Below are 55,521 nucleotides of genomic sequence, written 5' to 3'. Positions count from 1 at the left end.
AGACGAGGTTCTCGCGCGCCGCAACGGCCATCAGCTCGTTCGCCGGGGTAAACACATTGAAGTCGTTCTCTACGGCGACGAACCCCTCGCGCGGCGCGTAGGCGGCAAGCCGTTCGCGGTGATCGGTGCTCCAGCCGAAGCCGCCGATCTTGCCCTCTTGGCGCAACAGGCCGAGCGTATCGAACACCTCGCCGGCGCGCTCGATCGGATACTCGTTGATATGTAGCAGCACGACGTCGATACAATCCCGCTGCAGGCGCTGCCGCGAATTGTCGATCGATGTCCGGATTGCCGCGGCAGAGGCATCCTCGGGTGCGATCTTACGCGTTTCGGGATCGCCGAAATAGCCGACCTTGGTGACGATGACGGCTTCGTCCTTACCCCTCAACGCCCGCCCGAGGATCAGTTCGGCATTGCCGGCGCCGTAGGCGGCAGCCGTGTCGAACACCCGCGCGCCGATCTCATAAGCCATCGCCAGCGCGGCTTGCGACCTGATATCGTCGACCTCGCCATAGATTGTCGCCGTGTCACGCCAACGCGCGGGGCCACCCGCCGCCCAGGTGCCGATGCCGATGCGCGGTACCGAGCGGCCATCCCAAAGCATCATCATCTGCATGCCCGGCTCCTCAACGACGCAAGCTGGCGTGGCGGGCACGCTCGCGGATCTCTTCGCGAGAAATGCCGGCATCCGCCAGTGTGCTGTCCCGGGCCTGCCTCAAGCTCGCAAGCGTCTGGCGATAGGCAATCCAGCGGGCGAAACGGTATCGAAGTTCATCCAACATGATCGTCTCCTTTGGTACGCAGAATGCCTGCGCGCCTGGGTTGGTCGGAAGCGCAAAACCTCTGCGCGAATCGCATGCGCGATCGAAAGGGTTCAGTTCGCTTCTTGGCCAGCCGAGGCGCTTGTCCCTGTCCCGCCGGGCAGGATTGTCCAACGCCTCCAATGCCTGCATACTTGCGCACGATGCCCGCTTTGCGCTACAGCCACGGTCGCAAGGAGTTTTTCATTTCTGCAAAATGGATATCGGCTGGGACGATCTGAGGTTGTTTCTCGACGTTGCGCGGCTGGGTGGCTTGAGCGCAGCGACGGGAACAACGCGCCTCAGCGCAGCCACCCTTGGACGACGCGTCACCGCGCTCGAAAAGCAGATCGGCGAACCTCTATTCGTGCGCCAGCAGACCGGCTACCGGCTGACCCCGGTCGGCGAGGAACTGCTGCGGCGCGCCGAAGACGTCGAGGCGGCAATGCAGTCGCTGACCCGCTGGCGCGAGGGAAACCTGCCCGACCGCATTGTCCGCGTCTCGGCCGGGCCATGGACCTCGGCCTTCGTTTCCGCCCATATCGGCGAGATCTGGACGGTCGATGACGGCATAAGGGTAGAGCTTGTCACCACCACCGACCGGGTCGACATCGGCCGCCGTGCCGCCGACATCGGCATCCGCAGCGAGCGCCCGACCGAGCAGTGGCTGGCCGGCCGTCAGAGCGGCAAGGTCGCCCACGCCATTTATTCCGGACGTCACCTGATCAACGGCATCGCCGCCGGATTGTTCGTCGGCGTCACCGGCGAAGGCGCAAACATTGCCTCGGCGCGCTGGCTGCAAGCCCATCACGGCGACCGCATCGCCGTACGCGGCAACAACACCCATTCGGTGCGCGAACTGGTGGCCGCCGGCGCCGGCCTTTCGGTCTTTCCGTGCTTCGTCGGTGACGGCGATCCGCGGCTGGTTCGCGTTGCTCAGCCTATCCCCGAACTTGAAACCGACCAATGGATCGTCACCCATCACGAGGAACGTCATTCCCCGCCGGTACGGAAAGTCGCCGACCGGATCGCCGCCTTGATGCGGGCGCACCAGCCGCTGTTTCGCGGCGAGACGCCGATCCGGTAAGCCTCAGGCATCGATCGGCCGCCAGTGGATCAAAATCAGATATTTTGGTGGGCCGGACGATGGTAGCGCCGCCGTTGAGGACGCCGGAGTGCGACGCGCTGCTCGTCGAGATCCTTGCCTTGGGCGAAGAGAGCGGTATAAACCGATCAGCACCGGGCCGCCTATCCGGTCACTCGTCCTCCTGCCGGCTCATAGCCGTATGCTTCGCCCTTACGCAGCACGCGGCCGATGCCCGGCCAGCCAAGGTGCGCGCCGGCGATCCACGTCCCCGCCTCGGCCGCGTCACTGAAAACCTTTAGGCGGGTTGCGCGCGCGGTCAGCTGATCGTCGTCATAGCCCCAACTGAACGCGGGATTGCCGAACTGCAAGGCCGGCACATGAACGACGTCCCCGAAGAATAGGAAACGGTCCTCGTCCGAGTCGAACGCGTAGCCGGTATGACCGGCAGCATGACCGGGCAGGGCGACCGCCCTCAATCGCTCACCCACCTGGTCGCCATTCTGGACAGGCTTCAGCAGGGGCCGGAACTGCGCAAGGTGCGCGTAAGCGAAAAAGCTCCCCACAGCCGCCTCGGGAATAGCGATCGCCTTCAAGTTTGGAAAGAGCACTCGGCCGTCGGGGGTCAAAAGTCCGTGCACATGATCCTGATGGGCGTGGGTGAGCGCCAAGACCGTGATCGAAGCCGGGTCGATCTTGGCTTCCGCCATGGCCTGCTCAAGACGCCCCACTGTCGGAGCCCAGCCCCCTCCTCCGCTGTCGATCAGAACGCCGTCAACGCCTGGACCTGCGAGCGCGAAGCAATTGACAGACAGGCGAAGCGCCCCTGCCAACGCAGCTTGCGGCACCGGATTATCCTGCGGGTCCCGCAGAAGGTCCGCCGGCATCTCGATGTAACCGTCCGAGAGCGACCAGACGCGCCACCTCCCTGACGTGCTGCCGAGCACGTTATTGGTTTGCGATGTCACGATCATATGGCCACCTGCCGCAAACGAAAATGGAGGATAGGTTCGATTGTCACTATTGGCTCCCTGCATAATCTGCGCAAAAGCGTGGGGAAACCGATGAAGATCAATGCGGAAAGCACCCGATCTCGATAGGCCACGGATCGGAAGATGATCGTTGACGGATCTGCTAGCTTCGCGGCGATGCCAGCTCTTATTGCATTCCCATGTAGATTCCTCCCTTCGTAAGCTCGTCAATCATCTGATTTATGCGCTTTCGGCGTGTTTCCGGGTGACGGGCGCGCTCGATCCAATGCAAGTAATCATTGCGCTGATAGGGAGGCCGTTGCTCGAAAGCAGTCATCAGATTTGCGGCCTCGAGCTCTGCACGCAAACTGTCGGGCATCTTAGCCAACGGACGTTTCAGCAACTCACATCTCCGCCATTCGAATCCTGATGCTGGAATAGATCACAAGTCAGCCGTCGCGCCTGCGAGACCGCAGCCGGCCTGGCGACAGCCCTTTCAATCGGGTCACGACGCGATTCATATGGGCCTGGTGAGTGAAACCCGCGTGCTGAGCAATCTCGGCCAGCGGCAGATCGCTATTTTCCAAAAGCTCGACCGCGCGATCAACGCGGCGGCGTAAAATGAATTGATGTACCGGCAATTGCGTCGCCTCGCGAAAGGCGGCGGTGAAGGCGCGTCGTGGTATTCCCGCGATTCCGGCAAGATGGTCGATCGACACCCCCTTTTCCAGATCGCCGTCAATCGCAGCGAGGACCCGGTCGAACCGCTGCGAGGTTAGGACCGGAGACTTCTGCTGCCGCTGGCGTGCATGCCCGAGACGGAGCAGGTTCGCGAAAACCAGGCCCAGCGTCCATTCGCGGACGATCGGGTTGGCTGGCGGGTCGCCTTCGAGGCGTCGGCACAACTCGGCCACCAGCGAATCGCGTATCGGTCGATCGGTCAGGATTGCCAGGTCCTCGGGGGTCCCGCCTGCGGATACCAGGAGCCTTGACGCCAGCGCGGAGTCAACGGTGATCATCGTCAGCTCTCGCGGCTCCTCGATCTTGAACCGCGTGGCACGCTCGGGAAGACTGAGCAGCAGGTCGCCGGGGCGGGTGAAGACGCGCCGCAGCCCGCGGCCAAGATCGATCTCTGCATAGGATGAACCGCTGCGAATCACACGCAGCTGAACGACTCCGGCCGGCGCATGGCGATAGTCGCCGGCAGGAAAGAACAACCTCTTTGCACTTGCCGCGGTCACCATCGTTGTACCGGGCGTCCGGACGCAAGTTCCTCCAGGACTTCGATGATCGATCGCCGCATCCTCGATCCTTGATGCCTACACTTTTGCCCGTTTGACTGGTCCACCAGGCGCATCATTTGCCAGGGCAGTCAGTTCACCAATCCGGGGCACAAAGATGTTGTGCAGTGTCTGGGTCATAATGGTCATTTCACGCTGAACTTGCAGTTCCTGTGCGGCGGGAAACAATGTGTCCTGCAAGAAGAGCTCCAGGCCTGCCTTGTCGTCCCATATCTCGATGATGCGATAACCATCGTCTGTGGCATGCGCGATGTGCTGGTAGATGCCGCCAGCGGGCCGTTTCTCCACGCCGATCCGATCGAGGATGCGGCTATAATCTTCGGCCGTCAGGCCGGCAATATCAAGTGTCGTCACTACGGCCATGGTTCATCCTCGCTGCTGATAGTGGTTGTTTGAGGTGGAGTTCTTGGACGGACCCGGATCCTATTGGGCCGATGTCGTTTGGCATCGCCCGCCCTGACGGCGAGTTTGTCTCCCGAACTTCACCGACAGGAGCGGTCTTTGGTCCTCAGCCACCGAGCGCCTCGATGACAAGACGGGCGGTCGCCGCTCCGGAGAAGTTCTGCTGGCCGGTGATCAAATTGCCGTCGCGCACGGCAAAATCGCGCCACAGCCCGGCCTGAACATAATTCGCGCCGAGCGCACGCATCTCATCCTCGATCCGCCATGGCATCAGATGCGTACCGTGTGGCAGCGCGCCCATCTCCCAGACGGCATTGTCGGCGAAGTCTTCCTCGACATTGGCGAAACCCGTAACAGTGCGCCCTTTGGCCAGCAGCTCGCCGGTTGAGAGGCGAGCGTAGCGCAGCAGCGCGACGCCATGACACAAGGCGGCCGCGACCTTGCCGGCCGCGAAAAAGTTGATGAACAGCCGCTGCAACTCAGTTGCGCCTTCGAAGGTGAACATCGGCGCTTGGCCGCCAGCGACGACGATAGCGTCGAACGCGTCGACCGACAGCTCTGCGATGGGCCGGGTCGTCTCCACCAGCGCCGCCAGTTTCGGCGTCGACAGGAAACCGAGCGAGATCAGATCCGTATCCGAATAGCCGGACGGATCGCGCGGGTCGCTCAACGCATCCGCCTCGCATTTGCCGCCCTCAGGCGAGAAGATCGCGACTCCATATCCGCGCTCGGTGAAGGCGAGCCAGGGATGAGTTAACTCGCTCCACCAAAACCCGACCGGCCAGCCTGTGGTGGTTGACACAGCCGGGTTTGAAAGGACCATCGCGACGCGTTTAGGATGCCGCGGGTCGAGTGGGTTGGAATCGCGCACGCTCATCGCGCCATCTCGACTGGTTCGCCAAGATTCGCCCAAATCGTCTTGTATTGGGTGTAGCTTTCCCACGCCTCGCGGCCCTGCTCGCGGCCATAGCCGCTCATCTTGAAACCTCCGAACGGCGCATTAGGATGGTACTTGTGCCAGCAGTTCAGCCAGACCGTGCCTGCCTTGATCCGGTCGGCGAGCCGCAAGGCGCGGCCGAGATCGCTGGTCTGGATGCCCGAGGCGAGCCCGTAGCTCGTATCGTTGGCGATCCGGATCGCGTCCTCCTCGCTGTCGAATGGAATCACCGGCAGGACAGGGCCGAAAATCTCTTCGCGCGATATCCTTAGGTCGTTGGTCGCATCGGCGAAGATGGTCGGCTCGATGAAGAGGCCCTTGCCGTTGACCTGGCGGGTGCCGCCGCCCGCGGCCAGTCGCGCGGTGCGCTTGCCCTCTTCGACATAGCTCAAGACCTTGTCATACTCGCCCCGCGATGCGATCGGCCCGATCATCGTCGCAGGGTCCAGCGGATCGCCGAGCGTCGCCGACTTCGCCATGGCGCTCAGCTTCTCGACGACCTCGTCATAGCAGGCGCGTTCAACCAGCAGGCGCGATCCGGCGACGCAGACTTCGCCCTTGTTCCAGAAGATGCCCCAGAAGGCTGCCTGTATCGCGACATCGATATCGGCATCGGCGAAAACGATATTGGGACTCTTGCCGCCGAGCTCCATGGTCAGGTGTTTCATCGTCCCGGCACCGTTGCGCATGATGCCCTGGCCGACGGTGGTCGACCCGGTAAAGGCGATCTTGCCGACGCGGGCATCGTTGACCAACGCGTCGCCGATGGTGCCGCCCGGGCCGGTGACGAGATTGTAGACGCCTGGCGGCACGCCCGCGTCGAGGATCACTTGCGCCAAGGCGAGGGCCGTCAGGGGCGTGTCGGTCGCAGGCTTGTGAACGACCGTGTTACCCGCCGCGAGTGCCGGCGCGATTTTCGAACAGGACAGCGCGAGGGGAAAATTGAACGGGGTGATCGCAGCGATCACACCGAGCGGCTCGCGCCGCGTCAGGATCCTGATATTTGGTTCGTAGCTGGTACGATAGGCGCCGTCCATCGCGCTCATGGCGAGCCCGCCATGAAAGCGGAACAGTCCTGAGCAGTGCGGCATGATGATATCGCGGAAATCGCGATAGGGCATACCCATATCCATCGCCTCGCGCACCGCGAAATCCTCGGCCCGCTCGTCCATTAGATCGGCGATGCGAAACAGGATCTTGGCGCGCTCCTCATGATGCATCCGCGCCCAGGGTCCTTGCTCGAAAGCCCGCTGCGCGGCCGCGACGGCATCGCTCGTGTCGGTGACGTCCGCCTTCGCAATATCGGTGATCGCCGCCTCCGTGGTCGGATCAAAAGTCGTCGAAGTCTCGCCACTGACGGCATCGCGCCATTGGCCATCGATCAGCAGACGTCCTACTGGAATCGCCTTGCGCCGCGCGGGTAGATAATCAGTCATGAGTCCGTCCGTCCTGTCGAATGAGATTGAAGGAAATTGTCGGCCCCATCCCGCGCCGATAGGCGAGCTGGACCAATAGCAGCATCATCGGCTCGATCAGGCGCGAGGCCGTGAGATCGCCGACATCGACCGGTATTGTCGGCAGATCGGCGAGAAGCCGGCAAACCGCCGCCTTGGCATCTGCGTCATTGCCGGCGACATAGCTCGTCACCGGATCGCCGTTGAGACGCGGATCATCCCTGTCAAGCAATTCGGCAAAGGTCGGAATGCACTTGACGACAAGGGCGCCCCGCGCGCGCCTCTGAACCTCCTCGCCTACAGACGTAGTAGTGCCTAGCAGCATCGTGGAAAGGTCAGGTGCGACTGCATTGGTATTGTCCCAGACGATCTTGCCCGACAAATCGCCAAGCGCGTCCATCGCCAGCTCGAGAGCCGGCCATGGCGTCGCCAGGGCAATTACGTCGGCCCATCTCGCTACTTCGTCAGGGGCACCGAAGCCAACACGGAGGGTTGCCGCGATTGCGCGCAACTTGCCTTCGTCACGACTGAAGCTGAGGCGAATTTCGTGCCCGGCGAGGCCAAGACATTTCGCCAAGGCCTTCCCGAGCGAGCCTGGTCCGATGATCGCAACTTTCACAACTGCCTCCCGACACGCGATCGGGCTTGCCTAGCATCATTGCAGTCGCGCTTATTTCACGAATTGCCCTTGCACGATCGGGCGCACTCGTCACATGGGTCGGCGCCAATTGGCATCCGGATCCGCCGCGCGCTCACGCCCTTCCCGAACGTGTCCCTATTGGGCATGTATGTGTGGGCGACCATAGAGCAGGGTGCGATCAGCGGAGGTCCCCAGGGCACAAGCTTGCTCATATTGGTTGACGCCTTGCCTAATCCGTCGGCGTTGCGATGACTTTTGTGGCATCAGCATAACGCGATTGCCTGCAAATCCGGGGAAAGGCCGCCCCAGGACGGCTTTCCGGACTGGCACGCCCCTTGCTTCGTTATTCATGTGCAGAGCGTCTAGGGTTCCGGCCGTGTCGATCACGGTGCTGGTCCAAGAGACGCGACCGCTTGAGATGCATTGAGGCATCTGGCGGAACACGGCGGGCCAAAATCCCGGGAGAACCCTGCACGGGTTTGCTGGCGCGAACCTCTCCCGGATGCGCGCTCCGTGAACCCCCCAACAGACGTTCGGACGCAATCCGGATCGCAAACAGGGGTATGTAATGTTTCGCAAACTGGCCACAATCATCCTAGCCGCATCACTCAGCCTCCCCTTCATCTCAGCCGCGCAAGCGGCGCCCAAGAAAGACTTCAAGATTTGCTGGTCGATCTATGTCGGCTGGATGCCGTGGGGCTATCTTTCCGACAGCGGCATCATGAAGAAGTGGGCCGACAAATACGGCATCAATGTCGAGATCACCCGCATCAACGACTATGTCGAGAGCATCAACCAGTACACGGCCGGCGGCTTTGACGGCTGTTCGATGACCAACATGGATGCGCTTTCGATCCCGGCCGGCGGCGGTGTCGACACGACGGCCTTGATCGTCGGCGATTTCTCCAACGGCAACGACGCGGTCATCCTCAAGAACAAGACCGCGCTCAAGGATATTGCCGGCCAGAAGGTCAATCTCGTCGAGCTCTCCGTCTCACATTACCTACTTGCGCGCGCGCTGGAGACGGTGGAGTTGGCCGAAAAGGACATTACGGTGGTGAACACTTCCGATGCCGACATGGTCGCTGCCTACGGCACCAGCGACGTCACCTCCGTCGTCACCTGGAATCCGCTGGTCTCGGAAATCGCTGCCATGCCGGGCGCCCACAAGGTATTCGATTCGACTGAGATCCCCGGCGAGATCATCGACATGATGGTCGTCAACACCGCGACGCTGAAGGACAATCCGGCCTTGGGCAAGGCGCTTGTCGGTGCATGGTATGAAGCCATGGCGCTGATGACGTCGGGTACGCCCGAAGGCAAGGCGGCCAAGGAAGAGATGGCCAAGGCGTCGGGGACGGATCTTGCCGGTTTCGACGCTCAGCTTGCATCAACGGCGATGTTCTTCGAGCCGGCCAAGGCGGTCGCATTCACCAACGGCGCCGAACTGCCGAAGACCATGGATCTGGTGCGCAACTTCCTGTTCAGCCACGGCATTCTTGGTACCAACGCGCCGAGCGTCGACGTGATCGGCATGAGCTTCCCCGACGGCTCGACGCTGGGCGACGTCAACAACGTCAAGCTGCGCTTCGATCAGGCCTTTATGGCAGAGGCGGCGGGCGGAACGCTCTGACGCGGGAGCGCGACATGCTAGCCAGAGGAACCGGCATCATGCAGGCCGCAGCAGGCCCCGAAGTCGCGCGCCTGCAACTTAGCAGGCCGAAAGCGCGGCTTCGCCTCATCAACGCGACGGTCTCGCGCGGCGGAGCGTTGCTGCTTGGGACGCTGCCGTTTGCCGCCGTGGCGATTGCCTATCTCTTCGCTTCGTCGCAAAGGCTGGCGGTCAATCCCAGCGACAAGCTGCTGCCCTCCCCTGCACAGATGTGGTCGGCCTTTTCAGACCTGGCGACAGTGCCGGACAAGCGCTCCGGCGACCTGATCCTGTGGGCCGACACCTATGCCAGCCTGATCAGGCTGTTCGCCGGAGTCGGCATGGCCACGCTGGTGGCGCTCAGCCTCGGCGTCGCCATAGGTTTCATCCCGCGCGTCAGGGCCTTTCTGCTGCCCTTGGTCACAGTTGTCTGCGTCATCCCGCCACTGGCGCTGCTGCCGATCCTGTTCATTGCGCTCGGCCTCGGCGAAACGGCCAAGATCACCTTGATCGCTCTCGGCGTCGCACCGGTCATGGTGCGCGACATCGCCAACCGGGTGATGGAATTGCCGCCGGAGCTCGTCGCCAAGGCACAGACGCTCGGCGGCAACAGCTGGACCATGGTGCTCAGGCTGGTGCTGCCACAGGTCATGCCGCGCCTCATCACTTGCGTACGGCTGGCGCTTGGGCCGGCCTGGCTGTTCCTGATCGCGGCAGAAGCCATCGCCTCCACCGAGGGGCTCGGCTACCGCATCTTCCTCGTTCGTCGCTACCTATCGATGGACGTCATCCTGCCTTACGTCGCCTGGATCACGCTGCTTGCGGTGATGACCGACTGGCTGCTCGTGCGGCTCTCTCACATCATCTCGCCCTGGGCGCATCCGGTGCGGACCAGATGAGCCGGATCCTCGTCCATGGGCTGGAGAAGAGCTACGGCGACGCCCGCGTGCTGGAACGGGTCAATGTCTCCGCCGAAGCGGGTGAATTCCTGTCGCTGGTTGGCGCCAGCGGTTGTGGAAAATCGACATTCCTGCGCATCCTGCTTGGCCAGGAACAGCAAAGTGGCGGCGTGGTCGTCGTCGGCGACCAGCCGATCGTGCCGGAACCGACGCCGCAGCGCGGCATCGTCTTCCAGCGCTATTCCGTGTTCCCGCATCTGACCGCGCTGCAGAACTTGCTGCTGGTCGAGGACTTCCGTTCGGGCGGACCGTTCGGCCGCGTCTTCGGCGCCAGGCGCAAAAGCGCCAGGCAAGAAGCCGAAACCATGCTGGAACGGGTCGGGCTTGGCCATGCGTGCGATCTCTATCCGGCCACGCTTTCTGGCGGCATGCAGCAGCGGCTGGCGATCGCGCAGACCTTGCTCGGCCGGCCGCAGATCCTGCTTCTCGACGAGCCGTTCGGCGCACTCGATCCCGGTATTCGCATCGAGATGCATGAGCTGCTCACCGAGCTCTGGACCGAGCACGGCATGACCGTGGTCATGGTCACCCACGATATCGGCGAGGCATTCAAGCTCGGCACCCGCGTGCTGGTCTTCGACAAGGTGCGCCACGACCCCCAGTTCCCGTCCGCCTATGGCGCGACGATCACCTACGATCTGAAGCTCGACCGCAAGCACCGGGCTTCCGCACGAGACGTGGCCGAAGTGGCCGCGATGGTCGGGACGACCCGACTGGATAGCGCAATCGCGACGACGGCGTCGTGAAGGAGGTTTCATGCACAGAGATAGTCCAGAACGCCGGCATCGTCGCGCCGGGCTCACCGACCACCAGCCACGCCAACGCTTCCACCATCCGAACTTCGAGATCCGCGACATGCAGGGCTGGAAGTCGATCGAGGCGGAAGGAAAGCTGCCCGAGGATGGCTGGCGCAAGGAACAGAAATGGGCACTCGACATGGGCCTGCCCGGATCGGATTCGATCATCGACAAGTCGATCCCGACATTCGCGCGAGGCGAGTTGCCGCATTTCGCCGGCATCAACACCTTCCTCAAGGCGCCCTATGTCGAGAACGTCCGCGATGTCGGCAGATATGACGCTGCCGTCATGGGCATTCCTTTCGACAGCGGCACCACCTACCGGCCCGGAGCCCGCTTCGGGCCGCAAGGCATGCGCCGCATCTCGGCGCTCTACACGCCTTACAATTACGAGCTCGGTGTCGACCTGCGCGAGCAGATGACGCTTTGCGACGCCGGCGACGTCTTCACCATCCCCGCCAATCTCGAAAAGAGCTTCGACCAGATCACCAAGGGCGTCAGCCATGTCGCCTCTTCCGGGGCGCTGCCGATCATGCTCGGCGGCGACCATGCGATCGGATTTCCGTGCGTGCGCGGTATCGCCGACGTGACCTCCAAGCGCATCGGCATCATCCATTTCGACCGCCACATCGACATTCAGGAAAAGGATCTCGACGAACGTATGCACACGACGCCCTGGTACTGGGCAACCAACTTGCCGAACGTCTCGGCCACCAATCTGGTGCAGCTCGGCATCGGCGGCTGGCAGGTGCCGCGCTACGGCGTCGCCGAGGCGCGGAAGCGCGGCACCAACGTGCTGACGATTTCCGATATCGAACAGATGGGGCTGGAGAAGGCGGCGGAGATCGCGCTCGAGCTCGCATGGAAGGACACCGACGCGGTATACATCTCCTTCGATGTCGACAGCATCGATTGCGGTTTCGTGCCGGGTACGGGCTGGCCGGAGCCCGGTGGCTTCCTGCCGCGCGAGGCACTGAAGCTGCTCGGGCTAGTGTCGGCGCCCGGCATCTGCGGACTGGAAGTGGTCGAGGTGTCGCCGCCCTACGACACGTCAGACATCACGGCGCTGTTTGGCGTGCGGGTTGTCGTCGAGGCGCTGGGCTCGATGGTCGCGCACGGCAATCTCGGCAAACACAAATCCATCATCGACAAGCCGACGAGCTTTTGATCATGCACGATGATCATCACCACCACAGCCATGACCATGGCGACGGTCACCATCACGGGCCGAACGGTCATCATCACCATCCCCACCCCGTCGGCCACAACGGGCCGGCCGGCAAGCCGTTGCAATGGCAGACACCGCATCTACCGCACGACCATGCGCCCGAACCCGCCGACGCGCGGGCGACGGATCTCGATCTCGTCGAGATCGCGTTTCTCGAAGGGTTTTCGCGGGCGCCCGACCCGTCCAGTTTCCTGCGCCTCGCCGGAATTCCCTTCGTCGGCGAAACCGCCGACGGCATGCGGCTGCATCTCCTGCGCGTCGAGACGCAGGACATGGTCGATGTCGGCGCCGTCATGCCGATGATCGGCGGCGCTGGCGTCACCTATCACCCGCTGCCCGCGAAACTGACGTCGCGCCGGCGCCGCCTGGCCTTCGTCTACCATGACGGCAGGGGACAAAGACTCCTCGACTTCGGCGAGGCGCGGCTTCTGGCCGACAGGTCCGGCGCCGCACAATTCACCATGCCAGGGGCCGGACAATGAGCACCGGCCTTGAACCGATCGCACCTCTATCAAACAGGTCAAGAACCATGAACAGAACGCTTTCATTCTTCGGCAGACTCGCCCTGGCAGCCGCCACAACCCTCATCCCCTCATTGGCCTTCGCCCATAGCGGCGGTTTTCATGCCCACGGGTTTGTAGACGGCCTTCAGCACCCGCTGGCCGGCATCGATCATCTATTGGCGATGATGGCTGTCGGCATCATTGCCGCTCGCGCCGGCGGCAAGGGGATCATCATCGTGCCGTCGTGCTTTGTCTCGGCGATGGTCGCTGGCGCCCTGCTCGGTATCGCCGGCATCGGCCTGCCCTCACTGGAAACCGGCATAACGCTATCGCTGTTGGTCTTCGGCGCCATGATGGCGCTTGCCAAGCCGCTTCCGCTCGCTGTGGCCGCCTCGCTGATCGCTCTCTTCGCCCTCTTCCACGGCAATGCCCATGGCCTCGAAATTCCCGAGACGGCCAGCGGCATCGCTTATGCGGTCGGCTTCGTGGTCGCTACTTCGGCTCTTCACGCGACCGGCGCGTTAGCCGCCCTAACACTTCGGCGCTGGCCGCGAGCCATCCGCACGGCAGGGGTCGGCACGTCGTTGGTCGGCGTGGCGCTGGCGGCACAGATCATCTGAACCGCAGCCCATTCATCTGCGATGAACAGGAGGCGAAGGCGTGATCAACCGGCTAACCGTTTGGCAGCGCATCCGAAACGTGCTGTACCAGATCCTGAAGACCCGGTCTGAGCGACTCTGATCTCATCCGGAGATTGAGGCTAGCAGCTTGCCGTACGCAGCGCGCGCGTACGGAGCGGTCCGCCGTGGGTCGCGACTAACTTCCTAGGTGCAGCCGGACGGTCTTGCCTGACGTCGCCGGCCTGTTCCCAGCTACGCCAAATGATCGCCGTCGTGAACTCCGCGCCGGCGAGCGTGACTTGGTCGTCACCGCTGCTGGCGGCCTCCCGGGCGAGGTCATGAAGAACTGGCGTGTCAAAGCGCCGAACAAATTCGATCGCGAATTCGGCTTCTCACGCATGGGCTACGAGATCGCCGCAGGGTGGGGTGCGGCGATGGCCGATGTAGCATCCAGACAGTAATTCGAGGTTGATTGCGACGGGACTATGGGCGGATTTCTATTCCGAACACCGTGCCGGCGTCGTTCAAGCACTTGATAAACGATCCTGACACTCCACCGGCGGCTGGCAACACATCTGCGGCCTCCGGAGGCCCACCATAAGTCAATAAAATCAAACGCTATGGACGGCGGTTCGCCAGTTATTACTTGGCTACCCGAACCAAAACACACCGCTAAGTCATTGATAAATAATAACAATGGTGGGCCCGGAGGATGCATCAAAAGCATTGATTTCATTGACTTTTTCGTGGGCCAAAATCAGAAATCTTCCCGTATCGTTCCGTATGGTTCCGTCGCCGATGTCGGCCAAAACACCGAACGTTCTGCTTATTTGGCCGTCCAAGGCATCCGGCACCTGCTCGAACCCGATATCCGTCAGCCCGAAGCCGCCCGGACCGGTTGGCTCTTCGGCTGGCGCGCTGAAAGCAGGGCAACGAATTGATCCACGGCCTGCCCGGCCCGCGCCAGGACCAGCGGATCCACAAGCTTGCCATCGGAAAAATCGCTGTCGCTGCCGTACACGGCGCTTGGCACGGTCAGCGCCGAGTAGAAGCCGAACAGCGGGCGGAGCTGGTGTTCGACCACCAATGCATGGCGCTGGCCACCACCCGTCGCGCCGATCAGGACCGGCCGATCGACGAGTGCCAGCGGATCGATGAGATCGAACAGATGCTTGAAGAGGCCGACATAGGACCCGTTGTAGACCGGCGTCGTGACGATCAGCGCGTCGGCATGCTCGACAGCCTCCACCACATCCAGCGCCTCCGGCGTCAATTCCTTTCGCGTAAACGCAGCACCCAGACCACGACCGGCATCGACAAGATCGAGGAAATTTACCGTGACAGACAATCTTTCGCGCAGCGCCTTGCCGAGATGATGCGCCAGCGTCCGCGACTTCGACGGCCTGTGCGTGTTGCCCGAAAGCACGACGATGTTCTGGCGCAGCCGTTCGACGTGGAAATTCATGGGCTTCTCATCTGTCCAAAGCAATTGGAAACGCGGGCGGGGCCGCCGGCCCCGCCATTTCGTCGGCGACCGTCAGGCGGCGCGCAGAGGCCGTGTCAGCGGGATCGGCGCGGCCGGCTCCGAACGCGGCACGCGGCCTTCGACCGGATGGCTCGGATCATTGAACCCATGCGTTGAGGCATGGCCGGCGGTGACGAGGCGGTCGACAAAGGCCTCGTCCTCGGCGCTCAGCCTGAAGTCCAATGCCTTCGCATAGCTGTCCCACTGTTCCTCGGTGCGCGGGCCGGCGATCGCCGCCGTGATCAGCCGGTTGTTCAACACCCAGGCCAGCGCGAAATCAGCGGCCGAGACGCCGCGTGACTTTGCGTGCGCCGCGATCTGCCTGGCGATCTCGATCGATTCCGGGCGCCACTCGGTCTCGGCGATGCGCTTGTCGCCACGGCCGGCCCGCGTGTCGGCGGCAGGCGCCTGGTTCGGCTCGTATTTGCCGGTCAGCACGCCGCGCGCCAGCGGGCTGTAGGAGACGACGCCAAGACCGTAATAGGCGGCCGCCGGCAGCTGTTCGGCCTCGGCGGTGCGGTTGACGATGTTATAGAGTGGCTGGCTGGCCACCGGCCGGTCGATGCCGAGTTCATCGGCCAGATGCGCGACTTCGGCGATGCGCCAGCCACGAAAGTTGGAGACGCCGAAATAGCGCAGCTTGCCCTGGCGGATCAGGTCGGCGATCGCCCGCACCGGCTCCTCCAGCGGCGCATCGAAGACGGCGCGGTGGAAGTAGAACAGGTCGATATAGTCTGTTCCCAGGCGCCGCAGGCTGTTCTCGACCGTCTGGATCACCCATTTGCGCGAATGGCCGCCGAGATTAGGCCCCTTGTCATGCGAGTTGACGAACTTGGTCGCCACGACCCAATGATCGCGCGTCGCCTTGATGCCGCGACCGACGACTTCCTCGGACTTGCCGTTGTGGTAGACGTCGGCGGTGTCAATGAAGTTGATGCCTTGCTCGCGCGCCTTGTCGATGATGCGATGCGCGACCGTCTCCTCGGTCGGCCCGCCGAACATCATCGTGCCGAGGCTGAGCGGCGAAACCTTCAGGGCGCTGCGGCCAAGATAGCGGTAGTCGGACATTTTTCTGCTCCGTTGAATTTCAGTTGATGGTTGGTTCGGCGTAGTGGCAGGCGACGTGGTGTCCGGGCGAGATCGCCCGGAATGCCGGCTCCTGCGAACGGCACAGGTCCGTCGCCAGCGGGCAGCGCGTGTGAAAGCGGCAACCGTTCGGGATGTTCTGCGGGCTCGGCAGATCGCCATGGATCGGCGCGGCCTGACGTCGGCGCGCCGGGTCCGGCACGGCATCCATCAGCGCGCGCGTGTAGGGATGCTTTGGCGAGGTCCACAGCGTCGCATTGTCGGCGCTTTCGACAATGCGTCCGAGATACATAACCAGCACCCGGTCGGCGAAATAGCGGACGACCGACAGATCGTGCGAGATGAACAGATAGGACAGCCCGAGCTGCCGCTTCATGTCGACCAGCAGGTTAAGGATCTGCGCCTGGATCGAGAGATCGAGCGCCGACACCGGCTCGTCGCAGACGACCAGTTCCGGATTGAGGATCAGCGCCCGGGCGATGCCGATGCGCTGGCGTTGCCCGCCGGAAAATTCATGCGGGTAGCGGCCGAGAGCATCTCCAGGCAATCCTACACGCTGGACTATGTCCTCGACAATTTTCCGCCGCTCGGCCTTGTTGCCAATGCCATGGACCTTCAGGGGTGCTGTCAGGATGTCGCCTATCATGTGGCGCGGATTGAGCGATGCGAACGGATCCTGGAAGATCATCTGGATATTACGGCGCGCCGCCTTCAGCCGGCGCGCGTCGAGAACGGTGATGTCGGTGCCGTTGAACTCGATCCTGCCGCTAGTCGGGTCGACCAGCCGCATGATGGTCTTGCCTAGCGTCGATTTTCCGCAACCGCTTTCGCCGACGAGACCAACCGTCTCGCCGCGTCCGACTTCGAGGGATACGCCATCGACGGCGCGCAGCGTGCCGCCCTGGGCGTGGAAATGGGTGGAAAGGTCAGAGACCGAGAGCAGCGCCATGCGCAACCTCCGGAATGAAGCTGTAGGGGCAGGCGACTAGACGATCCTCGCTCACCTCGACGAGGGCGGGTACGAAATGGGCGCAGCTGTCGCGCGCCACCGTGCAGCGCGGGCGGAACGGGCAGCCCTTTTCGCCAGCGGCCGAGACGATGCTGCCGGGAATCTCGGTCAGCCTGGCGTCGCGGTAGTGGAGATTGGTCTTCAGCCTTGGCGAAGCGGCAAGCAGGCCGCGCGTATAGGGGTGAAGGGGTGTTCTGAACAGTGCGTCTGGCAGCGCCTGTTCAACCTTGCGGCCGGCATACATGACGACGACCTTGTCGGCCCATTGTGCGACGACACCAAGATCGTGGGTGATGAGCACGACAGCCATCGACAATTCGCGGCGCAGCGTATCGAGCAGGTCGAGCACCTGCGCCTGGATGGTCACGTCGAGCGCCGTCGTCGGCTCGTCGGCAATCAGCAGGCGTGGTCGGCAGGCAACGGCGATGGCAATCATGACGCGCTGGCGCATGCCGCCGGAAAGCTGATGCGGATAGTCGTCGATGCGCCGCTGCGGATCGGGAATACGCACCAGATTGAGAAGCTCGATGGCACGGCTCCGCGCTGCCTTGCCGCGTATGCCTTCGTGCAGCGTCAGCACCTCGGTGATCTGCCGGCCGATGGTCAGCACCGGATTGAGCGACGTCATCGGCTCCTGGAAGATCATGGCGATCTCGCGTCCGCGCAGGTTCCGCATAGCCTTCTGGTCGAGACCGAGCAGGTCCTTGCCGGCGAATTCGATCCGGCCATTGGGGATTTTCGCCGAGCGCGGCAGAAGCTGCATCAGGGCGAGCGCAGTCAGCGACTTGCCGGAGCCTGATTCACCAACGATCGCCAGCGTCTCGCCCTCACCGACCTCGAAGCTCAGCCGGCTGACCGGCTCAGTGTTCGGGAAGCGAACCGTCAGATTGTCGATCCTGAGCAAAGGAGCCGCCATCTCTAGCGCTCCTGTGAGAAGCGCGGGTTGAGCGCGTCGTTGAGGCCGTCACCGATCAGGTTGAGCGCCAGCACGGTAAAGACGATCGCCAGTCCCGGAAGCGCTGTCAGATACCAAGCGGTGCGGATCAATTCCCTGCCCGCTCCGATCATCGAGCCCCAGCTGACGACGTTGGGATCGCCGAGGCCCATGAAGGACAGCGCCGATTCCATCAGGATCGCGGTCGCCACCATCACCGACGAGGTCACGATCAACGGCGGCAGCGCATTGGGCAGGATCTCGCGGAAGATAATGCGGGCATGGCAGTAGCCGAGGCTGCGGGCGGCCATGACGAAATCCTTCTCGCGGATGGCCCGGAATTCGGCGCGGGTCAACCGCGCCACCGTCGGCCAGGTGATGACGGCGATCGCCACTGTCACGACGGGCGCGGTCGGCTGCGCGATCGCCACCATGACGACCAGAAGCACGAAGCTCGGTATGGTCTGAAAGATCTCGATCAGGCGCACCAGCAGATCGTCGATCCAGCCGCCGAAGTAGCCGGCGGCGGCGCCGACCAGGATGCCGAAGCCGAGACCGAGCGCGGTCGCCACCAGGCCGACGAACAGCGAAATCCGCGCACCATGCAGAATGCCAGAAAGCACATCGCGGCCCATGGAGTCCGTGCCCAGTGGGAAGGCTGGGTTCTGGCCCGGCCACAGGAAGGGCCGCGCCACCATCGATAGCGGATCGGCCGGATAGAGGACTGGTGCTAGCAGTGCGGCCAGCACGACCAACGACAGGAACACCACGCCGAACATGGCGTTGGGATTGCGCAGGAAAACCTTCAGCGCACGCCCTCCAACGGCTATCGGCACCGACGCTGCCGAAGCGGAGCGTGCGTCGGGCGCGTGGAGATTGCTCCAGCTCTTTGCCTCGGGCTCAGGCGGTGCCGCGGGCCCGCGGGCATCGGCATGGAGACGGCGGGAACGGGCATCGCCCGCGGCGAAATCGGTGGAAGCCATCAGCGTACTCCGATGCGGGGATCGAGCCAGGCGTGCAGAAGATCGACGGTCGCGTTGGCGATGATGACCAGCAGCGACGACAACAGAAGGATGCCGAGCAGCACGGTGAAATCGCGGCCCATGACCGCTTCGAAGGCGAGACGCCCGAGGCCGGGCCAGGAATAGACGGTCTCGACAACGACGGCGCCGCCGAGCATGCCGCCAACATGCATGCCGGCCATGGTGGTAATGGGGATCAGCGCGTTGCGCAGGACATGGCGAATGGTGATGATGGCCGGCGGCAGGCCCTTGGCTGCGGCGGTGCGCACGTAGTCCTGCGACTGGACCTCCAGCATCGCCGCTCGTGTCAGCCGCGCATAGATCGCCACGTAGAACAGCGCCAGCGACAGTGCCGGCAGGATCATGTAGCGCGCCCTGTCCCAGAGCCCGGCAAGGCCGGTCAGGTTGCTGCCGATGGTTCCCGAGCCGCCGCTCGGCAGCCAGCCGAGCTTGACCGAAAACAACACGATCAGCATCAAGCCGATCCAGAAACCCGGGATTGAATAGAACAGCAGCGAAATAACGGAGAGCAGACGATCCGGCAGGCGCCCGGCAAACACCGCCATCACCGATCCAAGGGCGAGGCCGAGCACAATGGCGACGGCCAGAGCCACCGCCATCAGCACCAGCGTGCCGGGCAGCCGCTGGCCGATCAGGTCGGCAACCGGCATGCCGTAGCGCGGCGAAAAGCCGAGGCTGAAATGCGCCAGATTGTAGAGATAGTTGAACAGCTGGACGAGCAGCGGATTGTCGAGCCCAAAGCGCTGGCGCAGTGCCGCCATGGTCTCCACCGTGGCCGAACCAGCCTCGCCAGCCATGACGTCGGCCGCATCGCCCGGCGCGAGCTGCTGCAGAAAGAAATTCAGGATCACGATGCCCAGAACGGTCGGCACCGCCTGTATCGCGGTGCGTCGAAACGTTCTGCCAATGCGCGTCAGGGTCGACATCGTTTTCGCTATCCCGGCTGTGGCTGACGATGCGGGTTTGCTGTTTCCCGGAAAGTTTCGTGCTTTTTAGTTGACAAAATTTATAGACATTGTCAAACGTGATTTAAGAAATTTTATCCTGCAAATGGCGACTTTGCAGAATAGAATTTTATTTCATGCTACGAAATTGGCGGTTTGAGGCATGAAATCTTAAGCGCGGGAGCGGGTCGGCCAAATCTTTTCGCAAACGGGCCCGCTCTTGGAACAATAGATTTTTAACTCGGTGGCCGAGGATCGGCCGATCGGGGGCGGCAGCAAAAAAAGGACTAGGGCGCGATGTCTCATTTCCTCATTCCGAACCGCCGCAGGTTCCTCGGCATCTCGGCAGCCGCACTCGGAGCGACGCTGTTGTCTGCATCGCGCAGCGCCTACGCCGCCGAGCCGAAACAGGGTGGAACGGCGACGCTGGTGCTCTCGGCTGAGCCGCCGGTGCTGACAACGATCGCCCACACGGCATTCAATTCGGTCTACGTCTCGGCAAAGACCACCGAGGGCCTGCTGACCTATGATTTCGATCTCACGCCGCGCCCATCCCTGGCCAGACAATGGTCAGTCAGTGACGATGGGCTGCAATACACCTTCAAGCTGCGCGAAGGCGTGAAGTGGCATGATGGCCAGCCGTTCACCGCCGCCGACGTCGCCTATTCGATCACCACGATCAGAGAGGTTCATCCGCGCGGCCGCAACACCTTCCTCAACCTTGTAGATATCCAGACGCCGGATCCGCTGACCGTGACGCTGGTTCTGTCGAGGCCGGCGCCTTACCTGATCACGGCCCTGGCCGCGGCCGAAACGCCAATCGTGCCGAAGCACCTCTATGACGGCACAAAGGCAGCCGAAAATACCGTCAACGTCGCGCCGGTCGGCACCGGCCCGTTCGTCTTCAAGGAATGGGTGCGCGGCAGCCACATCGTCTATGAACGTAATCCCGACTATTGGGACGCGCCGCGCCCCTACCTTGACCGGCTGATTGTCCGTTTCATCCCTGACGCTTCGGCGCGCGCACTGGCGCTGGAGACAGGCGAGATCGATCTGGCGCCGGCAACGCCGATTCCGTACAGCGATTTGCAGCGCTTCGAAACGCTGCCGCATATCGGCTTCGAGAAACAGGGCTACCAATATTCCAATGGCATCAGCCGGGTCGAGTTCAACCTGGAGAAACCCTATTTCCAGCATGTTCGCGTCCGCCGCGCCTTCGCCCATGTTATCGACCGCGACATCATCCGCGACACCATCAACTATGGCTATGGCGCGACCATTCCCGGCCCGATCAACCCCAATTTGAAGAAGTGGTACGTCGCCGACCTGAAGACCTATCCGGTCGACATTGCCACTGCCGAGAAACTGCTCGACGAAGCAGGCTTGCCGCGCGACGCCAACGGCACCCGGCTCAAGCTTGTCCACGACTATGTCCCGAGCGGCGAGACCTACAAGCGCGGCGCCGAATACATCAAGCAGGCATTGGCCGCAGTCGGGGTCGAGGTCACCGTACGCAGCCAGGATTTCGCCACCTACACCAAGCGCATCTACACCGACCGCGATTTCGACTTCACCTTCAACGGCATGAGCAATCTGTTCGACCCGACGGTCGGCGTGCAGCGGCTCTACTGGTCGAAGAATTTCAAGCCCGGCGTACCGTTCTCCAACGGTTCGAAATACAGCAACGCCAAGGTCGATGAACTTCTTGAAGCGGCCGCCGTCGAGGTCGATCACGAAAAGCGCTTCGAGCAATGGGCCGCGATCCAGCAGATCCTTGTCGAGGACCTGCCCGACATCGGCATCGTCAGCCAGCCGGAAATCACCCTCTACAACAGGCGCATAGCCGGTCACACGGTGGGCGCTGAGGGCAATGCCGGCTCCCTCGCAACAGCCCATATCGTCGCTTGATCCGCTGACCCGTGTGCGCGGTCCTTTCGCGCACGGGTTCCCTTCCTCCACCCGAGAAAGTTCGCCATGACGCTCGCCCACAAGCCTGGTTCCATCGTCGGCACGCCCTTCTTCAAGGCGCCGACCGACTATCCGGACAGCCCGCTGTCGAAAGCGCTCCGGCAGCCGGTGCTGCTCGGGCTGTTCCTGCCAATCCAGGCCGGTGGCTGGACCAACTCGACGCTGCCGCGCTCGACCGACTGGCGCTTCGATTACAACCGCGACCTGACGCTCAAGGCTGAGGAGCTTGGCTTCGACCTCGTCTTCGCGCTCAGTCAATGGCTGCCCAAGGGCGGCTATGGCGGCGTTTTCAACGGCCAGGCGCTGGACAGTTTTGTGTCCGTGGCGGCCATGGCCGCGATCACCAAGAAGATCATGCTGATTTCGACCATGCATGTTCTCTACGGCCCGTGGCATCCGCTGCATCTGGCGAAGTTCGGCGCGACGCTCGACCACATCTCCGGCGGCCGCTGGGGCATCAACGTGGTCACCGGCCATCGCGCCGTCGAACACGAGATGTTCGGCTGGAACCGCATCGAGCACGACCGTCGCTATGAACTCGCCGCCGAATTCGTTGAGGTGCTGCAGCGACTGTGGCAGGACGACGAGAATTTCTCCTTCTCCGGAGAATCGAGCTGGAAGCTCAATGGCGGCTTCGTCACGCCCAAGCCGAATTATGGACGGCCGATCCTGGTCAATGCCACCGGCTCCGACGCCGGCATTTCCTTTGCCGGCCGTTATTCCGACATCGTCTTCGTCACCAGCCCGGCCGGCTCCGATATTGCCAGCGCGCTGGAAGCGCTGCCGGCGCATACGAAGAAGGTGAAGGACGCAGCTCTCGGCGTCGGCCGCACCGTGCGCACGCTGCTCAACCCGCTGGTCATCAGCAGGCCGACCGAGAAGGAAGCCTGGGCGGTCGCCGACGAGATCGTCGCCCATGCCGACAGCCGCACGCCGAAAGGCTTCCAGACCTTCAACAGCGACGCCCAGGCCTGGAAAGGACGCGAAGGCCGCGAGGACCCCTACGCCAAGGTCGGCGGCAACATCTACCTCATCGGCACGCCCGAACAGATCGTCGACCAGTTCGTCAAGTTGAAGGACGCCGGCATTGACGGCCTGCAGCTGTCCTTCTTCGATTTCAAGCCTGACCTCGAATTCTTCGGCGAGAACATCCTGCCGCTGATGAAGCAGGCTGGCCTGCGCAACACCTAAGGAGCCATCATGACCGCGACTGGGATCTCCGAAATCTGGTACACACGCTGCCCGGTGCCGACGCCTGTCGGGCTCGCCGCACAGCTCGGGCTTCTCGACGAGACCTTTCGCAAGGAGGGGATCGAATTGAAGTCGATCATCGATTCGGCCAATCGCGACATCCGCCAGAGCCATTTCAACCACACGCTCGACTGGTCGTTCCGCCACGGCGGCAACGTGCCGCCGATCCGCGCGCGGTCCGAAGCGCGCAAGACGCGTCTCGTCGGCATCACTTGGACCGACGAATTCCAGGCAATCATCGCCCTGCCCGGTTCCGGCATCAGGACAACCCAGGACCTGAAAGGCCGCCGCTTCGGCATCGCCCGGCGCCCCGAAGGCATCGTCGACTTCATGCGAGCGACGGCGTTGAAGGGACTGGTCTCGGCGCTCTCGCTCGAGGGCCTTGGCTATGGCGACGTCGAGATCGTCGACATAGCGCTGGCCGACAGCGTGCTCGACAGCCAGGAAGGACCGTCGCTGTTCGGCCTCAAGCGCAAGCAGGCCTATGGCGAGGAAGCCGCAGCCCTGATCCGCGGCGAGGTCGACGCCATCTATGTCAAGGGCACGGCCGGCATCAATGTCGCCAATCTGATCGGCGCCATCCAGGTCGTGGAATTTGGCTTCCACCCCGACCCGAACATCCGCATCAATTCCGGTTCGCCGCGCGTGCTGACCGTCGATGAACTGCTGGCGGAACAACGCCCCGATCTGGTCGCGCGACTGATCGAGACCATCCTGCGCGCCAGTGCCTGGGCCGAGGCGCATCCGGAAGAGACGCAGCGCTTTGTTGCCCGCGAAGCCGGGGCCACCGAGGAACAGGTGCTGGCCGCCAATGGCCCGGATGTCCATAAGCATCTCGGCCTCGGACTGCAGCCTGAGCTCGTCGCAGCGGTTTCCCACTACAAGAATTTCCTGCGCGACTGGGGCTTCCTCGCCGGCGATTTCGACGTCGAGCACTGGGTCGATCGCCGGCCGCTCGATCTGGTGAACATTCGCGCCGCCGCCTGAGAGAAAGCCAACGTCATGATGTCGACAATTGCCGAGTTTCCGCAACTCCTCGAGAAAGTGGCCGGCCTCGCCGACGACTTCGCGCTGACCGCCGCGCATCACGACGCGACCGGGGAATTCCCATTCGCCAATTTCGACCGGCTTCACCAGGCGGGGCTGCTTGGCCTGGTCACGGCGCGCGAACATGGCGGCTTCGGTGGCGGGCTGACGGAAGCACAGGCGGTGATCGCCGAGATCGGTCGTGGCGAGCCGTCGACAGCGCTGGTGCTGGCCATGCACTACAACAGCCAGTATGCGATGCGGAAATCCGGAAAATGGCCGCGCCATCTGGTTCAGCGGATTGTCGAGGCCGGCCGTCTTGGCCCTGCCCTGATCAACGCCGCCCAGGCCGAGCCCCGGATCGGCTCGCCAGCTCATGGCAAGCCGCCCGAAACCATTGCCCGGCGGGACGGCAACGTCTGGCGGATATCCGGCCACAAGAACTACGTCACCGGCATTCCTATTCTGAAATGGGTGAACTTGCTGGCGCTGACCGACGAGCCGCAGCCGCGTCTGGCTTCATTCCTGGTGCCGACCGACGCGCCTGGATTTCGCGTCGAAAAGACATGGAACGCCGCCGGCATGCGGGCGACGGCCAGCGACGACATCATTCTGGATAATGTTGCGGTTCCTGCCGAAGACATCACCGAGGCGCAGCCGGCATCCGAGCCGCTGAGGCGCGAGGAAAGCGCGACGGCGTTCTTCTTTTCGCTGATCGGCGCTGTCTACCACGGTGCCGCCCGTGCTGCCCGTGACCGGCTGGTCTCCTTTGTCAGCACGCACGCGCCGGCAAGTCTTGGTGCGCCGCTGTCGACCGTGCCGCACATCCAGTCAGGGCTGGGCGACATAGAGGTTCGGCTTGCGAGCAGCGCGCGGCTGCTGCGTTCGCTCGCCGAAGATGTCGACGCCGGCCGGCCTGTGGGCACCGACGGCATGACGGTCAGGCATGTCGTCATCGACAATGCCGTTGCCGTCACCTCGCTGGCGCTGGAGCTTGCCGGCAATCCAGGCCTTAACAGAGATTTCCAGCTTGAGCGCCACCACCGTGATGCGCTGACCGCCCGTTCCCACGCACCGCAGAACCACATGATCCGCACGATCGCCGCCAAGGCGACGCTCAGCCGCCATACCGCCCGGCAGCTGGCCGAGACACCGGCTATTGCCGCTGGCAAGCCCAGGCTCGTGGCGGTCGGTTGAGCGCCATGACAACAGAACATGTCGAAGTCGCCATTATCGGCGGAGGCCCCGGCGGCCTGACACTGGCGCAAGGCCTGAAGAAGAACAGCATCAGTGTCGCGGTCTTCGAGAAGGACCGCGCCCGCACCGACTATGTCCAGGGTTTTCGTCTGCGCATCCGCCAGCGCGGCATCGATTCCCTGATCGCCAATTTGCCGCCGGAACTCTACGACGCTTTTGTCGCCACGCTCGGCCAGGCGCCAGATCGCAACATCCTGCTCGACGAGAATTTCAAGATCCTGGGCGAGGATGCTGCCTGGGGCGGCGGCAACGCGCTGGGCGAGGCCGACGATACGCATATCGAAAAGTCAGTGAGCCGTATCACGCTGCGCCAGGTGCTGTTGTCCGGCCTCGACGGCATCGTGCGCTACGGCAAGGTCTTCTCCCGCTACGACGAGCAGCCGGATGGTTCGGTCGTAGCGCATTTCGAGGATGGCTCGACAATCCATGCCGATGTGCTGGTCGGTGCCGACGGCGCCCGCTCGCGCGTGCGCCAGCAGCTGGTGCCGCATGCCAGGAGCTTCGATACAGGCGTCAGGCGCCTGGCCGGCAAGATGACGCTGCATGCGGCAGCCCTTCACCAGATCTCGCCGCTGCTACTCGACTACAATGCCGGCGTCAGGCCAACCGAAGGTCATGGGCTTATGGTCACCAGCCACAGGGTCAATGTCGACGCATTACGAAAGCATGGACTGATCGGGCTGGACGACGCCACCCACAAGGATTTTTCCGGTTTCCATTTCAACAACACCACCAGCTATGTCTGGTGGAACACCGCCTATGAAAAGGACGAACTTGCCACGGACGACGCGCTGGCAAAGCTCTCCGGTTCAGAACTGATTGACCTGCTGATCTCGAAGATCGCCCACTGGCACCCGGAAATCCTCGACCTCATCCGCTACACCGACCCATCGACGGTGGCGCTGCTTCATGTCCACAGCTCCGAACCTGTCGATCCCTGGCCGACGAAACCGGTGACGTTGCTTGGCGATGCCATCCACGCCATGACCTATTTTCGCGCGCTTGGCGGCAACACCTCGATCTACGACGCCGGGCTGCTGGTGCCAGAGCTGGTGGCCGCCAAACGCGGCGGCAAGCCGCTTCTCCAGGCGCTGTCGGAGTATGAGGCCAAGATGCTGGAGCACGGCGCCAAAGCCGTGCGGTCTTCGCTGACGGCGATGCAGAAGAACGTGCTGGCGGGCCGTCGCCGCCAATCGGAAGCCGCCGAATAGTGGCCCCGAAAAAATCGGCTGACAGTGCTCCTGCCCTACGCCGCTTCCACCAGGCTGGCCGACTGGAAGTCATACAAGAGGATCGCGATCTCGAAGCCGCGCCGCTGCAGCCAATGCGCCGTCGTCGCCGCGCGGACACCGAGCAGATCGTCGATCAGCACGACGCGGGCGCCGCGCACGGCGATGGTGCGATAGGCGACACCGAGCAACTGCCCGCCCTCAGACGCGATCGACCCCGGAATATGCGCTTCGGCGAACTCGTCGGGCGTGCGCACGTCAAGCAGGTAGGTCGTCCGCTTTTCGTCCTTCGCCCAGTTCGCGGCCGTGGCCGCATTGATGCGGGGAAAGCTGTCGCCTTCGGCAAGCTTTGCGATGTGCTCCCCGGCGAAACGCTTGGCATCCTCGCTTGCCGGACCATAGATTGCGGTCTTGCCGGTTTCGAGTGCAAGACCGGCTTCGCGCCATGCCTTGGTGCCGTCGTGCAGATAGGCGACCCGGTTGGGCACGCCGGCATCGATCAGTGTCTGCGCCCCGATGATGGCGCGCGGCAGGCCGGCGCAGGAGACGACAACCTGCGTCTCCGGTGACGGCACCAGGTCGGCGAAGCGCAGCACCAGCTCGGCGCCCGGCACGCTGACGGCGCCCGGCACATGGTCCTTTTCGAACTCCGCCACCGTGCGGCTGTCGAGCACCACCACGTCGGCGCCTCGGCCTCTGAGCACCGCGAGCTCTTCAACGCTGACGACCGGGGTCCCCTTCTCGTCGCGGATCGCCAGCGAAAAATCGACGCCCGGCGTATCGAAGGTCGGCAGGCCTTCAACGCCGCTTTGCGTCCATTCCGGAATTCCACCGTTCAGCGAAAACAGCTGGGTACGGCCATACCCCACCAGTCGTTCGACAAGTTGCTCGGCAACGCCGCTGCCGTCGTCCGCCAGCACGGTGCGCACCGATTTGCGCGGGATGAAGCGGTCGATCTCGGCCTCGACCTGAGCCGCGGGCAGGTTGGTGGCGAACAGCTGCGATGCGTATCCGACAGTCGCGCTGTCGCGAATGTCTAGCACCGCCAGTTCTTCGCCATCCGCCAGCCATTGGCGAAACATTTTCGAATCGATCGTCCTGTCGCTCATGATGCTTTCCTCTCTTGCTGTTCAGCGGCGCCACGGATCGAACGCGCAAGGCCGAGGTTCTCGCGCAACGTCCCGCCTTCGTAAGCAGTCCGGAACAGACGCCGCCGCTGCAGCTCCGGAATGACGAGGTCGACAAAATCGGTGAGGCCCGTCGGCAGGATCGGCGGCATGACGTTGAAGCCGTCCGCGGCGCCACCGGCGAACCACTCCTCCATCATGTCGGCCACATCCTTTGGCGTGCCGACGATCTGGAAATGGCCGCGCGCGCCGGCAACGGCGAGATACAATTGGCGGATGGTCAGGTTCCGGCTCGCGGCCAATTCGGAAACGACTTTCAGGCGGCTCTTCACGGCATCGGAACTGCCCAGTGCCGGCAACGGTCCGTCGAGTGAATGGCCGGAAAGATCGACACCGCCGAGCAATCCTGAAACCAGCGCCACACCAACCACAGGATCGACCAGGCGCTGGATCGCATCGAACTTGTCCTCGGCCTCCGTGCGCGTCGGCGCGACGACCGGGAAGACACCGGGCATGATCTTCAAGCTGTCGGCGGAGCGGCCAAACGAGCCCAGCCGGCCTTTCAGTTCGCCGTAAAAGCCGCGCGCCGATTCGATGGTCGGGTGGGCGGTGAAAACCACCTCCGCCGTCCGCGCCGCCAAGTGCTGGCCGGCATCGGACGAGCCCGCCTGGACGATGACGGGATGGCCCTGCGGTGGGCGAGCGACGTTGAGCGGTCCCTTGACGCGGAAATGCCGGCCGACATGGTCCGGGGCGTGGATGCCGCGCCGGTCGATGGCGATCCCCGAAGCCTTGTCGGCGACGAAGGCATCGTCGTCCCAGCTGTCCCAAAGCTTCTGCGCGACAGCGACGAATTCCTCGGCGCGGGCGTAACGGTCGGCATGAACGGGATGCTGGTCGAGGCTGAAATTCGCCGCCGCCGGCGCATCGGCTGAGGTGACGACATTCCAGCCTGTCCTGCCGCCGCTGAGATGATCGATCGAAGCGAACAGCCGCGCCAAGTGGAACGGCTCCCAATAGGTGGTCGAGGCGGTCGCAACGAGCCCGATCCCTTGCGTGATGGTCGAGAGCGCCGACAAAAGCGTCAGCGGCTCGAAATGCACGACATGGCCGGTGCGCTCGAAGGTCTCGATCGGCTGCTCGCCATTGCGCGCGCTGAGGCTGTCGGCCAGAAACACCATGTCGAACAGGCCACGCTCGGCAGTGCGCGCGGCGTCCGCATAGTGCTGAAAGCTCAGGCCCGGATTGGCAGGCACATCGGGATGGCGCCAGGCAGCGACATGATGGCCCGGTCCGCGAACAAAGGCTCCAAGCCTTATCTTTCGATTTTCAGTCATCAGCGGTTCTCAGGCTGGTCGCAAAGGGCGTTCCTATCTAGCGCCTGCCAAACCCGCTGAGTGAAAGAATGCCTTTCGCCAGCTGGCAATTATTGTTTTTTGACATCGGATTACGGGAAAGCACGATGGTCGTTGCCGGGGCGGTGGGCTAGAGCCATGACCACCGGCGTCGCAAAGGTTCTTGATGCTTCATACCCTTTCCTCCCCGCTACGTTCGATCCCTCGTTCAATCATCATCGTTGGCGGCGGCTTTGCCGGCGCGGTTACCGCGATCAAGCTGCTCGACCGTTCAACTGAGCCGCTGGCAATCACCATCATCGAGCGCCGGGCCCAACTCGGCCGCGGTGTTGCCTACAGCACCTGCGATCCGAACCATCTCGTCAACGGCGCGGCGCGTATCTTCTCGCTGCATCCAGACGATCCCGATCACCTCGTCCGCTGGCTCCTGGCGAATGGTCCGGACCAAGGCTGGACACCGCCCGAAGATGTCCCGGACTCCAGCCCGCCACGTTGGCTGTTCGGCAGCTATGTCCAGTCGGAACTGACGAGAGCGGTTCGAGAAGCAGATGGGCGCTCCTCGCTGCGCCACATCAAGGCATCCGCCGTCGACATGCTGACGGGTCCGTCCGGAGTCTGCGTCGGCACCGGCGACGGCCAGCAATTGCTGGCCGATGAGGCCGTGCTGGCGACTGGGGTGTTCCAGAGCGAGCCAGCGGCGGCAGAAGCACCTGTCATCAGCGATCCCCGCTACGTCGCAAATCCCTGGGATTCGGCGGCGCTCGACCGGCTCACCGGCAGCAAGAAACTGCTGCTGATCGGCTCCAGCCTGAGCATGGTCGACGTCGTCGCCAGCATGGAAGCGCGCGGCTTCAAGGGCGGTTATCGCGTCGTGTCGCGGCGCGGACAGATCGTCGAACCTCGGCGCAACACGGAAGCGTGGCGCGATTTCCTCGCCGGGCGGCCGCTGCCGAAAACCACCAGGGCGCTTCTCGCACTGGTCAAGGCCGAACGCCGGGCAATCGAAACCACCGGCCTGGACTGGCAAGGGCTGCCACTGACGATCCGGCCGTGGATCCTGGCCTTGTGGCAGGGCGCCACCGACAGGGAGCGCTTGAAGTTCGCACGCCATCTGCGCGCCTTCTGGGATGTCACCGCGCACCGCGCGGCGCCACCGAGCTTTGAGCGCGTGGCACTGGCGCGAAGCCAAGGCCGTTGGACGGGTGGAGCGGGACGGGTGCTGGCACTCCATCCGCAGGCAAATGGGATCGTCGCTGAAATCCGCTGGCGCGATACCGGCGCAGTCGAACGGCTGCGCTTCGACGGCGTCGTCAACTGCCGCGGCCATCAGGAGCATGATTGGCGACGGATCGCCGATCCGTTCGTCCGCAGCCTGCTTGAGAACGGCATCGTCAGGCCCCATGCAACCGGCTTCGGCATCGACGCGACGCATGGCGGCCAGGTGATTGCCGGTAACGGCAACACCCATGGCAATCTGTTCGCCATCGGCCATCCGCTGCGCGGCGTCGCCTGGGAATCGAGCTCAATCGGCGAACAACTGGCGCAGGCCATAGCCCTTGCCGGCCTTCTGGTCGGAGCCAGCCCAAGGCTGCGTGCTTTGGCCTGAAGTTACCGGCTTTGCGAAATGGAAGAAACGAAAAGGGCCGCAGCTCGATGCGGCCCTTCTCTCATGATTGCCCGGCAGATTTAGGCGTTCGGGTCGAGATAGGCGTCGGCGAAATTCGCTGACAGGCCTTCGGCGCCAGGCGCGTAGTTCTTGACGGTTTTGCGGGCGATGATGATGGTGGGTGGCGCGATCAGATTGATGATCGGCAACTCGTCGGCGATGATCTCCTGGAACTTGAAGAAGAGTTGCTTGCGCTTGGCCTCGTCGAGCTCGACCGATGCGGCTTCCAGCAAACGGTCAACCTCCGGGTTCTCATAGTGCGCGCCGTTGGAGAACGGCAGCCCTTTCTTGATGTTCTTCGACCAGTAGAGCCGCTGTGCGCCGGCGCTCGGATCGAAGATGTTGCCGCAGGATTCCGTCGACAGGTCCCAGGTGCGATCGGTGTAGATGGTTTTGACATAGGTTCCGAAGTCGAATTTTTCGATCTCGGCATCGATGCCTATCTTGGCCAATGCCTGCTTGAGGAAGTCGGCATAGCCCCACGGGTTGTAGGGATTGTTGGTGAGCCTGAGCTTGAAGCGAATGCCGTCCGCTCCCCGCTTGAAGCCGGCCTCGTCGAGCAGTTTTTCCGACAATGCCGTATCGACGGTCGCGGCCTTTACGTCGGGGTCGAAATACTTCTTGTTGACGACGCTGATCGGCGTCGGCGAGACTTGGCCATAACCGTAAAACACGATTGCATTGACCGCGTCGAGGTCGATCGCGTGCGCGATTGCCTGACGGACCTTCTTCTCCTTCAGGATCGGGTTTTCGAGGTTGATGATCAGTTGGTGCAGCGGGCCGCTATAGGTGAAGACCGTGCTGTCGACGACGAATTGCGGCAGCGCGTTGAAACGCTCCAGATCGGCGAAGGCCACAGGGTTCGGTCCGATGTCGACCTCGCCCGTTTCGAGCGCCGCGGCGCGCGCGCCCGGATCGGTGATGAAGCGGAAAATGATCCGGTCGAGATAGGGTTTAGGCGCATCCCAATAGGTCGGGTTCTTTTCGACGAGGATGTGGCTGCCCTTCACCCATTCCTTCAGCACGAACGGCCCGCTGCCGATGATCTGCTCGAAGGACGGATCGTCAGCCGGCTTCAGCTTCTCGTAAATGTGTTTGGGCACGACAGGCGATTCCGTGGCGGCCAGCCCCGAAATCAGGGCGGCGGACGGCTTCGACAATTTGATCTTTACGATATACGGGTCCGACGTGTCGATGTCGGTGACGTTCTGGAAGGTGATGCGCCCGCGCGGATGCGCTTCGCGCAGCCGGGAGATCGAAAAGGCCACGTCCTCGGAGGTCAAATCATGGCCATCGCTAAACTTCACCCCCTGGCGCAGCTTGAAGACGTATTCGAGCCCGTCGTCGCTGATCGACCATTCGGTGGCCAGTTGCGGTCGCGGATTGAGATCGTAGTCGTAGGCGAGCAGGCCGTCGAAAATCTTCGGACCGATGGTGGCCGGTCCGCCAGCGCTGGTGTTGATGGAAACGATCTGGTTGGGCTCGGGATAGTAGACGAAGTTGAGCGTGCCTCCGGCCACCGGCTTTGCGTCTTCTGCGAATGCCCCGGCGGGAAGTGCTGCACTCGCGCCGGCCAGCAGCAGGAACTGATTGAACAGGCGTCGGTTGATGGTCATGGTCGGTACTCCGAATTGGCGCGATTTATCTTTCATGGAGAAAAGTCGGGATCGTCGTTTTCACGCGCCGGTCCCAACCAGAGGGCTTGCAGAACGCTTAGGCGTTTGGCGCGAGCCATATCTGCGCGAAGCTGTTGTTGATCCCCTGAGCGCCGGGCGCAAAATCCCGGACCTTCTTGTTGGCGACGATCTGGGCGCCGGCGGCGACCAGATCGACCGACACCACGTCGTCATGGATGATGTGCTGGAATTTGTGCCAGAGCTCGCGCCGCTTGGTCTCGTCGGGCTCGATTGCCGCGGCTTCGAGGATCTGGTCAACCTTGGGGTTTGCATAGTGGCTAGCGTTGGAGAAGACGAGGCCGATCTTGAAGTTCTTCGACCAGTAGGCGCGCTGGACGCCGAGCGTCGGATCGAAGGTGTTCGACAGCGACTCGACCACCAGGTCCCAGGCGCGGTCGGTGTAGACGGTCTTCAGGAACGTCGACAGGTCAAGCTTGAGGATCTCGGCATCGATGCCGACCGTCGCCAACGACTGCTTGATGAAATCGGCATAGGACGCCGGCAGGAACGCGTTGTAGGCAAGCCGGAGCTTGAAGCGCGTGCCATCGGCGCCACGCGGATAGCCGGCGTCGTCGAGCAGCTTCTCCGCCAGTTTGGTATCGGGCTCGCGCGCCTTGATGCTGCGGTCATACCATTTGGGCAGCGCCGTGCTGATCGGGCTCGGCGATACCTGCGCATAACCGTAGAGCGCGATGTCGACCAGCTTCTGCAGGTCGATTGCGTGGGCGATGGCAAGGCGCACATCGCGCTTGGTCAGGATTTCGTTCTCGTAGTTGAAGAACAATTGCTGCTGTGGGCCGGAATAGGCGTAGGTGTTGGTGTCGACGACCAGAGCGGGGTTTGCCTTCAGCCGTTCGATGTCGGCCAGCGGCACGGGATTGGCGCCGATATCGATCTCGCCGGTTTCAAGAGCCGCCGAACGTGCGGCCGGGTCGAGGATGACGTGCAGGACGATGCGGTCGAGGTAGGGCCGAGGCGCGTCCCAATAATCCGGATTGCGGTCGAAGATCAGATGGCTGCCGGGCACCCATTCCTTGAGAATGAAGGGACCGGTGCCGATCGTCTGTTCGAGCTTCGGCTGTTCCGCCGGCTTGAACGTTTCGTAGACGTGCTTCGGCACAATCGGTGATTCCGAGCTGCTCAGTGCCGTGATCAGATAGGGCGCCGGCTTTGAAAGCACGATGATGGCGGTGTGCGGATCGGGCGTCTCGACCGCGGTCACGTTTTGGTAGGTGATGCGGCCGCGCGGATGCGCCTCCTTCAGCCGGAAGATGGTGAAGGCAACGTCTTCCGACGTGAAGTCCTTGCCGTCATGCCATTTGACGCCCTCGCGCAGTTTGAAGGTGTAGCGCAGGCCGTCATCGCTGATCGACCACTCCGTCGCCAGCAGCGGTTTCGGGCTGAGGTCATAGGCGAAATCAAGCAGACCTTCATTCACCTTGGGACCGATCGCCTGGCCGGTGCCCGACGAGGTGTTGATTGCAATCAGCGACGTGGGGTCGGGATAGTAGGCCCAGTTGAGCGTGCCACCCTGGACCGGCGTTCCTTCGGCAGCGAAGGAAACCCCGGGCAATGCGAAGCTCGCACCGCCAAGCAACAGCAGCTGGTTGAAATGACGACGATTGACAGACATGGCCTTGAGCTCCGGAAAACGGCTTCGATGGCATCCGGCGGCCGAACACACTCCGGCGCCTCGACGCGATGATCTCTGCCACGCCGCAAAACCGGAAGAATGATTTTCTATCGTCTGCCGAAAGCACCGCTTCGCACGACCGTTTCATTCCAGGATCTGGCAACGCTGCTCGACGCCCAAATCAGCGCTCCGATCTTATTTCTACAAGAATTGTAGACATTACGATTTTTTAGATTTCCGTTCCCGCTGCCGCGACGCTGCGGCAAACGAAATTTTCCACCGAGCACTTTAGCGCAAAGCCCGCCCTCGTCGCGCCCGGCCTGAACGTGTTGAATGCGCTCTATGGTCGATCTCATTCGCGCAAAATCAAGGAAGCTGCGGCCGACGTTGGCGAGGCTTCCGCCGCTGACGTCGCTTCGCGCTTTTGTCGCAACCGCCCGCCACCTGAGCTTTACGCGGGCGGCCGAAGAACTCCATGTGACGCCTGCCGCCATCGGCCAGCAGATCCGCCTGCTCGAGGATCACCTCGGTCAACCGCTGTTCCATCGCAACCGCGGCGAGCTTCTGCTGACGTCGGCCGGCCAGGCGCTGATGCCCGGCCTCACCGAGGCTTTCGACGTCGTTGTCGAGTCGGTCGCGCGGATTTCCGGCGACGAGGAGGATGCGCCGATCAAAGTGTCGGTCGCGCCCTCCTTCGCCAGCAAATGGCTGATCCCGCGCCTCGACGCACTGCGCGACGCGGTACCCGGCCTAGAAGTGCTGGTCAACGCATCGACCAGGCTTGCCGACTTTGCCAGCGAAGACGTCGACTGCGTCATCCGCTACGGGTCGGGCGCCTATAGCGGCCTGCTGACGGAACGGCTTTTTTCGGAAGCGGTGCTCCCCGTCTGCAGCCCGGAATTTGCCCGCATGCACGGTCTCTATCGCGGGCCGGAGGGGCTGCGTGACGCACCGATCCTGCATGAGGACGGTCCGGAACGCGATCCAAGCTGCCCTGACTGGAAGGGCTGGCTGAGATCCAACGGCCTGTCTGGCCGCTTTGTCGAGGGCGGTATACGGCTTAGCCAATCGTCACTGGTGCTCGACGCTGCTGCTGCCGGCAAGGGCATCGGTCTCGGCAAATTCCGGCTGGCCGAGCCTGACCTTGCCGCAGGGCGGCTGGTCAGTCCGTTCGGCTCACCGCAGCCGGTCGAGTTTTCCTATTATTTCGCGACGACACCGCACAAGGCGAAGCTGGCGACAGTCGAGCGCTTCCATGGCTGGCTGAAGGCCGAGGCGCGGAGGCTTGGCGCGCTCGACTTCACGCCGCCGGCGGCGCTGCCGGCGCGCATCGCCATCATCGCCGCCGAATAGCCCCGCCTCGGTCTCGCGAGCAGGCGCGCGCCTATTTGAGCTTGAAGCCCAGGGCCTTCAGCACTTCGCCCAGGCGATCACGGCCTTTCAGCGCTGCTTTGCTGCCGATGCGGTTCGAAAGCAACTCTGTCCAGTCCACCACAGGCATCGCCTGCTCCTGCTGGAATAAACGAAGCCTCTGGTTGTAGGCTGCAAGATCGTCCGGATCGGGCTCTGATCGATAGCGCTCGCGGTGCAGCACCACAGCCTGCGGCAGTCTGGGCTTGATGTCAGTCGCAGCCAGGAGATCGGGATAGCCGACGGTCAGGCCGAACACCGCCACGGTTTCCGGCGGCAGACCGAGTTCGCGTGCCACCTCCTGCGGATGATTGCGCATGGCGCCGATGTAGCAGGAGCCGAGCCCGAGCGCATCGATCGCCACCACGGCATTCTGCGCGGCAAGTGCGGCGTCGATCACGGCCAGCAGAAAACTCTCCTGATAGTCGAGCCCCTCGCCCTCCCGGCCGTTTGCCTCGGCTATGGCGCGCAGCCGCGACAGGTCGGCCAGCCAGACCAGCAGCAGTGGCGCCTGCTCGATATGGCGATTGATCGCCGCCAGTCCGGCAAGCCGCGCCTTGCGCGCCGGATCCTCGACGACGACGACACTCCACGCCTGGAGATTGGACGAGGTCGGTGCCGACTGGGCGGCCGCGATGATCAGTTCGAGCATTCCTTCGGGCAGAGGCCTGGCGAGATAGTTGCGGACCGAGCGATGCGAAAGGATCGCCTCGAGGGCTTCGTTCCAGTTTCCGGTGTGCGTATGTTGCGGCGCCCGGTAACGCCGCCGCAGCGCCGCTTCACCACGCAGGTCGGCGTCGGAAGGGCGGATGCTGAAGGCGGCCGGCTGTGACATCGTCTTCCCTACTTGGCAATCTGGCTTCCCTCGCCGGCCCTTGCCGGTTCAAGAAGCGCGGCTTAGGCCCCATTGCGCAATAGCGGAAGCAACTGATCGCCTTGCCGCTTGATCTCGGAAAGGTACGGCGTGTCCGAGAGCACGAAATGCGTGATGCCCAGATCCCCGTACCTGCCGAGCGAGTGGGCGACGTCGGCGGCCGAGCCGACCAGCCAGGTGGTACCGGCACCGCCGCCGCCATATTTGCCCGGCGCAGTATAGAGGTTGTCGTCCAGCACCTCGCCACGCGCGTGCAGATCAAGCAGACGCTGCTGGCCCACCGCTACCGCCCGACCGTGATCGTTCCAGCCGGCGCCTTGGCCCTTGGCCATCTCCTCGACCTTCGCCTCGGCGTCCGCCCAGGCCTGGCCAGTGGTGTCGCGGACCAGCGTGGTGACCCGCAACCCGAATTCCAGAGGCGGGAGGTCTCGGTCGAGTTCGCTGCTCAAGGCTTTGAGCCGCTCGATCCGCTCCCGGACGCCGTCGAGCGGCTCGCCCCAGAAGAGCTGGACATCCGCCTCGCTGGCCGACACCCGCTCGGCCGCCTCCGACGCGCCGCCGAAATAGAGCTTCGGATGGCGACGATCGCCACGCACAGGAATGCGGGGCATGACGGTAGACCCGGTGACCTGGAAGTGCTCGCCCGCAAAGGTCACGTTCTCTTCGGTCCAAAGTCTGCGGACCAGCCGCATGAACTCTCCGGTGCGGGCATAGCGATGGTTCTGCTCGCCTTCGCTGTCGCCATACGCAGCGAGGTTGTCCTTGCCCGACACTATGTTGATACGCACGCGCCCGGCGATCAGCTGGTCGAGCGTGGCGACCGCGGATGCGAAGTGCGCCGGCCGCCAGTAACCCGGGCGGATCGCGATGAGCGGTTCGAAGGAGGTGGTCCGCGCGGCGAGCGAGGCGGCGACGGTGAACGTGTCGGGCCGCCCCCAGCCGGTACCGATCAGCGCGCCCTTCCAACCGTGTTCCTCAAGCGCCTTCGCGTGGCTGGTCAGCGTCTCCAGGCTGTTGTGGTCCTCGACGGCCGGCTCGCCGCGATGACCGGGATCGACCTGGTTCGGGATGTACCAAAGAAACTCGGTATCAGCGCTCATTCTCGGGCCTGTATTTTTGTCGGGCATGCAGGTCAATGGCAGGACCTTCCGCTCAGCTGCATTTTGATGATCATTCAAAAGGCTGCCCCTTGCAGCCCTGGCGCCTTGCGCGGCTGCGGTGCAAAGCGGCTTTCGGGCCTGATAAGGCCGAGGTGGTCGCGCAGCGTGCGCGCTTCATATTCGCTGCGGAACAGGCCACGCCGGCGTAGGATCGGCACCACCGTGTCGACAAAGACCTCCAGTCCGGTCGGCAGGACGTCCGGCATCAGGTTGAAACCGTCGGCGGCGCCGGCGACAAACCATCTTTCGATGTCGTCGGCGATCTGCTCGGGCGTGCCGACGATGGTGCGGTGGCCGGTGCTGCCGTTCAGCGCCCGGATCAGCTGGCGAACGGTGAAATCGTTGCTGCGCGCGAGCGCGAGCGTGGCCTTGAAGAAGGTGTGGCCGCCATTGGGGGGCAGTTGAATCCCTTCTGGCAGCTTCTCGTCGAGCTTCAGCCGCTCGCGGTCGATGCCGAGCACGCCGGACAGCCGCCCAAGGCTGTAGTCGAGCGGAATGCGATCCCACAGCTCTTCTTGCCGCCGCTCCGCTTCCGCCTCTGTGCTGCCGATGATGGTGGCTAGGCCGGCGAGGTTGAGCGGCACGCCGCCGGTGCGGCCATAGGCGACGGCACGCGCCTTAAGTTCCCGCGCATAGCCGAGCGCTTCCTCGAAAGATTGCGATGCGGAAAACACGGCTTCGGCGTGGCGGGCGGCGAGGTCCTTGCCGTCATCGGACCCGCCGGCCTGGACGACCACCGGATGCCCTTGCGGCGAACGCGGCACATTGTGCGGCCCGTGCACCGAGAAATGTGCGCCCTTGTGGTCGATGGCGTGAACCTTGGTGGCATCGACGAAGCGCCCGCTGGCGACATCACCGATGAAGGCATCGTCCTCCCAGCTGTCCCACAATGCCTTGACGATGTCAGCGAATTCCGCCGCCCGCTCGTAGCGCCGGCCATGATCGATGGCACCGTTGAGGCCGAAATTGCGGGCCGAGGCGGGATCGGCCGTGGTGACGATGTTCCAGCCGATGCGTCCGCCGCTGACATGGTCGAGCGTCGCGAAGCGCCTGGCGATATTGTAGGGCTCGTTGAAGCTGGTCGATACCGTGGCGATCAGGCCGATGCGCTCGGTTGCGGCGGCTACCGTCGCCAGCACGATGGTCGGCTCCAGCGACGTGATCGGACGATAGTCAATGCGGTCCGATATCGCCGCCTGGTCGGCAAGGAATACGGCGTCGAGCTTTGCGCGCTCTGCGATCTTCGCCACCTGTACATAGTGGTCGACGGTGAAGGCGGCATAGGGGTCGACGCCGTCCATCCGCCATGCCGCCGGCGAGAAGCCGGCATGCAGGACGTTGACGTTGAGATGGAGCTGCCGGCCGCTCATCGAAAGACGCCGGGCTCGGGATAAGCGCCGGTCAGATACCAGGTGCCGACGGTGCGGGTCTTGTATTCGGCAGGGTTGTGCAAGGTGTGAATGCGTGCGTTGCGCCAGAAGCGGTCGAAGCCGTATTTGCGCACTGCGGAGCGGGCACCCATCACCTCGAATATCTCGGTCGTGACTTCGAGCGCGACATCGCCTGCCAGCACATTGGCCGCGGCGACGGCAACCGCCGCCTCACCGCGTTCTTGCTCGGTCAGCGCCTTGCCGCGCGCGATCGCATGATCGATCGCCGCCCCCGCGCGATCGGCCAGCGCCGTCGCCGCCCGCGTCTTGACCCAGAGCTCGCCATACTGCCGCTTGATCCATGGATCGTCGATATGGCGCTCGACGCCGGAATACATCCACGGCCGCGAACTATTGAGCGTATAATCTCGCGCCGCCAGCAGCGCGCCCTGGGCCGTGCCGACAAAGACATTGAGCAACACGCTCTGCTGCTGCAGCGGGCCGATGGTGCGGATTGGCAACGACGCGTCGACCCAACCGCGCACCAACTCGCTGTCGTGGATCCTGACGTCCTTGTAGGCGACCTTGCCGCTGCCGGTCTGCGTCTGGCCGATGCCGTCCCAGTCGTCGAGAACGGTGATGCCTTCGCGGTTCGCCGGGATCGCCGCGAATTTCCTCTCGCCGCTGACCTCGTCTTCCCACGAGGTCGAAAGATAGTCGGCGACATGCGAGCCGGAGGCGAAGGGTTTGAAGCCGTTGACGATCGTCCACTCGCCATCTTTGCGGCCGAACAGCGTTTTGGAAAAACTGTTGCCGGTGTTGCCCCAGAACCAGTCGCCGGCAGCCGAACGCCGTAGCAGATCGGCTGAGCGCGGTTCGTCCGAATTGAGCCTGGCGGCGATCAGCGCGCTGAAATGGTAGCCATAGATATGGCCGATCGAGCCGTCGACCTTGGCGAACTCGCGCCCGATCTTCAGCGCTGTCGAATAGGGTTCGCCGGCGCCGCCGAATTCCTTGGGGATGACGATGGTGAGCAGGCCGCTTTGCTTGAGCAGACGGATCTGTTCGGTAGGCCTGCCGCCAAGCTGGTCGCGCTCGACCGCATCGCGGGCAAAGATGTCGCGCAGCTCGACCGCCTTGGCGATCCATGGATTGGACGTATCGGGATCGAAGGTCATCGTCTCACTCATGCAGATGCGGGAAGCCGTGGCGCTCGGCAAGCAGTGCGAGAATGCGCCTGGTGTCATCGGCGAAGACCTTGCCCTTGGCCCTCGGCAAGTCGGCGGGCGGATCGCTGCCGATGATCAGCACCGGCAGCGACTGGTGCCGTTCGCCGAGCGCGTCGATCACCTTGCCCCTCGGCCTTGCGAACGGGACGCGTTCGACGTCTAGTCTGCTGGCGAGATCGGGAAAGGCAGCGAGCAATCCCTCAACCTGGTTGCAATAGGGGCAGACGAACGTCTGGCCCGGCTGCTTTGGGTCGGCGAAACCCGGCTGGATGAGAAAGAGCGTGTCGCGCGCCATTGCCGGCCTACTCCGCAGCCGCCGCGGCATGCCGCGAAAAGCGGTTTGCCGGCCGCTTCAGGCCGAGATTGTCGCGCAAGGTGCTGCCCTCATACTCATCGCGGAACAGGCCACGGCGGCGCAGTTCCGGCACCACCAGCTCGATGAAATCCTTCAGGCCGCCGGGCATGATCGGCGCCATGATGTTGAAGCCGTCGGCACCGTAATTCTCGAACCGCTCTTCCATGATGTCGGCGATCTGTTGCGGCGTGCCGACCACTTGCCAGTGGCCGCGGGCGCCGGCGATGCGCAGATAGAGCTGCCGGATCGTCAGATTCTCGCGTCGCGCCAGATCGATCACCAGAGCCTGCCGGCTCTTGCCGGCATTGGTCTCCGGCAAATCCGGCACCGGCCCGTCGAGCGGATAGGCGCTGAGGTCGAAGCCGCCGGCCAGCGCCGAGACCAGACCGAGGCCGACTTCCGGCTGGATGAGATCCTGCAGCTGTTCGAACTTCTCCCGCGCCTCGGCTTCGGTGCGGCCGACGACCGGGAAAATGCCTGGCAGGACTTTCAGGTCATCCTCCGAGCGGCCATATTTGCCGAGCCTGCCCTTGACGTCGGCATAGAAGGCGGTGGCTTCGTCGAGCGTGATCTGCGCCGCGAAAATCGCTTCCGCGGTACGAGCCGCCAGCTCTTTGCCCGGACCCGACGCCCCGGCCTGGACCACGACCGGATGGCCTTGCGGCGTTCGCGGCGTGTTCAGGGGACCACGCACCTTGAAGTGCTGGCCCTTGTGGTTCAGCACATGCAGTTTGTCCTTGTCGAAATAGCGCCCGCTTGCTCTGTCGCGCGGGAAGGCGTCATCTTCCCAGCTGTCCCACAGGCCGAGCACGACATCGGCGAATTCCTCGGCGCGGTCGTAGCGCTCGCCATGCTGGATATGCGTCTCGTGACCGAAATTGAACGCTGCCTCCGGATCGGACGAAGTGACCAGATTCCAGCCGGCCCGCCCGCCGCTCAGATGGTCGAGCGACGCGAACTGGCGGGCCAGATTGTAGGGATCGGAAAAACTGGTCGACGCCGTGGCGATGAGGCCGATATTCCTGGTCACAGCCGACAGTGCCGACAGCAGCGTGATCGGCTCGAACGGATAGACGCCGCTATGCGCCTTGCGGCTGGCGGCCTCCAGATCCTTCAGCCGCGCCGCCACGCCGTCGGCGAAGAAGATCGTGTCGAACTTGGCTGCTTCCGCCAGCCGGGCCAGCTCGACATAGTCGTTGAGGCTGGTCCCTTCTCCTGCCTCCGGGTGGCGCCAGGCTGCGACATGGTGGCCGGTGAAGAGAAGAAAGGCTCCAAGCTTGACCTTGTCCTTGCGGCTGGCCATGTTCCGCGCCTCCTCAGCGATACAATCCGCCGACCGGGAATTCCCCGGTCAGCAACCAGGTGCCGATCGTGCGCTTCTTGTATTCGGCCGGATTGTGCAGCGTGTGCGTGCGCACGTTGCGCCAGAACCTGTCGTAGCCGTTGGCCTTGGTGGCTGAGCGGGCGCCCATCACCTCGAAAACCTCGCTCGACGCATCGAGGCCGATTTGTCCAGCGTAGACATTGGCGGTGGCGAGATCGATCGCCGTCTGCCCGCGCTGCTCCAGGGTCAACGCCTCGCCCTGGCCATAGGCGGCATCGAGGCTGCATGCCGCTATATCGGCCAGTTCGGCCGCGGCGAGCGTGCGGATATAGAGGTCGCCATATTTGCGTTGCACGAACGGATCGTCGGTATGTTTCTCATAGCCGGAATAGACCCAGGGGCGCGATTGCGAGACCGTATAGTCGCGGCCTTCGCTCAGCGCTCCTTGCGCGCTGCCGACGAACAGGTTGAGCAGGACCGCCTGCTGGAACAGTGACGTCAGCGTCTGGAATGGCGTCAGCGGCACCGCGGGCGAGCCAATCAGTTCGTCATCACCGACATGCACGTCCTTGAAGGTGACCTTGCCGGAACCCGTCTGGCGCTGTCCGACGCCGTCCCAGTCGTCCTCAATGACGATGCCCTCACGGTCAGCCGGGATTGCGGCTGCCAGCCGGTCCTGACCGTCCTCCCAGGCGACCTGGATATAGTCAGCGATGTGCGAACCGGAAGAAAAGGGCCGAAAGCCGCTCAGGATCCAGCCCGTGCCGTTGCGCCTGGCCGTCGACGTCTTCGACATGGCGTTGCCGGAATTGCCCCAGACCCAGTTCTCCCTTGCCGAGCGTTTCAGCAGTCGGTCCTTCTGCGCCTCGGTCCCGCGAAACAGCACGCCGTTGAGCGGCAGATGATGGTAGCCGTAGAGATGGGCGAGCGAGCCGTCGGTGCGGGCGAATTCGCGCACGACGCGCAGCACCGACAGCCAGGGTGCGCCCTTGCCGCCATAGCGCTTGGGAATCTGCGCCGACGGCAGGCCGCTTTCCTTCAGCAGACGGATTTGCTCGACCGGCCGCCCGCCGGCCTTGTCGCGCGCCACGGCATCCCGATCGAAGATATCGCGCAGTTCGACCGCCGTGGCGACGAACGGGTCGGAAAGGTCAGGGCTGAAGGTCATCGGCGTTTGTCCATGGAAATGCGTCTATTCCGCCGCGATCGTCCGCGCCGGCCGCCAGACGGAAGCGGCATAGGCGTCTTCGCCGAACTCGGCCGGATGGCTCCCGGTTATGCGACTCTCATGGCTGTCGAGATCGGCGAGGAAGAGATCGCGGCTGATGCGCGCGACCACAGCCGGCACATCGCGCCTGATCGACGGCACATCGCCGATCGGCAGGCCGAAACTGACAAAGCCGCCGGGATTGAAGACATGGATATTCCTCAGGAATGGCGCCTCCCCCGGCGCCTTCTCGAGAAATTCATGGCCGAGGCCGAGATAAGGATGGGCGCCGAAAAACTCATCCCGCTCTGCTTCCGACGGCGCGTACTGGTCGCGCCATAGCCGGATGGCGGTGGCGAAATCGGCAAGTTCCGGCTTGCGGGTCGGGTCGGCAAAATAGCCGGTACCGGCGATGACGAAGTCGAAGGCAAATGTTTCGCCGGCGATCTCGGTGACGACCTTGCCGTCTTCGACATCCGCATTTGTCCAGGGGGCACCGAGATGGAGATGAAAATTCTGGTGCCGCACCGCCCGCTCCACCGCATCGAGCGGTGGCGTCGAACCGGCCTCGCGGAAGCGCAGCGCCTGGCGCCAGCGCACCGCAACGGGCAGCAGCGGATAATTGTCATAGGCCCCGGGATAGCCGCGCACGCGGTTGATCGGCACGCTGGCGATGCTGGTGCGTCTGGCGAACAGACGCACCGATTTCGCGCCGGCCTCAAGGGCAGCTCCGGCCGCATCGAATGCCGAAGCCGCCGACCCGACGACAGCGATTGCCTTTCCCTTGAGCGAGGCAAAATCGATTGCCGCCGAACTGTGTGCGACAAGGCCCTGCGGCAAGGCGGCAAGTACCGCCGGTATCACTGGACCGCCGCTGCCGCCAAATCCATTGGCCAGAATGATCTTGCGCGCCGTTTCGACCGATGGCGTGCCGTCGGCTTCGAGGTGCAGGCGAAAATGCCCGCCAGCCGGCTCGATGCGAATGAGACGTGTGCCGTAACGAATGCCGATGCCGAGAAAGTCGCGATACCATTTCAGGTAGTTCGCCCAATCCGTCCGTACGATGCGGTCGAAACCGGCATAGGCTTCCGCACCGTGGCGGGCTTCGTACCAGGACTGAAAACTCAAGCCCGGCAAGCCGAGTTCCGGCCCCGGCAAGCCCTTTGGCGTTCGCAACCGGTTCATCCGCGCATGGGAGAGCCAGATGCCAGCCTTGCTCTCGTCCGGCGCGGCATCGATGACCGTAACCTTGCCGATGCCGGCGCGCCTCAACGCGAAGGCAAAGGTGGCGCCCGTCTGCCCGCCGCCGACGATGAAGACATTGTGGTTGATGCCCTCGCGGTCCGGCACCCAGTTCTGCGGATCAGGGCCGATCAGCCGAAGTGTTTCATGGGCGTGGAAATCTGGATCGGATGGTAAAGCCATTTGGGCTCCGGCTGAAGTTCAAGCGTCGCGCCAAACTCCGCCCCAGTCGGCAAACAGTCCAGAAATGTCTGCTTTGATTGCCCGGTAGTTTTTTTCACTTGCATCCGATTTCACAATCGGGAGCGCCATCGGGCAAATGGAGATCGGAGCTTCCAGGAGACGCGATACTACCCGGCCAGCGGATGACCGGGCCGCAGCCGCGGTCTACGGACCGCCGCGGCCGGTGCAATTGGTGCCGGTATTCCGCTCGCGACTGGAGCGGCGATTGGCGAAGGGTCATGAACCTGCAAGCGGATGGATCCACACTTTGCTCCGCACAAGGGCATTTTGAGACTACGGCCGAGTTCAGAACCCGCCTAATTGCACGTCGTTGCCGCCGATTGCCGTACGCATCGCTGAAGGGTCTTTTGAAGCCGGGAGTGTTGAGCTACCTGTGACGGGTGCCATCAACGAGACGGAGAAAATCGACGAACGGGCCCAAAATCATTTCGCTAAAAGTCACGGATTTACCCGACAGCGCTCAATTCAAACCCGAAGAATTAAGCGTAACATATTGATATGTAATAATATGGTGGGCCCGGAGGATGTACCAAGATTGTTGATTTCATTGGCTTTTTCGTGGGCCAAAGTCGGAAATCTTCCCGTATCGTTCCGTATGGTACCGCGACAGCCAGACAGTCGAACATCGCGGCCCTATCCCGCGGGCTGCCGAACATGTCACAACCGCTTCGTCAGCACCAAATGGCACAGCGCGCGCCAGTATTCCGCGGCCGCCCGGTGAGGCATCATGAGAAGCTTCTTGCAGCACTTGATAAGCGCGACAGCGCCGAGGCGCGCGCAGCGATCGTCAACGACATAGCAGATGCGGCAGCCCGAATTAAGCTGCATGGCGGACTAGCTTGAGGCCCTGTTTGGGAACTGCCACACGGTAGCTCCCATAGCCCACCTTCACGAGCAAGCTTTCCTTGCACATGCGGGCGAGGTAGCAGCGAGGAACGCCGATGTCGGTCAGGTCTTTTGTCCGGACTTCGCCGTTCTCAAGAGCGAGCGAGACGGCGCGTTCCCTCAATGTCGGCTTTGGGCCACCGGCAAGCCGGATCCGCTCGGCGCGGTCGCGATCACGCTTCCGCATCCTGACGGAGGGCTCTGGCGTAGCTTTGAGGGCAATCTGCAACACATAAGTTCGCGGTTTCGTTCAGCCCGGCGAGCCCCGCCTTTTCTACGCCATGACACGATGCTGCGCGCCGGCATCCGATGTTTCCCTACGCTACGATCCGCTTCGATCCTGCCCGCTCACTCTCGGTCATTCTGTCCGCAAAAAAGTCCACCACTTCAGTCATTTAGCCTCTTCAATTGGAGTAATCGCGTCACATCGAGGTAAGCCTGCGCAGGGACCGAACCTTTCCCTTCATTGAAGTGCCCTCTTCCCAAGCTTAGTCAATGAAGCAATTGGGGGCGGAATACATCTGGGCACTGGACTTGGTCGGCGACCTGAACTACCGCCATCTCACGAGCCTGGACTATGCTAGCGCGGAGCGCGCTTGCCAATCCCGCTTCTTTCGATCCGTTTCCTTGGGCGTCACTCCCACTGCATCAAGCGCCGAAAACTCGTGAGACCATAATCCGGGCAGCGCCGGCAATTGGCGCTGTTCGGGTACAGCAGTGCTGTGTCCTCTCCTGTTCTACGGACGAAGCAAATCCGAGAGGTTGTCTGACTTTTCTATTTTGTCTGTGAGGTCGAGCCCCGACAGGAGGTCGACCAGATGGCTGGTCATCAGGTCGGCCGCTTGGGAACTACGCCCTGCTTCGATTGCATCGACCAGAGCGTGATGGGCGTGTTTCTCACAGGTCGCGTCGCGCCGTTTCCAGTAGAGTGCGATGATGAGAGAAGAATGAGAGACAAGGTCGCGAACGAATTTGGTGAACACCGAATGTGCAGCGATTTCGGCGACGCCTACGTGGAAACGTGCCGACAGCATGATCGCCTCACTGTCCCGGCCGGCGTGAAGTGCTTCATGCTCCCTCTCGAGATGCTGCCGCAACTGCGCAATGTCGGATGGCACTGCTGCCTTCGCGGCAAGCCAAGCCACCTTTGGTTCAATCAGCGCTCGTGCCTCGAATACCTCTCGCGCTTCCACCGTCGATGGCTGGGCCACGAAGGCGCCGCGGTTTGGCTCCAGCCGCGCCAACCGGTCATGAGCCAGAGCTTGCAGGGCGGCACGAATGACGGTTCGGCTCACCGAATAGATCGACGCCAGCTCATCTTCCGGCAGCTTGGTGCCAGGGGCGAGACGGTGGCTGACGATGGCATCTCTCAGACCATAGTAAATCGGCGACCAGCGGGCTGCCGGTTTTTCGTCGCGGTCTTCTTCTCTGAGCACTGTCAACATGCTTCTCAACGCGCAGGCACGATACTGCCTGATTCATCCCAAACAGCTCAACGGTCGATGCAATCTAGTATCGCTTACGTGGCGGTCAATCCCGGGACACAGTATCTCAATTTGTGGGGCCAGGCGCGTTCTGGGTCGGCGGTATAGCTGCCGCAGCGCCCGCCGGAGACAGCGATTCATAGATGCCCGAAAACCGTTTGCCGCGGGGAGCAGCGTAGCCACCAATCTTCGATGTCCTCAGACCGACTCTGAAAAGGCTCTCTGCCAAGGTGACCGCGCAGGCGACACCGTCGAGTACGGGAACGCCGTGTTCCTCCGATAGGCTGCTTGCCAGATCGGCCATGCCTGCGCAGCCAAGAACGATCGCCTCCGCCCTGTCCTCGTTGATGGCGCGCGCGATCTCGTCCGAGATTCTGGCCCTGGCGTCCGAGCCCGGCAGTTCGAGATCGAGCACGGCAACTTCCGACGACCTGACTTTCGCGCAGCGCGACGCGAGGCCGTATTTCGCCAGGTTGTGCTCGATCGCGGGGACGGAGCGGGCGAGCGTCGTCACGACGCTGAACTTGCCGGCGACGAGACTAGCGAGGTGGAAGGCGGCCTCGCCGATGCCGATGACCGGGGCCTCGGCGGCGCAACGTGCCGCGTCCAGCCCGGTATCGTCGAAACATGCGATGACATAGGCATCGATAGCGGCCGCCTTGCTCATTTCGGCGACGATACCCGGAATAGCGAAGACTTCGTCGTAATAGCCTTCGATGCTCGGCGGACCATCGCCGGGATTCACCGAAACGATTTCCGTCCCGGCAGAAGCGACGCTCGTCGCGACCTTGCCGATCTTGGCGGTCATCGATGCGGTCGTGTTGGGATTGATGACGAGTATGCGCATGCCGATCAGCCTCAAATCTCGCCGCCGAGATAAAGATGCTTGACCCGTTCGTCGGTCAGCAAATCAGCGGAGTTCCCACTCAGCGCAACGCTGCCGGTAGTCAGCGCATAGGCTCTCTGGGAAATGCGCAGCGCCATGCGTGAGTTCTGCTCGACCAGCAGAACGCTGACTTTCTCGTCGCGATTGATCGCCACGATCGAGCGGGCAAGGTCCTGGACGAGCTTGGGCGCGACGCCCAGCGACGGCTCGTCGAGCAGCAGCAGACGCGGCTTGGCCATCAGCGCGCGGCCGATGACCAGCATCTGCTGCTCGCCGCCGCTCATCGTGCCGGCGGCTTGCGAATAGCGCTCCTTGAGGCGGGGGAAGCGGCCAAGCACCATTTCCAGCGAGCCAGCGATCTCGGCCTTGTCGGATCGGGTGAAGGCGCCCATAAGGAGATTGTCCTTGACCGACATGTAAGGGAAGACACGGCGTCCCTCCGGCACCATGGCGATGCCCATCTTGACGATCGCATCGGGGGCGGCGGCGTCGATGCGCCGGCCATTGTAGTGGATCTCGCCGGACTTGATCTTGCGCAGCCCAGTAATGGCGCGAAGGATCGACGACTTGCCGGCGCCATTGGCGCCGACCAACGCGACGGTCTCGCCCTCATTGACTTCCAGCGACACGCCCTTCAGCGCGTAGACGTGATCATAGTAGAGTTGGACATCAGCAAATTTCAGGATCTGGTTCATAGCCCGATGGCCTCGTCTTCGCTGCCGAGATAAGCCTCGATCACCTTGTCATTGTTCTGGATTTCCGCTGGCGTTCCCTCGGCGATCTTCTGGCCGAAATTCAAGACGACGATGCGGTCAGAAATCTTCATTACGGCAGGCATGTCGTGCTCGACCAGAAGGATGGTGAGGCCGCGCTCGCGCAACCGTCTGACCATCGCCACCATTCTCATCGTCTCGTCGTGGTTCATCCCGGCGAAGGGCTCGTCAAGCAGCAGGATCGACGGGCTCGTGGCGAGGCCGATGGCGATGCCGAGAGCCCGCAAGTGACCGTGCGGCAAGTTTCGGGCGATTTCGCCGGCGAGCGACGACAGGCCAAGCAACGCCAGAATCTCGTCGGCTGATGCGCCAAAGGCTGCCTCGTCAGCCTTAGCCGTGCCAGTACCGAGGAAGAAGCCAAGCAGGCTCGCGGTGGAGCGCAGATGGTGAGCGATGATGACGTTGTCGCGCACGCTCATGTTTTTGAAGATCGTCGTTTCCTGAAACGTCCGGACGACGCCTTTGCGTGCGGCTATGTGCGGCGCGAGATCGGAGATGCGCTCGCCCTTTAAGCGCACTTCGCCCGATGTCGGCCTGAGGAACGACGAGATCAGCTTGAATAGCGTCGACTTGCCGGCGCCGTTGGGACCGATGACCGACAGAATCTCCTTCTCGCGCACCGAAAAGGAGATGTTGTTGACCGCGACGAGACCGCCGAAGCGTTTCGTCAGAGCCGAGACCTCAAGCAGATCGGCCATGGCTCAACCCTTCTTGCGGGTCGTGGCCGCAAGGCTGAGCAGCCCATTGGGCAGAAACAGCATCAGCACGATCATCAAGGTCGAGTAGATCAGAAGCTGGAACCGGCCAGTCTGGAACAGGAGGTCCCAGCCGAAATAAAGCACCAGCGTGCCGAGCATCGGCCCGAATACGTAGCCGAGCCCGCCGAGGAAGCAGTTCAGCATGAAGTTGACAGAGTCGGTGACCGTGAAGCTCGACGGATAGATCGACTGCGAGATGGCGGCGAAGATCGCACCGGCGACGCCGCCGAAGAAGGACGAGACGGCATAGGCTATGACGCGCAGATAGGCGATATTGACGCCGATCGACGAGGCCAGATCTTCGTTCTGCTGGAGCGACTGGCAGAGCTTGCCGACGCGCGAATGAACCAGCCGGTACACCACCGCGAAACAGACCAGCATAAGCGCGACCGCCAGCAGGTAGAAGGCCAGCCGAGAATTATGCAACGTGGCGAAATCCGGGATGATGGTGAGGCCCAGAATCGTGAGCGCCCCAGGCAGCGGGATGCTGACCATGCCCTTGGCACCGTTGGTGATCGGCAGCGCCAGCGCCAGAAGCCGCGCAACCTCGGTCAGCACCAGCGTCACCATGGCGAAGTAGACGCCGCGTAGGCGCAGGATCGGCAGGCCGATAAGCACGCTTGCGGCCGCGCAAAACAGGCCGGCGACCGGCAGCGTCAGCCAGAACGACCAGCCATAGGTCACCACAAGTATGGCCGAGACGTAGCCACCCATCAGCGCATACGCGCCCTGGCCGATATTGATCCGGCCGATGTAGAAAGTGAGCCACACGCCGGCACTGGCGATGCTAAGCAACGCCACCGAGGTGAGCGTGTAATAGAGGTCGATCCGGCCGCTGGCCGAGATCAGAACCGGCACGGCGATGAAGACGATCGCCAGAAAGGCGGCAACCGGGGCGATTTTCACGCTACGCGTCATGGCACCATCAACCCCACGGCTTGCCCATCAGCCCGTTGGGGCGGATCGACAGGAACACCATCAGCGCGGCGAAGATGACGAGGTAAGTGACGTCGCCATATTGGCGCAGCACGGTGAGGCCGACCGACTCCATCATGCCAAGGATGAAGCCGCCGGCGATCGCACCGCCGACAACGCCGGCGCCGCCGATCATCACCATCATGAAGGCCTTGATCGAGATCGGCCCGCCGATGCCGGAATTGACGCCAGTGATGGTGACCAAAAGACCGCCGACGATGCCCGCCAGCATGGCGCCCATGGCGAAGCCGATCATCGAATAGCGATCGACCTGAACGCCCATCAATTGGGCGGCGACCCGATCCTGGGCCAGCGCCCGCATGGCTCGCCCGACCCTGCTGTACTGCATGTAGAGGACAAAGGCCGCGATGAAGACCAGTGCGAGCACGCCGACGACCATACGGTCATAGGGCATGATGATGCCGCCCTCGTTGAACACGCCCTTGACGATCTTGGGGACACCGCGCTGTTTTTCACCGAACAACAGCAGGATGACCGCGTCAAAAAAGAATGCCGTTGCCGCCGCGAGCAGCATTGTGCTTTCTTCGCGTAGACTTCGCCTGATGACAGTTCGGAAGAGGAATTTCTCCATCAGCGCGCCGACGACAGCGAGCGTCACGCCGGACGCCAGCAGCGCCACAACAAAAGGCAGCCCGAGTTGTCCGTAGATTGTGTAGGTGATGAACCCGCCCAGCACATACATCTGCCCATGGGCGAAGTTGAGCACGTTCATCAAGGCGAAGATAAGCGTGAGCCCCAGTGCGATCAGTGCATATTGGGCACCGAGGTAGAATCCGTTGGCGATGACCTGTTCCATTGACGCCTTCGATCTTCCGAGAGACCCGGAACATGCTCCGGGCCCCCGGCAACGCGGGAGGAAATAACCGCAGGAACCTAACCCTAATCAACCGAGCCGACGAACAGGGTCTGGAAGGCGCCGTCCTTGTACTCATTGACAACCATCGGCACCGCGAGCTGACGCTTCTGGCCGAAAGAGGTCGTCCCAACATAGCTCAGCTTGGCGTCGCCTTTCAGGTAAGGGTTGGGAGCCGAGAAGGTGTCGATGGTCTTCTTGAACTCCTCGACATTGTCGATTGCCGCCGGATTGGCCTTCAGCGTTTCGAGGATGTATTCGAGCGCATAGACCTTGGTATTGGACTCGTCATTGTATTCGCCGAACATCTTGGTGTAGCGGTCGACGAATTCCTTCATCGTGTCGGAGGCGATTTCCGGCGTGGAGGCGCCACCGACGGAGATGAAGCCGTTGGCGTACTCGCCAGCGCCCTCCTCCAGAACCTTGGCGTCCTGCGCCGTTTCGGTCGAGATCAGGCCCTCGAAACCGAGCTCACGGGCGGCGCGGATGAGCAGCGGCGCATTGGCGGGCGCGACGCCGGATAGCACCAGCAGGTCGGGCTTCAGCGAAACGATCGGCGTGAGCACCGGCGTGAAGTCGCGCGTGTCGTTCTGATAGGTGTCGTTCTGGGCGACAATCTCGAGGCCCAATGCCTTGGCTGCCTCGACGCCACCATCGCGCTGGCTCAACGGATCCGATTCATTGGCGGCAACGAAGGCGATCGTCTTCACCCCCTTTTTTTCCTTGAGATATTTGTAGATCGCCGGGCCCGATTGATAGTTGGCGATCATGCCGAGCACGGCATTCGAGGCAGGCTTCTGATAAAGCGCCTTCGGGAAAGCGTACGGGAAATAAATGATGCCGTTGGCCTCGGCGACCGGACGCACGGCGGCGGCACCGTCATCGACATTCGGGCCGACCACATAGTGGATGCCCTCCTGAGCCATCTTCTCCATGCCGGCGATGGCGCGCTTTGGGTCTTTCTGATCGTCGAAGGTAACGATGTTGACGTTGTAGGTGCTGTCACCGATCTTGACGCCGCCGGTTTCGTTGAGCCAGGCGGCACGCGTCTGCATTGAACGCACATTCGATGTGCCCCAGGCGGCGGCGGAGCCGCTTGTGACACCGACGAATCCGATCTTCAGTTCCTTGTTCTGGGCCTGCACGGACGGGATACCCATGGCGGCGATGGCCAGGGTCGAGACGGCGCCAAGCGCCATCGATTTGAGAGTCGCGCGTCGGTTGATCATTCTGCATTCCCCTTCTGGTTATCGCGCTTTGTGTTTTGCTCATCGGCTGCGCGGATGCCTTAAAGGGAAACCTGGATTGGAAAATTGTCAACATTATTCTTCATTTTCGTATACAATCGTGCGCAAGGTGTGCGAAGGAACGCTTGCGGATTTAGCGTCCGATGCTGTCGTACTGTCCACCACCCGCACCCTCGTCGCGCTATGCCGACGTCGATTTGCCGTCGAGGAGGCCAACAGGGTCTCTTGCGACTCTCCCGCCCGGAGCGGCGGCGACTCTGATTTCCGCCTAGGTAGAGAGGAAGAGGTGACGAAGCCGAGCGAACGCAGCGCGCGGATTAGGTCGCGAGCGATTGCAGAACGCCGGGGTCGGTAGGAGATGCTGCGGCTGACGTCCATCGGAACGAGCGAAGCGACGGGTCGTCAACGTTCTCAAGGAGATGATACCGCTGAGATTGCTGTTCGCTTCGTTTCCGACCTGGCCAGCGTTACACGCTCGGCCCAATGATGCGATCGTTGCTGGCGATCCCCAGGAGATCATTAAGGTGATCGATGCGTGGACGTTCGCCTGTGATATCCTCGAGGAAGCGCAATTGGATGTTGATCGCCACGGAAGGCGGATAACAGCTTGCACTTCGCTAGGTCATTGGCGCTCCATTTCCACCTCTGTCTCTAGACTTTCGATGTCGCGGGAGATCGAAGCGACAGCCAGCGTGCGCCCTTTGCGCTTGAAGCGCAGCAGGCAATCTTTGGCAATGATGTCTCCATCGACCGCGATCTCGTCCCATTGTCCGGCATGACCGACATAGTTGATGGGAATATCGTAATGCTGGCTCCAAAAGAACGGCACGGCGACGAATTTCTCGCGATGGCCGAGTATGTTGAGTGCTGCGGTTTGCCCCTGCCTCTCTGCTACCACCCAATGCTCGACCCGAATGTTCTCGCCAGTGTGAGGATCGGGCCACCGCGCAATGTCACCGGCGGCGAAGATCCCTGGCGCGCTCGTCTCCAGAAACGCGTTCACGACGACCCCGTCGTCAACGGTCAGCCCTGCCTTCTCGGCAAGCCCAGTCCGCGGTCGCACGCCGATGCCGACGACGACGAAATCTGCCGTCAACGTATTGCCACTACTTAGTTTCACGTTGGTGCCGTCGATGCTGCTCGCGGTATCTTCGAGACGGAATAAGACACCATTCTGCTCATGGAGGGCGCGGATGAAGTCGCCCATTTGCGGACCAAGGACCCGCTCCATGGGCCGTCTCTCCGGTGCCACGACATGAACTTCGATGTCGCGCAAGCGCAGGGCCGCGGCAACTTCCAGGCCAATGAAACTGGCGCCAAGCACGACGGCGCGGCGCGCAGTCGTGGCTCGCTCGATGATCGCCTTGCAATCTGCGAGCGAGCGCAGCGTGTGAACCTGTGGCTGGTCGGCGCCGGGGATAGTGAGGCGGACCGGTTCGGCTCCGGTCGCAAGCAGCAGCCTGTCATAGGGGGTCCGGGCGCCATCAGCGAGTACAACCTCGCCAGAACGTGCATCGATGCTGACGACGTCGGCATTGAGATGCAGATCGATATCGTTCTTTGAGTAGAAGCTCTCCCGGCGGAGCGGGATCCAATCCTCCGGTGCTTTGCCGGCGAGGTAATCTTTGGAAAGATTGGGCCGATCAACGGGTGGCGCTTCGTCGTTGCTGAGCATGACGATGCTGCCATGATAGTGTTCGCGCCGCAGTTTTTCGGCCGCTGCGAAACCGGCCGCGCCGCCGCCGACAATGACGATATTCTCGGGAACCTGGCCGGAGCCTCTATCGCGCTGCTTCGGTGCCGTCCGCTTGCGCTTCTCGCCCACAAATATCCGTTCATCGCGTAGTTCCACCGACCAGCATGCGATTGGATTGAAGGCGGGGGCATGCAAGGCCTCGCCAGTGCGCAAATCGAAGCACGCGTGATGCCACGGACACCGGACAGTATCCCCCACCACAAGACCGTCGACGAGCGGCCCACCGTAATGTGTACATGCCGCCCCGATGGCGAAGACCTCAGCCCCGCGGCGCACCAGCAGTACCTGCTCGCTGCCACAATGGCCGACGAACTTGCCGCCATCGGGAAGATCGGCGAACGCGACGCCCTGGACCAGATCCGGCCCGTCTAATTTGGAATGACCTTCAGCCATTTTCTTCTCCCTTGGCGATACAGTGTCAAATCGCCTGGACGGCTAAGAAGCGGGAAATCTTCAGGTCCGCCGGCCTCGGAATACCTTCCGCCTGGCTAGTGCGCCTTCAGGTGCCCGACACCGCTTGTGCCCAAACGTCCGACCACATCATTTGTTGCCAGTGGGCGGCATGCACGCTTGAATTTCCGATCTCGTGCCCTTCGGCGACGAGCTTGCGGCAGCGCCTTTGTCGTCCTTGTGGGTCTGAAGGCCGTGCGCAGCCTAATAGATCGTCTGGCGTGAGGCGCGGCCCGCCAATCGAGCCAGCTTTGGGATGGACCTATCTATGGCGCGTGTAGGGAATGGGGTAAAATAAGCCGACAGCGGGCTCCGAAGGGTCGCAGTTGTTGTGAGTCTCAACGGTCGGAAAGTGCGAGCCAAGTTCAGATGTGTGAGCAGGGATTTGCATAAGTTCGTCCGTTGACTGGAAGACTGCACGAATGCGCCACGCTCGCGCAGCAAATCGATCGGCAGTCCTCGGGAGCCTACCATAAATCAATAAAATCAACGCGATACACCGTGGTTCGCCAATATTGACTTGGCCAACCAAACCAAAATATGATGCTAAGTCATTGATAAATAACGACAATGGTGGGCCCGGAGGATGCGCCAAAAACATTGATTTCATTGGCGTTTTCGTGGACCAGAATCGCCAGTATTCCCGCATCGTTCCGTACGGTCCTGCGACCGACGACCGAATATATCGGAAACCGTTATCGCCTCGCACCCTCGAATAGCATCAAACGGCGCCTCACGACACCCGTCGACCGCCCCATCGTAGGAACGAAAACGGAACTTTCGTGTGCAGTTTTGCTCCAACGTGGTCCGAATTCCGGATTCACCACACCCTACGCAGTCTCGGCAATTTTCAGCACTGCGTCGATCTCGGCCATCACCGTTGCCGGCAGCGGCCCTTTCTCCAGCGCACCGAGATTGTCCTCGACCTGCTCGGGCCGCGTGA

50 protein-coding genes and 1 riboswitch are annotated in these 55,521 nt (G+C 62.7%); of the genes, 15 read left to right on the top strand and 35 right to left on the bottom strand.

All coding sequences use genetic code 11. The features are described from left to right. Both NKI70_RS28415 and NKI70_RS28410 read right to left on the bottom strand, forming a co-directional pair. A partial coding sequence (locus NKI70_RS28415) for an aldo/keto reductase (protein ID WP_352725640.1) occupies nt 1–616 on the bottom strand: 616 nt, incomplete at its 3' end. 10 nt (nt 617–626) lie between these two features. Continuing rightward, nucleotides 627–782: a YjiS-like domain-containing protein gene (locus tag NKI70_RS28410; protein ID WP_156937304.1), complete on the bottom strand. Its 156-nt coding sequence runs from the start codon at nt 780–782 to the stop codon at nt 627–629. Between the two features lie 235 nt (nt 783–1,017). Here NKI70_RS28410 and NKI70_RS28405 point away from each other — a divergent pair, with 235 nt between their 5' ends. Then, nucleotides 1,018–1,887 (top strand): LysR family transcriptional regulator, encoded by an 870-nt coding sequence (locus NKI70_RS28405; protein ID WP_352501394.1) that lies wholly within the window; start codon nt 1,018–1,020, stop codon nt 1,885–1,887. Between the two features lie 161 nt (nt 1,888–2,048). Here the strand turns inward: NKI70_RS28405 and NKI70_RS28400 are convergent, their stop codons facing one another. The 7 genes from NKI70_RS28400 to NKI70_RS28370 all read right to left on the bottom strand — a co-directional run bounded on the left by NKI70_RS28400 (nt 2,049) and on the right by NKI70_RS28370 (nt 7,568). Beyond that, nucleotides 2,049–2,858, bottom strand: coding sequence for an MBL fold metallo-hydrolase (locus NKI70_RS28400; protein WP_023679475.1), 810 nt, complete (start codon nt 2,856–2,858; stop codon nt 2,049–2,051). Between the two features lie 184 nt (nt 2,859–3,042). After that, a complete protein-coding gene (locus tag NKI70_RS28395) occupies nt 3,043–3,234 on the bottom strand; it encodes a YdeI/OmpD-associated family protein (protein WP_031212580.1) in 192 nt (63 codons plus the stop codon). Between the two features lie 70 nt (nt 3,235–3,304). After that, complete coding sequence (locus NKI70_RS28390; protein WP_352623095.1) at nt 3,305–4,099, bottom strand: helix-turn-helix domain-containing protein; 795 nt, start codon at nt 4,097–4,099, stop codon at nt 3,305–3,307. A 75-nt stretch (nt 4,100–4,174) separates the two neighbouring features. Beyond that, nucleotides 4,175–4,519 carry a hypothetical protein gene (locus NKI70_RS28385; RefSeq protein WP_023679472.1) on the bottom strand — a complete coding sequence of 115 codons (345 nt, stop codon included), beginning with the start codon at nt 4,517–4,519 and terminating at the stop codon, nt 4,175–4,177. A gap of 145 nt (nt 4,520–4,664) precedes the next feature. Further along, nucleotides 4,665–5,435, bottom strand: coding sequence for a type 1 glutamine amidotransferase domain-containing protein (locus tag NKI70_RS28380; RefSeq protein WP_352578217.1), 771 nt, complete (start codon nt 5,433–5,435; stop codon nt 4,665–4,667). Then, complete coding sequence (locus tag NKI70_RS28375) at nt 5,432–6,931, bottom strand: aldehyde dehydrogenase family protein (RefSeq protein WP_352637691.1); 1,500 nt, start codon at nt 6,929–6,931, stop codon at nt 5,432–5,434. The genes NKI70_RS28380 and NKI70_RS28375 overlap by 4 nt, the downstream gene beginning before the upstream one ends. Beyond that, entirely contained in the window at nt 6,924–7,568 is a 645-nt protein-coding gene (locus NKI70_RS28370) for an NADPH-dependent F420 reductase (protein ID WP_352578215.1), read from the bottom strand. The genes NKI70_RS28375 and NKI70_RS28370 overlap by 8 nt, the downstream gene beginning before the upstream one ends. Nucleotides 7,569–7,940: 372 nt before the next feature. Beyond that, nucleotides 7,941–8,056, top strand: a riboswitch (guanidine-I (ykkC/yxkD leader). A gap of 101 nt (nt 8,057–8,157) precedes the next feature. Between NKI70_RS28370 and NKI70_RS28365 the strand changes: the two genes are divergently transcribed. The 7 genes from NKI70_RS28365 (at nt 8,158) to NKI70_RS28335 (ending at nt 13,808) form a co-directional block, all read left to right on the top strand. After that, nucleotides 8,158–9,222 (top strand): putative urea ABC transporter substrate-binding protein, encoded by a 1,065-nt coding sequence (locus NKI70_RS28365; protein WP_023679467.1) that lies wholly within the window; start codon nt 8,158–8,160, stop codon nt 9,220–9,222. A 38-nt stretch (nt 9,223–9,260) separates the two neighbouring features. Beyond that, a complete protein-coding gene (locus NKI70_RS28360; RefSeq protein WP_352587526.1) occupies nt 9,261–10,139 on the top strand; it encodes an ABC transporter permease in 879 nt (292 codons plus the stop codon). Then, nucleotides 10,136–10,945, top strand: coding sequence for an ATP-binding cassette domain-containing protein (locus tag NKI70_RS28355; protein WP_352725638.1), 810 nt, complete (start codon nt 10,136–10,138; stop codon nt 10,943–10,945). Before NKI70_RS28360 ends, NKI70_RS28355 begins: the two co-directional genes overlap by 4 nt. 10 nt (nt 10,946–10,955) lie before the next feature. Continuing rightward, the gene (locus NKI70_RS28350) at nt 10,956–12,164 is read left to right on the top strand and encodes an agmatinase family protein (RefSeq protein WP_352578214.1); all 1,209 of its coding nucleotides are present in this window, start codon (nt 10,956–10,958) and stop codon (nt 12,162–12,164) included. 2 nt (nt 12,165–12,166) lie between these two features. Next, nucleotides 12,167–12,706 (top strand): hypothetical protein, encoded by a 540-nt coding sequence (locus tag NKI70_RS28345; RefSeq protein WP_352578213.1) that lies wholly within the window; start codon nt 12,167–12,169, stop codon nt 12,704–12,706. A gap of 47 nt (nt 12,707–12,753) precedes the next feature. Beyond that, nucleotides 12,754–13,347: a HupE/UreJ family protein gene (locus NKI70_RS28340; RefSeq protein WP_352725636.1), complete on the top strand. Its 594-nt coding sequence runs from the start codon at nt 12,754–12,756 to the stop codon at nt 13,345–13,347. Between the two features lie 224 nt (nt 13,348–13,571). Further along, complete coding sequence (locus tag NKI70_RS28335; protein ID WP_023679460.1) at nt 13,572–13,808, top strand: thiamine pyrophosphate-dependent enzyme; 237 nt, start codon at nt 13,572–13,574, stop codon at nt 13,806–13,808. Between the two features lie 413 nt (nt 13,809–14,221). On the opposite strand, the gene msuE is transcribed toward NKI70_RS28335, so the two are convergent. From msuE to NKI70_RS28305, 6 genes are all read right to left on the bottom strand, one after another. Further along, on the bottom strand, nt 14,222–14,812 hold the full coding sequence (gene msuE, locus NKI70_RS28330; RefSeq protein ID WP_352623096.1) for an FMN reductase: 591 nt from the start codon (nt 14,810–14,812) through the stop codon (nt 14,222–14,224). 72 nt (nt 14,813–14,884) lie between these two features. Continuing rightward, the gene (locus NKI70_RS28325) at nt 14,885–15,940 is read right to left on the bottom strand and encodes an aldo/keto reductase (protein WP_352623097.1); all 1,056 of its coding nucleotides are present in this window, start codon (nt 15,938–15,940) and stop codon (nt 14,885–14,887) included. Between the two features lie 19 nt (nt 15,941–15,959). Beyond that, a complete protein-coding gene (locus tag NKI70_RS28320; RefSeq protein ID WP_352641063.1) occupies nt 15,960–16,907 on the bottom strand; it encodes an ABC transporter ATP-binding protein in 948 nt (315 codons plus the stop codon). Beyond that, on the bottom strand, nt 16,885–17,883 hold the full coding sequence (locus NKI70_RS28315; RefSeq protein WP_023679455.1) for an ABC transporter ATP-binding protein: 999 nt from the start codon (nt 17,881–17,883) through the stop codon (nt 16,885–16,887). The genes NKI70_RS28320 and NKI70_RS28315 overlap by 23 nt, the downstream gene beginning before the upstream one ends. Nucleotides 17,884–17,885: 2 nt before the next feature. After that, nucleotides 17,886–18,884: an ABC transporter permease gene (locus NKI70_RS28310; RefSeq protein WP_352700314.1), complete on the bottom strand. Its 999-nt coding sequence runs from the start codon at nt 18,882–18,884 to the stop codon at nt 17,886–17,888. Further along, a complete protein-coding gene (locus tag NKI70_RS28305; protein WP_352700313.1) occupies nt 18,884–19,870 on the bottom strand; it encodes an ABC transporter permease in 987 nt (328 codons plus the stop codon). Before NKI70_RS28305 ends, NKI70_RS28310 begins: the two co-directional genes overlap by 1 nt. 315 nt (nt 19,871–20,185) lie before the next feature. Here NKI70_RS28305 and NKI70_RS28300 point away from each other — a divergent pair, with 315 nt between their 5' ends. From NKI70_RS28300 to NKI70_RS28280, 5 genes are all read left to right on the top strand, one after another. Further along, nucleotides 20,186–21,796 (top strand): ABC transporter substrate-binding protein, encoded by a 1,611-nt coding sequence (locus NKI70_RS28300; RefSeq protein ID WP_352700312.1) that lies wholly within the window; start codon nt 20,186–20,188, stop codon nt 21,794–21,796. A gap of 66 nt (nt 21,797–21,862) precedes the next feature. Next, nucleotides 21,863–23,047 (top strand): LLM class flavin-dependent oxidoreductase, encoded by a 1,185-nt coding sequence (locus tag NKI70_RS28295; RefSeq protein ID WP_352700311.1) that lies wholly within the window; start codon nt 21,863–21,865, stop codon nt 23,045–23,047. A gap of 9 nt (nt 23,048–23,056) precedes the next feature. Further along, nucleotides 23,057–24,094, top strand: a complete 1,038-nt coding sequence (locus tag NKI70_RS28290; protein WP_352700310.1) for an ABC transporter substrate-binding protein — start codon at nt 23,057–23,059, stop codon at nt 24,092–24,094. An 18-nt stretch (nt 24,095–24,112) separates the two neighbouring features. Then, nucleotides 24,113–25,330 (top strand): acyl-CoA dehydrogenase family protein, encoded by a 1,218-nt coding sequence (locus tag NKI70_RS28285; protein ID WP_352700324.1) that lies wholly within the window; start codon nt 24,113–24,115, stop codon nt 25,328–25,330. A 5-nt stretch (nt 25,331–25,335) separates the two neighbouring features. After that, nucleotides 25,336–26,601 carry an FAD-dependent oxidoreductase gene (locus NKI70_RS28280; RefSeq protein WP_352700309.1) on the top strand — a complete coding sequence of 422 codons (1,266 nt, stop codon included), beginning with the start codon at nt 25,336–25,338 and terminating at the stop codon, nt 26,599–26,601. A 35-nt stretch (nt 26,602–26,636) separates the two neighbouring features. Here NKI70_RS28280 and NKI70_RS28275 read toward each other — a convergent pair whose 3' ends face one another. After that, nucleotides 26,637–27,728 (bottom strand): rhodanese-like domain-containing protein, encoded by a 1,092-nt coding sequence (locus NKI70_RS28275; RefSeq protein ID WP_352725633.1) that lies wholly within the window; start codon nt 27,726–27,728, stop codon nt 26,637–26,639. Continuing rightward, entirely contained in the window at nt 27,725–29,086 is a 1,362-nt protein-coding gene (locus NKI70_RS28270) for an LLM class flavin-dependent oxidoreductase (protein WP_352700323.1), read from the bottom strand. The genes NKI70_RS28275 and NKI70_RS28270 overlap by 4 nt, the downstream gene beginning before the upstream one ends. A 181-nt stretch (nt 29,087–29,267) precedes the next feature. Here NKI70_RS28270 and NKI70_RS28265 point away from each other — a divergent pair, with 181 nt between their 5' ends. Continuing rightward, nucleotides 29,268–30,707: an FAD/NAD(P)-binding protein gene (locus tag NKI70_RS28265; RefSeq protein ID WP_352700322.1), complete on the top strand. Its 1,440-nt coding sequence runs from the start codon at nt 29,268–29,270 to the stop codon at nt 30,705–30,707. Nucleotides 30,708–30,787: 80 nt separating this feature from the next. On the opposite strand, the gene NKI70_RS28260 is transcribed toward NKI70_RS28265, so the two are convergent. Together NKI70_RS28260 and NKI70_RS28255 are read right to left on the bottom strand one after the other, a co-directional pair. Further along, a complete protein-coding gene (locus NKI70_RS28260) occupies nt 30,788–32,383 on the bottom strand; it encodes an ABC transporter substrate-binding protein (RefSeq protein ID WP_352622002.1) in 1,596 nt (531 codons plus the stop codon). Between the two features lie 97 nt (nt 32,384–32,480). After that, entirely contained in the window at nt 32,481–34,076 is a 1,596-nt protein-coding gene (locus NKI70_RS28255; protein WP_023679442.1) for an ABC transporter substrate-binding protein, read from the bottom strand. A gap of 387 nt (nt 34,077–34,463) precedes the next feature. Here NKI70_RS28255 and gcvA point away from each other — a divergent pair, with 387 nt between their 5' ends. Further along, a complete protein-coding gene (gcvA, locus tag NKI70_RS28250) occupies nt 34,464–35,429 on the top strand; it encodes a transcriptional regulator GcvA (protein ID WP_502897804.1) in 966 nt (321 codons plus the stop codon). 31 nt (nt 35,430–35,460) lie between these two features. Here the strand turns inward: gcvA and NKI70_RS28245 are convergent, their stop codons facing one another. From NKI70_RS28245 to NKI70_RS28170, 16 genes are all read right to left on the bottom strand, one after another. After that, a complete protein-coding gene (locus NKI70_RS28245; RefSeq protein ID WP_352647894.1) occupies nt 35,461–36,321 on the bottom strand; it encodes an NADPH-dependent oxidoreductase in 861 nt (286 codons plus the stop codon). Between the two features lie 62 nt (nt 36,322–36,383). After that, nucleotides 36,384–37,460, bottom strand: a complete 1,077-nt coding sequence (locus NKI70_RS28240; RefSeq protein ID WP_352647892.1) for an LLM class flavin-dependent oxidoreductase — start codon at nt 37,458–37,460, stop codon at nt 36,384–36,386. Between the two features lie 74 nt (nt 37,461–37,534). Then, the gene (locus NKI70_RS28235) at nt 37,535–38,890 is read right to left on the bottom strand and encodes an LLM class flavin-dependent oxidoreductase (protein WP_352647890.1); all 1,356 of its coding nucleotides are present in this window, start codon (nt 38,888–38,890) and stop codon (nt 37,535–37,537) included. Next, nucleotides 38,887–40,068, bottom strand: a complete 1,182-nt coding sequence (locus NKI70_RS28230; protein WP_352637664.1) for an acyl-CoA dehydrogenase family protein — start codon at nt 40,066–40,068, stop codon at nt 38,887–38,889. Before NKI70_RS28230 ends, NKI70_RS28235 begins: the two co-directional genes overlap by 4 nt. A 4-nt stretch (nt 40,069–40,072) precedes the next feature. Next, nucleotides 40,073–40,414, bottom strand: coding sequence for a DUF3088 domain-containing protein (locus tag NKI70_RS28225; RefSeq protein ID WP_352637662.1), 342 nt, complete (start codon nt 40,412–40,414; stop codon nt 40,073–40,075). Between the two features lie 7 nt (nt 40,415–40,421). Beyond that, nucleotides 40,422–41,777, bottom strand: a complete 1,356-nt coding sequence (locus NKI70_RS28220) for an LLM class flavin-dependent oxidoreductase (RefSeq protein WP_352637661.1) — start codon at nt 41,775–41,777, stop codon at nt 40,422–40,424. Nucleotides 41,778–41,790: 13 nt separating this feature from the next. Further along, entirely contained in the window at nt 41,791–42,966 is a 1,176-nt protein-coding gene (locus NKI70_RS28215; RefSeq protein ID WP_352637659.1) for an acyl-CoA dehydrogenase family protein, read from the bottom strand. A gap of 24 nt (nt 42,967–42,990) precedes the next feature. Beyond that, complete coding sequence (locus tag NKI70_RS28210; RefSeq protein ID WP_352637657.1) at nt 42,991–44,430, bottom strand: NAD(P)-binding domain-containing protein; 1,440 nt, start codon at nt 44,428–44,430, stop codon at nt 42,991–42,993. Nucleotides 44,431–46,112: 1,682 nt separating this feature from the next. After that, a complete protein-coding gene (locus tag NKI70_RS28205; RefSeq protein WP_352621166.1) occupies nt 46,113–46,820 on the bottom strand; it encodes a GntR family transcriptional regulator in 708 nt (235 codons plus the stop codon). Between the two features lie 106 nt (nt 46,821–46,926). Next, nucleotides 46,927–47,706 carry an aspartate/glutamate racemase family protein gene (locus NKI70_RS28200; RefSeq protein ID WP_352647876.1) on the bottom strand — a complete coding sequence of 260 codons (780 nt, stop codon included), beginning with the start codon at nt 47,704–47,706 and terminating at the stop codon, nt 46,927–46,929. A gap of 11 nt (nt 47,707–47,717) precedes the next feature. Then, the gene (locus tag NKI70_RS28195; RefSeq protein WP_023679427.1) at nt 47,718–48,440 is read right to left on the bottom strand and encodes an ABC transporter ATP-binding protein; all 723 of its coding nucleotides are present in this window, start codon (nt 48,438–48,440) and stop codon (nt 47,718–47,720) included. Next, the gene (locus NKI70_RS28190; protein ID WP_023679426.1) at nt 48,437–49,216 is read right to left on the bottom strand and encodes an ABC transporter ATP-binding protein; all 780 of its coding nucleotides are present in this window, start codon (nt 49,214–49,216) and stop codon (nt 48,437–48,439) included. Before NKI70_RS28190 ends, NKI70_RS28195 begins: the two co-directional genes overlap by 4 nt. A gap of 3 nt (nt 49,217–49,219) precedes the next feature. Next, on the bottom strand, nt 49,220–50,194 hold the full coding sequence (locus NKI70_RS28185) for a branched-chain amino acid ABC transporter permease (RefSeq protein WP_023679425.1): 975 nt from the start codon (nt 50,192–50,194) through the stop codon (nt 49,220–49,222). Nucleotides 50,195–50,201: 7 nt separating this feature from the next. Further along, entirely contained in the window at nt 50,202–51,068 is an 867-nt protein-coding gene (locus tag NKI70_RS28180; protein WP_023679424.1) for a branched-chain amino acid ABC transporter permease, read from the bottom strand. A gap of 83 nt (nt 51,069–51,151) precedes the next feature. After that, the gene (locus tag NKI70_RS28175; protein WP_352621169.1) at nt 51,152–52,354 is read right to left on the bottom strand and encodes an ABC transporter substrate-binding protein; all 1,203 of its coding nucleotides are present in this window, start codon (nt 52,352–52,354) and stop codon (nt 51,152–51,154) included. A 640-nt stretch (nt 52,355–52,994) separates the two neighbouring features. Next, nucleotides 52,995–54,521, bottom strand: coding sequence for an FAD-dependent oxidoreductase (locus tag NKI70_RS28170; RefSeq protein ID WP_352647874.1), 1,527 nt, complete (start codon nt 54,519–54,521; stop codon nt 52,995–52,997). Nucleotides 54,522–55,521 lie beyond the last annotated feature (1,000 nt).

It is taken from the genome of Mesorhizobium sp. M0500 (genome assembly GCF_040321165.1).
Classification (GTDB): domain Bacteria; phylum Pseudomonadota; class Alphaproteobacteria; order Rhizobiales; family Rhizobiaceae; genus Mesorhizobium.
The sequence above is the reverse complement of the archived record's forward strand: the minus strand, read 5'-3'. Positions and strand labels throughout refer to the sequence as shown.

Coding starts and splice junctions, on each gene's coding strand:
- NKI70_RS28300 (WP_352700312.1), top strand. CDS start 20,186: ATGTCTCATTTCCTCATTCCGAACCGCCGCAGGTTCCTCGGCATCTCG.
- NKI70_RS28325 (WP_352623097.1), bottom strand. CDS start 15,940: ATGTCCGACTACCGCTATCTTGGCCGCAGCGCCCTGAAGGTTTCGCCG.
- NKI70_RS28170 (WP_352647874.1), bottom strand. CDS start 54,521: ATGGCTGAAGGTCATTCCAAATTAGACGGGCCGGATCTGGTCCAGGGC.
- NKI70_RS28285 (WP_352700324.1), top strand. CDS start 24,113: ATGTCGACAATTGCCGAGTTTCCGCAACTCCTCGAGAAAGTGGCCGGC.
- NKI70_RS28275 (WP_352725633.1), bottom strand. CDS start 27,728: ATGAGCGACAGGACGATCGATTCGAAAATGTTTCGCCAATGGCTGGCG.
- NKI70_RS28195 (WP_023679427.1), bottom strand. CDS start 48,440: ATGAACCAGATCCTGAAATTTGCTGATGTCCAACTCTACTATGATCAC.
- NKI70_RS28375 (WP_352637691.1), bottom strand. CDS start 6,931: ATGACTGATTATCTACCCGCGCGGCGCAAGGCGATTCCAGTAGGACGT.
- NKI70_RS28385 (WP_023679472.1), bottom strand. CDS start 4,519: ATGGCCGTAGTGACGACACTTGATATTGCCGGCCTGACGGCCGAAGAT.
- NKI70_RS28205 (WP_352621166.1), bottom strand. CDS start 46,820: ATGTTGACAGTGCTCAGAGAAGAAGACCGCGACGAAAAACCGGCAGCC.
- msuE (WP_352623096.1), bottom strand. CDS start 14,812: ATGAATTTCCACGTCGAACGGCTGCGCCAGAACATCGTCGTGCTTTCG.
- NKI70_RS28235 (WP_352647890.1), bottom strand. CDS start 38,890: ATGAGCGGCCGGCAGCTCCATCTCAACGTCAACGTCCTGCATGCCGGC.
- NKI70_RS28410 (WP_156937304.1), bottom strand. CDS start 782: ATGTTGGATGAACTTCGATACCGTTTCGCCCGCTGGATTGCCTATCGC.
- NKI70_RS28245 (WP_352647894.1), bottom strand. CDS start 36,321: ATGTCACAGCCGGCCGCCTTCAGCATCCGCCCTTCCGACGCCGACCTG.
- NKI70_RS28350 (WP_352578214.1), top strand. CDS start 10,956: ATGCACAGAGATAGTCCAGAACGCCGGCATCGTCGCGCCGGGCTCACC.
- NKI70_RS28260 (WP_352622002.1), bottom strand. CDS start 32,383: ATGACCATCAACCGACGCCTGTTCAATCAGTTCCTGCTGCTGGCCGGC.
- NKI70_RS28255 (WP_023679442.1), bottom strand. CDS start 34,076: ATGTCTGTCAATCGTCGTCATTTCAACCAGCTGCTGTTGCTTGGCGGT.
- NKI70_RS28190 (WP_023679426.1), bottom strand. CDS start 49,216: ATGGCCGATCTGCTTGAGGTCTCGGCTCTGACGAAACGCTTCGGCGGT.
- NKI70_RS28380 (WP_352578217.1), bottom strand. CDS start 5,435: ATGAGCGTGCGCGATTCCAACCCACTCGACCCGCGGCATCCTAAACGC.
- NKI70_RS28340 (WP_352725636.1), top strand. CDS start 12,754: ATGAACAGAACGCTTTCATTCTTCGGCAGACTCGCCCTGGCAGCCGCC.
- NKI70_RS28230 (WP_352637664.1), bottom strand. CDS start 40,068: ATGACCTTCGATCCCGATACGTCCAATCCATGGATCGCCAAGGCGGTC.
- NKI70_RS28240 (WP_352647892.1), bottom strand. CDS start 37,460: ATGAGCGCTGATACCGAGTTTCTTTGGTACATCCCGAACCAGGTCGAT.
- NKI70_RS28405 (WP_352501394.1), top strand. CDS start 1,018: ATGGATATCGGCTGGGACGATCTGAGGTTGTTTCTCGACGTTGCGCGG.
- NKI70_RS28390 (WP_352623095.1), bottom strand. CDS start 4,099: ATGGTGACCGCGGCAAGTGCAAAGAGGTTGTTCTTTCCTGCCGGCGAC.
- NKI70_RS28305 (WP_352700313.1), bottom strand. CDS start 19,870: ATGTCGACCCTGACGCGCATTGGCAGAACGTTTCGACGCACCGCGATA.
- NKI70_RS28185 (WP_023679425.1), bottom strand. CDS start 50,194: ATGACGCGTAGCGTGAAAATCGCCCCGGTTGCCGCCTTTCTGGCGATC.
- NKI70_RS28225 (WP_352637662.1), bottom strand. CDS start 40,414: ATGGCGCGCGACACGCTCTTTCTCATCCAGCCGGGTTTCGCCGACCCA.
- NKI70_RS28200 (WP_352647876.1), bottom strand. CDS start 47,706: ATGCGCATACTCGTCATCAATCCCAACACGACCGCATCGATGACCGCC.
- NKI70_RS28365 (WP_023679467.1), top strand. CDS start 8,158: ATGTTTCGCAAACTGGCCACAATCATCCTAGCCGCATCACTCAGCCTC.
- NKI70_RS28295 (WP_352700311.1), top strand. CDS start 21,863: ATGACGCTCGCCCACAAGCCTGGTTCCATCGTCGGCACGCCCTTCTTC.
- NKI70_RS28395 (WP_031212580.1), bottom strand. CDS start 3,234: ATGCCCGACAGTTTGCGTGCAGAGCTCGAGGCCGCAAATCTGATGACT.
- NKI70_RS28320 (WP_352641063.1), bottom strand. CDS start 16,907: ATGGCGCTGCTCTCGGTCTCTGACCTTTCCACCCATTTCCACGCCCAG.
- NKI70_RS28290 (WP_352700310.1), top strand. CDS start 23,057: ATGACCGCGACTGGGATCTCCGAAATCTGGTACACACGCTGCCCGGTG.
- NKI70_RS28180 (WP_023679424.1), bottom strand. CDS start 51,068: ATGGAACAGGTCATCGCCAACGGATTCTACCTCGGTGCCCAATATGCA.
- NKI70_RS28345 (WP_352578213.1), top strand. CDS start 12,167: ATGCACGATGATCATCACCACCACAGCCATGACCATGGCGACGGTCAC.
- NKI70_RS28280 (WP_352700309.1), top strand. CDS start 25,336: ATGACAACAGAACATGTCGAAGTCGCCATTATCGGCGGAGGCCCCGGC.
- NKI70_RS28310 (WP_352700314.1), bottom strand. CDS start 18,884: ATGGCTTCCACCGATTTCGCCGCGGGCGATGCCCGTTCCCGCCGTCTC.
- NKI70_RS28355 (WP_352725638.1), top strand. CDS start 10,136: ATGAGCCGGATCCTCGTCCATGGGCTGGAGAAGAGCTACGGCGACGCC.
- NKI70_RS28215 (WP_352637659.1), bottom strand. CDS start 42,966: ATGACCTTCAGCCCTGACCTTTCCGACCCGTTCGTCGCCACGGCGGTC.
- NKI70_RS28210 (WP_352637657.1), bottom strand. CDS start 44,430: ATGGCTTTACCATCCGATCCAGATTTCCACGCCCATGAAACACTTCGG.
- NKI70_RS28175 (WP_352621169.1), bottom strand. CDS start 52,354: ATGATCAACCGACGCGCGACTCTCAAATCGATGGCGCTTGGCGCCGTC.
- NKI70_RS28360 (WP_352587526.1), top strand. CDS start 9,261: ATGCAGGCCGCAGCAGGCCCCGAAGTCGCGCGCCTGCAACTTAGCAGG.
- NKI70_RS28315 (WP_023679455.1), bottom strand. CDS start 17,883: ATGGCGGCTCCTTTGCTCAGGATCGACAATCTGACGGTTCGCTTCCCG.
- NKI70_RS28400 (WP_023679475.1), bottom strand. CDS start 2,858: ATGATCGTGACATCGCAAACCAATAACGTGCTCGGCAGCACGTCAGGG.
- NKI70_RS28220 (WP_352637661.1), bottom strand. CDS start 41,777: ATGGCCAGCCGCAAGGACAAGGTCAAGCTTGGAGCCTTTCTTCTCTTC.
- NKI70_RS28265 (WP_352700322.1), top strand. CDS start 29,268: ATGCTTCATACCCTTTCCTCCCCGCTACGTTCGATCCCTCGTTCAATC.